The organism is Photorhabdus heterorhabditis, from assembly GCF_018448905.1.
In the GTDB taxonomy this organism is placed as follows: Bacteria; Pseudomonadota; Gammaproteobacteria; order Enterobacterales; family Enterobacteriaceae; genus Photorhabdus; species Photorhabdus heterorhabditis.
In genome coordinates, this window is the sequence record NZ_RCWA01000022.1 from 1 (window position 1) to 57,671 (window position 57,671).

Here is a 57,671-nt window from a genome sequence, read left to right on the forward strand (position 1 = left end):
ATTATATAACGGGTTATTATAGCCAGCTTCGCCCCCATGGGTACAACAATGGGTTGACACCCAACGAATCAGAACGATTATTTTGGGAAAACTCTAAGCTAGTGACCAATTTTTATTGACCACAACAGTATGGCTGGCTGTCAGTTCAGCCAACTCTTTGACCACAACAAGCGTCTCTAACATCAGTTACAACCGTAATTGCTCTGTAAGAAGGCTCTCTTCCCGGCGACGATAGTGACATTGTGGGGCACAATATTGATGCAGTCATCTCCAATATGACCAATGTAAGATCAGTTTTATTGTCTCTCCCGCTTTTTCAGGAGTAAATTTCCTTATATAATCAAAAATAAATATAAAAAAAGCCTGATGCAACATACCTCTTTGGTGAATATCAACTTTCCCTGCTAAACCAATAAGATTGTCATATTTATCAGCAAAAGTAAGTATTTCATCCTTGTGAATAGTCTTTCTGTAAAATGATGTTAAGTACATCACTCAAAAACATTAGAACAAATTAATAATAAAAATACAATCCATATTCCATAAGTGAAAATAAATTTAATTAAAATATATAAAATCGAACCCAACACAATGATATGTATAAAAATAAAATATAAATCTACTATTTCATTATAACATGAATAAAGAATGCCAAATAAATTAACAGAAATCATATTAATAAGTTAACTAAACTACATTAAAATCGAACATATCTAATATTGCTCAATTTGTTACAATGGCATCAAGTATCGCACAAGGCTATAGCAACTTTCTTCACATTTTCTGTATACTTTTACAACGAAAAAACATCTCAGAAAACCAAACCAATAATAAACAAATAACAAAAACATCATTACTTCTTAAACACTCATTAAACAATTGTTGTTTTTTCCCCACAAAAACACAAATACAAATTTGTTGAAGTTTTGTTTAACACTTAAATGGTATAATAAGTTAGTTAAATTGTTTTCCTCCTGTCTAGCTAGAAAGAAACGAAATGGAATATATATATCAACCTGCAAGCTCAGGTATTCGATTGTTTACAGATTTAATCGGAAAAAAAATCAGTCCCAGCCCCCATTGGTATTCTGCGCAAAATCGCACCAAGTTTGCTTTGCGTAGCGCTCTGATGCCAATCTCAACACTAAAACTATTAAACCAGATAGTTAATACACCGTTTTATCTGGATATTTTGAAAAAACAGCCATGTTTGCCATCTAAGCTACATCGCCCTTACCTGAGTATTAACTTCAATAGGGGGCAAACATTACGCGCAATAAATGAGCATTATCAACTCTTATTTACCGGGTTAAATAAGTCTATTATTAATAAAATATTTTGTTCCAGTGCATATCCATTAGCGGTTATCAATGGTAAAAACGGAACTTACACTATTTTTATAGATTCCATGGACTGTTTTAACAAGGAAGGTGAACTCGCTTTATTTATTAGCACAGAAGATAATAAAACTCTGGCAAAATGTGCCTTTACACTATTGACTATTGCCGGTAAAAAGACACTGTTTATTGGCGGACTACAAGGTTCTAAAGAAGATGCAACCCTTGACATTATCCGCCATGCGACAAAAGATTGTTATGGATTATTTCCAAAACGCTTACTGCTTGAATCCGTCTGCCGCTTTGCTGCTCACTTTGGATGTCAGCAAATTCTGGCAGCCAGCAATGATTCTCACATCTACAAAAGCCTGCGTTATTGGCATAAAAAGAAAGACAAATTAGTTGCTGACTACGACACTTTCTGGGAGTCATTGGGTGGGGAAAAGAAAAAAAATAAAGATTTTCATCTACCATTATCCATTGAAAGGAAATCTCTTGAAGATATAGCCAGTAAAAAACGTGCTGAATATCGCCGCCGTTATCAATTACTGGACGAACTGGACAATGAAATGCGGGATTCCCTGTCTTCAAATTAACATTAGAATCAGGCCGTCAACTTTCTTAGGACGGCCTGATCTTAAAATTAATCTTACCTCGGCTTAACCATCTGCCATTCAAGGTGAGTTTTAACTGTAGGACACTCACAACTAATTATGCTGTAAACACAAGTGTCCCTAATACTGCCATCTTTAGATAAAATATGATTACGCAGAATTCCATCGAGTTTTGCCCCCAACCGTTCTATCGCTTTCCGACTCTGATGATTAAAAAAATGGGTACGGAATTCTACTGCAATACAATCCAATTCTTCAAAAGCATATTTCAGTAGCAGATATTTTGCTTCTGTATTGATATGTGTCCGCTGGGCAGAACTCGCATACCACGTGGAGCCAATTTCCACCCGGCGAGCATTAGGATCAATGCCCATATACGTCGTCATTCCAACTGCTTTACCTGTCCGGTGGTCAACAATAGCAAAAGGCAACATAGCGCCTTCTTCATGTAGAAGTAAACGACGATCAATCTCTTTACTTAGCTCAGCCGGTGCAGGAATGATGGTATACCACAATTTATGCAGTTCGCCCTCTTCAATTACCTGTATAAATTCATCATTCCTCTGGTATGTCAGAGGTTCTAGCGTAATATCTTTTCCTACCAAAGTTATCCATTCAGTCATCTGCCTTTTCATAATAGTCGCTTTTTATCAATAAGATAGAAAACATTATCCTATCCAGTAATTAAAATTGGAATGCGGTTAATATATGAGGAATTCATCTTTCATTAAAACCAAACGATCACTGACGTAGAACATGATAACTAATACAAACTAGAAAAAATAACAATTTCAATCTGTCATATTCCTGTTGCATCGTTCAGAAAAAAATATTAGAGCCATAACAGAGCCAGATTTCATGATACCCATCACATTCGTTTAACATTTTTTTCCCAATTAACCTCATTCCGTCTAAATTTGAATCATTATCTCATCCGACCACTTGGCGTTTTACCCGGTGGTTTCGAACACAATAACAATAATCTGATTATGATTGACAAACACCCGAATGGAGATTGCAATGAGCCACTATCCTCACCTGTTTACCCCTTTAGACCTGGGGTTTACCACACTAAAAAACCGTGTTCTTATGGGATCAATGCACACCGGACTGGAAGAGCATCCCGACGGCGCTCAGAGACTTGCTCGTTTTTATGCTGAGCGGGCAGCCGGAGGCGTAGCATTGATTGTCACAGGCGGAATTTCACCAAATAAACAAGGTGTTATAGGGAAAAACGCTGCATTTCTGGCAAATGAAAAAGCCCTTACTCATCATAAAATTATTACAGAAGCTGTTCATCAAGCTGATGGAAAAATTGCAATACAAATTCTGCATACTGGTCGTTACAGCTATCAACCACAGCTTGTCGCCCCCTCTGCAATTCAGGCACCAATTAATCCATTCATGCCTCGTGAAATGACAGAAGAAGATATTCTGCAAACAATTGCAGACTTCGCCCACTGTGCACAACTGGCACAGCAGGCAGGCTATGATGGCGTGGAAATCATGGGTTCTGAGGGGTATCTGATTAACCAGTTTTTGACTACTCGTACCAATCATCGTCAAGATAAATGGGGCGGAAGCTTTGAGAATCGAATGCGCTTCGCTGTGGAGATTGTCAAAGCTGTCCGTCAGGCAACTGGACGAGAATTTATTCTGATTTACCGGCTTTCAATGTTAGATCTAGTAGAAGATGGTTCTAATTGGCAGGAAATCGAGCAATTAGCGGTCGCCATTGAGCAAGCAGGGGCATCTATCATCAATACGGGTATTGGCTGGCATGAAGCACGAATTCCGACTATTGCCACGATGGTTCCTCGCGCTGGGTTTAGTTGGGTAACCCAAAAACTGATGGGGAAAATTTCTATTCCATTGATCACAACAAACAGAATTAATGATCCACAAATTGCAGAACAAGTACTAGCACAAGGTTATGCTGATATGGTTTCGATGGCACGGCCTTTCCTAGCTGATGCTGAATTTATTCTAAAAGCTCAGCAAGGGCGAGCAGATGAGATTAACACGTGTATTGGCTGTAATCAGGCGTGTCTGGATCAGATTTTTGTCGGTGAAATAGCCTCTTGCTTGGTTAATCCCCGCGCTTGTTATGAAACAGAAATGGATGCCAAACCTATTCTTGTGCCTAAAAAACTAGCGGTTGTTGGTGCCGGACCGGCTGGATTGTCATTTGCAGTGACTGCTGCCAGTCGTGGTCATCATGTCACTCTGTTTGAACGTGACGGACAAATTGGCGGACAATTCAATATTGCCAAGCAAATCCCCGGAAAAGAAGAATTTCATGAAACATTACGTTATTTCCAACGCCAACTAGAAATCCATCATGTTGATGTACAACTGAATCAAGCAGCAACGATAGAAATACTCTCTGATTTCGATGAGATCATCATCGCTAGCGGCATTGTTCCTCGCCAGCTCACTATTGATGGTATCCATCACGAAAAAGTGCTGAGCTACCTGGATGTATTGAGAGACAAGAAAGCTGTCGGTCAACGTGTAGTTATCATTGGCGCAGGAGGAATTGGTTTTGATACCGCAGAATATCTAAGTCAGCCAGAAAAAAGTACCAGCCTTGATAGTACAGCTTTCAGTGAAGAATGGGGTATTGATAAAAATCTGATACATCGTGGAGGATTATCTCCTAAAGGCCCTCAACCAGAACCCTCCCCCCGAAAAATTTATTTATTACAACGTAAATCCACAAGAGTTGGCGAAGGATTAGGTAAAACAACAGGTTGGATACATAGAACCAGTCTGCATATGCGTGGTGTGAAAATGCTCAACAACATGCAATATCTGAAAATAGATGATCAAGGATTACACATTAGCTGTAATGGAGAACAGAGCTGTCTCTCGGTAGACAACATCGTTATTTGTGCCGGACAAGAGCCACTAAAAGAATTGTATCAACCGTTACAGCAAGCAGGAAAAATAGTGCATCTTATTGGTGGAGCAGATGTGGCAGCTGAGCTAGATGCCCGACGAGCTATCGATCAGGGAACTCGATTAGGACTTAAAATTTGATAAAAATGGTCATGTACAAGCCGTAACAATGTAATAGATACTCAAGCCGCGCCATTCCTGGCGCGGACACTTTACTATTCTTACGCATCGTACCTATTACCCGCCAGAAAATTCTATTAATCAATTACGACGAGTTAGCTGATCCAATGCCAGACGGTCATCCTCTGCCTGACACACAGCAGCGGTGAACAATACATCGGTAGAAGAATTCAGGCCAGTTTCTGCTGAATCCTGCAATACACCAATAATCAAACCTACTGCCACAACCTGCATAGCAATTTCATTGGAAATACCAAACATGCTACAAGCCAGAGGGATCAGCAATAAGGAACCACCAGCCACACCAGAAGCACCACATGCACAAATTGCTGCCACCACACTTAGCAGCAATGATGTAAGTAGATCAACCGGCATCCCAAGCGTATTTACCGCAGCCAGAGTTAATACAGTGATAGTTACCGCAGCCCCCTCCATGTTGATCGTTGCCCCCAAAGGGATGGAAACAGAATAAGTATCTTCATGCAAATTCATACGGCGACACATAGCCATATTCACCGGAATATTTGCAGCCGAACTGCGAGTGAAAAATGCAGTTACACCACTTTCACGCAGACAAGCAAATACCAGAGGATAAGGATTACGACGAATTTTCCAGTAAACAATCAATGGGTTTACAACAAGTGCCATAACCAGCATACAACCCAGTAGTACAATTAGCAGATAGATGTACCCCAACAACGTCTTAAAGCCAGTCTCTGCAATTGTTGAAGACACCAGACCAAAAATACCAATCGGTGCCAAACGAATGACCAGCCGAACAACCTGAGTAACTGCTTCAGACATATCATGAATCAGGGATTTAGTTGAGTCCGTTGCATGACGCAGTGCGATACCAAGACCAATAGCCCAAGCCAGAATGCCGATATAGTTACCATTCAGTAATGCATTCACCGGATTAGCAACAACATTCACCAACATCCCTTTAATCACCTCCATAATGTTTTCAGGAGGAGACATCTGAGCATCATTGACAGCCAATACCAGTTGTAACGGAAACATAAAGCTACCAACCACAGCAACCAATGCAGCGGAAAAAGTACCCAAGATATAGAGGATAAGAATTGGGCGAATATTGGTTTTCTGACCTTCTTTATGGTTAGCAATTGAAGACATCACCAAAACCCATACCAATATCGGTGCTACTGCTTTCAGAGCACCAACGAACAACATCCCAAGCAAACTGATTGACTTAGCAACCGAAGGCGCCAGCCACGCTAGCAGTATCCCTGCTATTAAACCTACCAAAATTTGTTTAACCAGGCTCCCCTGTGTAAAGTAATGCACGAAGCCACTCTTTTGTTTTTCCATAGTTAACCCATTTTATTAACAGTTCTGTTAAATCTATATTTTTTGTATTTGCTTCCCCAGTATAGGGAAGCCAAGAATGGTGAAAAACAGCAACAGTTAAAATATACAACCCAGCCGGCACTTATTAACAATATACTTACATTTGTGTGATCAAAACGGCAATTTATACATTTATAAAACACAATTATTTGTTTCTATGTTTAACCACTTTTCAGCAAGTTAAGACAAAAAACCATATCCCCTTATTCAGAAAGATATGGTTTCCTATTAAAAAATAGTTGCTTGATTACTAGAGCTTTTTGGCTTCGCGCTTATTTACCCAAATATTAATAATCATTGTTACTACCAAAATACCCGCTATCGTTCCTAGAGAAACCACCATAGGAATATGATAAACATCCATTATCAGCATCTTAATACCAATAAATACCAAAATAACTGACAAACCATATTTCAACATTGTGAATTTCTCCGCCACTCCTGCCAATAGGAAATACATTGCACGTAATCCTAAGATAGCGAAAAGGTTAGAAGTTAAAACAATAAACGGATCTGTGGTGACGGCAAAAATAGCAGGAATACTGTCTACGGCAAAAATAACGTCACTAATTTCAACCAGAATCAAGACCAAGATCAATGGAGTCGCATATAACAAACCGTTTTCTTTAACAAAAAAACGTTCACCATGGAGACTATCAGTCATACGAATATGCAATCTTAACCAACGGACAAAAGGCTTATCTCCTACCGAAGAATCCCCCTCCTTTGCCAACGCCATCTTAACACCTGTTACCAGCAGAAAGATGCCAAACAAATAGAGTATCCAACTGAATTGAGAAACCAACCAACTCCCCGCAAAGATCATCACAGTACGCAATACAATTGCGCCTAAAACACCATAAATAAGGACTCGGCGTTGCAAATTTGCCGGAATGGCAAAATAACTGAACAACATCAGCCAAACGAATACGTTATCAATAGCAAGTGCCTTTTCTAGCAAATAACCGGTAAGAAAAGCCATTACCTGGCTATTAGCGACGGCCCCCCCTAAAGTTTCTCTGAAATACCACCACAACCCTAATGCAAATAAGAGTGATAAACTTATCCAAATTACACTCCAGACAGCAGCCTGACGAAATGACATTACCTGCTCTTTCTTACGTCCCTGTAAGAATAGATCCAACAACAACATAACTGTAATTAAAACAGCGAAACTTCCCCATAAAACGGAACTACCCACTGAGTTCATTTTCTTCCTCTCACAAACAAAAACGGCCGAAATCACAGAAGACGCCAGCCGTTGCTATATTTCTTTCCCACGTTATGGAGATGGATGTATTGCAAGCAACCTCGCCTTCTGGCAAGGTCTCACTTACAACATAGAAAATGTACCACTAGGTATAAATTCAAGGTTGCCCGGCTACCGGATGCTATTGCATCGTAATGACGATAAACCGGCTAAGGAAGTTACTCCCCTTTGCTATGGTGAAAAATAAATCAAATTCACACAAGAATCAATCTGCCATAAAAAATATTAACGCACAACCGAAAATATTAGAAAAATTAAACAAATAAAAAAGTTCCGTACTTCATATCTGTAAGCAGAAATCAACCATCATTAGATATATATAAACGACAACAAACTACGAAGAAAACAGGTTAAAACAGTAGAAAAAATAGCAATTAGTTTAAATAAGAAATCTAACAAGCCAATCTCAATAGACCCATTTATTATTCGATGACAGTGAATGTTCAATTGATCACCAAAATTTTCTGTTTAGTCATCCTTGATTTTGTTACAGTGTATCAGGCGCGTCATTTTCCTCTTTCAAGGGATTGGAAAGGCATCACAACCGGCCAAATAATTAAAACAGGATATAATTTAATCAGCTTAGCCTCATGCTTTCAGGATGAACGAATAAAGGCATTTTAGGAACACCTGATGGAAATAGTAAAAGAACTTATATATGCACTTTGGCACCAAGATTATGAAACTTTGGCCAACCCATCCCTATTATGGGCCATTTATATCATGTTATTCTTGATTCTATTCCTTGAAAGTGGCCTGCTTCCCGCTGCATTTTTACCTGGAGACAGCCTGCTTATACTGGTTGGAGTGCTAATCGCTAAAGGTACAATGAGTTTCCCTGTAACGATTGCAATCTTGACTGCCGGAGCAAGCTTAGGCTGCTGGATAGGTTACCTTCAAGGAAAATGGTTAGGAAATACCAAAATAGTACAAGGCTGGCTTTCTCACCTTCCAGCCCATTATCACCAAAGAGCTTACAGTCTTTTTCACCGCCATGGCCTATCTGCTTTGCTTATCGGCCGTTTCCTCGCATTTGTAAGAACCTTATTACCAACACTTGCTGGTTTGACGGGTTTGCAAAATAGTCGTTTCCAGTTTTTTAACTGGCTCAGTGGCCTCCTGTGGGTCGTTATCCTTACCTCTCTGGGCTATGCACTCGGCAAAACCCCTATCTTCCGTCAGTATGAAGATCTGGTAATGAATTTCTTGATATTACTACCACTTGCTTTGCTAATTATTGGTTTTAGCGGTAGTTTGTTAGTTGTATGGCGTAAAAAAGTTTGCCATTCCCCACAAAAAAAGTAGTTGATTCTTAAAAAACACAATACTCCTCTCTGTTGCAGATGATTGTATCGTTTGCAACAGAATAGTGAAATAACGCTAATGTTTTTCATTCATCTTCTAAAATATAAGCTATATTTAATGATAGCCTTTTCCACCACCAGGAAAAGCAACTAACGTAAGTTAAATATCCATATCTTATACGAGGAGTAGTCTATATGATGCAGAACAAAACTACTGAAGATTTACATGTTGAACTAAAATCACTTGCGGATACACTGGAAGAAGTGATCAAACATTCCGGTGATAAATCCAAAGTCGAACTGGAAGAACTTCGCGGCAAAGTAGAGGACGTAATCAAAGATACTCGCTCTAAGCTCGGTAATGCCAGTGATATTATCGTTAAGCAAACAAAAGATATGGCAGTCCGTGCTGATGACTACGTTCACGATAAGCCATGGACAAGCATCGGTATTGGTACAGCCGTCGGCGCCATATTAGGTGTATTGTTAGCTAAACGCTAATATGAGTAATTCATCCAAATCTCAAGGCCCCGGTAAAGGGGTCCTTGATATTCTTCAGCGCATTGCCACTATCGTTATCGAGATAGTGGAAACTCGCTTACAACTGATCGTTGTAGAGTTGGAAAAAGAGAAAGCAACTCTGATACAACTGATAGTCATAGCCAGCCTGACACTGTTATTTACCGCTTTCGGCCTGATGTGTCTGCTTGTAATAATTTTTTGGGCTATCGATCCCGCCTGGCGTTTTACTGTGTTGGTTAGTACCACTGGAACTTTATTTCTTCTGGCGCTTATTGGACTCATATGGACTATCAGAAAAGCGCGAAATTCAACATTACTTAGCGCAACGCGAAAGCAATTAAAGATTGATAGAGAAATGCTGGAGGATAACAACAATGAGTAAACAGCGTCGGAAAAGAAAGCTGAAAAAACAGCAACTACTCAGAGATATCCAACAGCAACGGCTTGAACTCTCTAACAATACACAACTCTGGAAAAGTATCACCGAACCTTATGACAAAGGCTGGCAAAAGCTTTTGTCATTAAAACCTTATCTGCAACTTGGAGTCAGTGCTATTTCTTTATATGGGCTTCGCCATCCAGTGAAATTTTATCGTTGGTCGCGCTACATCATTCGAGTACTGAAATGGAAATAGCAATAATTTTTCATAATATACCTTATTAATGATCACTTTGGTTGCTTACATTCAAAAACTTTGTATAAAATTGTTAATAATCCTTGCTTACAACTAACCTCATCTCCCTCTAGTATACATTCTAATCCGTTAATGATTAGCAAATTGTACTATTTCAAGTTGGTACAAGTTAATTATCAAATAAACCATCGTGATTTACCTGTACATCTGGAGTTGTTAATGAAAAAGTTTGAAGACATCGCCCTGTTAGTGGCCCGTATTTTAATGCCAATCCTGTTTATCGTTGCAGGCTATGGGAAATTAGGTGATTCTTACGCAGGTACTCAACAATATATGAGTGCTATGGGCGTTCCTGGTTTTCTATTACCACTAACTATCTTACTTGAACTGGGTGGCGGCTTGGCAGTTCTGTTTGGTTTCTTAACTCGTACCACCGCGTTATTTACCTTTGGTTTTTGTATCTTGACTGCCGTTCTCTTCCACAGCAATTTTACTGAAGGCATGAACCAGACTATGTTTCTGAAAAATCTGACTGTTGGCGGCGGCTATCTGTTACTCGCTATCACAGGCCCCGGTAAATTTAGTATCGACCGACTGATGAATAGAAACTGGTAATATCCTGCCGAGAGATATAGAAAATCTTTCGGTTTACTTTAAATCCATAGACTCAACTTTTATTGAATTATACCCGTTATCTTTTTGAAAGATAACGGGTATATTATTTTATCGCTTACATAACTTCCATTTACCGGCTAGCAAATAATTTAGGGATTTCCCGCAAACACCAAGACTTAGCTTCCCCCATACTGTCTCGTCGCCATGCCATAATAATATTTGCGTCCTGACTGTATTCAGAACTAATCACCCGCAAACGACCCGCTGTAATATCTTGTTCCACCATAGGATAAGGCATGGTTGCAACCCCCAATCCAGCTAAGAGAGCACGACGTTTATCTTCCAGAGAACTGACCGTCAAACGCTGTTGTTTATCTAATAACTGAACCGTCAATACCGGGCGCTCCCTTGCTGTATCTGCCACAGCAATACCACGGTATTTCACTCGCGTCACATCAGACAAAGGTTCCGGTTCTTGGTGAATAGGATGCTCAGGGCTAGCTACATATACATTGGTAATGCTGTAAAGATGGCGCGAGTTAATTTCTGCCGATGCGCGGAAATGCATATCTGGCGCAATAACAATATCCGCCCGGCCAGTTTCCAGTCGCTCCCATGAGCCAGCCAAAACCTCAGTCAACAAAGAGAGCTGGGTGTTCGATTTCTGAGCAAGCTTGCCCACTAGTGGAAATAATAAAGATGCTGGAACCAGTGCCTCACAAACGATTGTCAGATGAGTTTCCCAACCCCGCGCTAATGCCTCAGCATCAGCAGTTAATTTATCCGCAGCCTCAAGTAATTGACGCCCACGCTCAAGTAACATACGTCCAACATTGGTAAATTTGGTTCTATGACCCGAACGGTCAAATAGCACCACATCCAACTCATCTTCCAGCTTTTGCATCGTATAGCTAAGTGCAGAAGGAACACGACCAAGTTCATCAGCTGCCGCAGCAAAACTTCCCCGCCGGTCAATCGCATCCATGACCCGTAGAGATTCCAGTGTAAGCGCTCGTTCTTTGCTCATATTTTTCTCAATCAGGAAATTTGAATATGGTGACCAGATTAACTGGCTAACATTTCGCCGTCCAGATAATTACTATTTTAGTGTGTGTTTTTTAAGGTAATCGCTATCATGATTGTAAATAGAGAAGCAAAGCAATGTGGAAAAGCTGACTATGGTTGGCTACAAGCTCGTTATACATTTTCATTTGGTCACTATTTTGATCCAAAATTTTTAGGGTATGGCGCTCTGCGCGTACTTAATCAGGAAACTATCGCACCAAAAGCCGCTTTCCAGCCTAAATCTTATCCACATGTAGATATACTGAATATTATTCTACAAGGAGGAGCAGAATATCGTGACAGCGAAGGCAATCATGTCCGAGCTTACAAGGGAGAATGCTTACTATTCTCTACTCGTCAGGGTATCAGCTACAGTGAACATAATATCAGTGCCAATAAGCCACTAACTCGCTTACAGCTTTGGCTGAATGCCTTCCCTCAGCAGGAGAGTTTACCGTTGCAGCGGATGGAATTATCAGAACAACCATTAACTATGCTGGCCTCTCCAACTGCCGAAGATGGGAGTATGCAATTACGTCAGCAAGTGTGGGTCAACCATATTTCTCTTAATAAAAATCAATCTCATTGTCTGCAATTAAAAGGAAAAAATGCCTATCTGCAATCCCTAAACGGGAACATAAAAATAAAAGGTGATTCGAAGGATAACGCCTTGATTAAATGTGGAGATGGCGCTTTTATTCATGAAGAAAATCATCTGGCTTTAAAAGCAGATACTGAATTTCAAGGTTTATTAATTGATCTGTCAGCCTGAAAAAGTGCAAGCCCCATCAGGTAACAACCTAATGGGGCTAAATTTGTGAAGTTGACCGATAAGCCGGGTTCTGTCGTGGACAATCATTCATCTAGGCCAGCACTTGCGCACTGGCTCAAGCAACCTACCCGGGTTCGATACGGGCCGTACCTAGTGAACCCCTATTTGGCCTTGCTCCGGGTGGAGTTTACCGTGCCACGAACTGTTACCAGTCGCGCGGTGCGCTCTTACCGCACCCTTTCACCCTTACCTGATCCTGCATAAGTAGGCCATCGGCGGTTTGCTCTCTGTTGCACTAGTCGTAGGCTTTCACCTCCCAGACGTTATCTGGCACCCTGCCCTATGGAGCCCGGACTTTCCTCCCCTCTATCTATCATCCACAAGGGATAATGATAAAGCAGCGATTGTCTAGTCAACTCCGCGGCGGATTATAAGGGGTTTGCCTGACGATGTATAGGCGTTTACTGATTATCTGTCTTGTTTATCAGCAACTGTCATTATCTTCATTTTGTCCCAGAGCATGACGATAAAGTGCATTTTTCTTCACACCATGAATCTCTGCTGCCAATGCAGCAGCTTTCTTCAGCGGCAATTCTTGCTGAAGAAGTTCCAGCGTTCTTAATGCCTCTGGAGATAAAGCATCATCAGCGGTTTTTTTATAACCTTCAACAATCAATACCATTTCACCACGGCGGCGGGTTTCATCTTCTTTAATCCATACCAGAAGTTCACCTACCGACATTCCCTGAATTGATTCCCAGGTTTTTGTCAGTTCCCGCGCCAAAACGACATAGCGTTCAGCCCCCCACACTTCAACCATATCTTCTAAACTATCGATCAAACGATGAGTAGATTCATAAAAAATTAAAGTACGTGGCTCCTGTTCCAAAGCCCGTAAAGTATCTTTCCGACTTTTACTCTTAGCAGGCAAAAATCCTTCATAACAGAAACGATCAGATGGCAAACCAGCAGCAGACAATGCAGTTATAGCTGCACAAGGCCCTGGAAGAGGGACAACGTGAATACCTGCTTCACGGCAACGACGAACGACATGATAACCAGGGTCGTTAATCAATGGGGTTCCCGCGTCAGAGACTAATGCAATGCTCTTCCCCTGCTGAAGTGTTGTAATTAATTGATCTGCTTTCTGCTGTTCATTATGATCATGAAGTGCGAACATACGCGCATTAATGGCAAAATGTTGAAGCAACAAGCCCGTATGTCGCGTATCTTCGGCCGCAATCAAATCGACATGCTTAAGAACTTCAAGCGCACGCTGAGTAATATCGCCCAAGTTTCCAATGGGGGTTGGCACAACATATAGCGTGGATGTCGTAACCACTGCTCGATTGGGTTGATTCATTGTTTCATCCGAATGACCGATTTAAAATTGAGCATCTTTGAAAAAAACATCGCTGGATACAGTATGCTTTCCTCAATTTTTGTGCGTATCAAAACTGGTTTAGTCTGTTCAGCTATGCTGGCAGTTATAATCATCGCAGGGTGTACCATGCCTGACCAACAAGGGCAACAACCTTCGCAAACTCTGGACAAAGTCAGTACAGAAATCGCCCATTATCAATCCATCATTGATGCTGCCAATGGCGAACCTTCTCTTGATGTCATCCGTGCTTATATCGCTCAGGAACCTCTTCTGAAAGATGATACGATTCATCAAAAAAACATTGATGATACCTGGCAGATACTAACCCGCTTTTCTCCGCAAGATAGCCGTGGGTTAGTCATCAACGCTGATGAAAATGTTCTGCAAGGCTGGCTAGACTTACTCAGTACCTATCAGGATAACAAACAGGACTCCGACAAACTACAGGCAGCTATTCGTGACTGGAAAATTCGTTATCCGCAAAACCCGGCAGCACAATCACTTCCAACCCAGTTACAACCTGAAGCCACCCAACCACAAGGTACTAACGCCCGTATTGCACTGTTCCTACCATTAAGTGGTCAAGCAAAAGTATTCGGTGAAGCAATCCGTCAGGGTTTTCTTGACGCTCAATCGGGTTTACCAAGCCTACCAATGCCTACAGAGAATCCGGCAAGCTTACCTATCAATGAAGCTACACCGGCTGAATCAGCAATACCAACCGTTCAGTCAACGCTTGCCATAGCAAATACACCAATTAACACGCAACCAGTCAAAATCTATGACACTGCAAGTCAGCCATTAGAAAATTTATTCATGCAGGCTGAACAGGACGGGATGAATTTAGTTGTCGGACCGCTACTTAAACCTGACGTGGTTAAACTGGTTCAGATTAATACTCCACTAAACATGCTGGTGCTGAACGAATTAGATAATGCACAACCCCAACCCAATATTTGTTATTTTTCTTTGTCACCAGAAGATGAAGCAAAAAATGCCGCAGAGCATATTTGGCAGCAACAGAAACAGAATCCTCTGATACTGGTTCCTCGCGGTAGCTTCGGTGACAGAATTGCTAAAGCATTCGCGGAAGAATGGCAAAAACAAGGTGGTCATGCCGTTTTGCAACAAACCTTCGGCTCTTCTGCCGAACTGAAACAATCAATTAACAGAGGTATTGGTATTCGTCTAACTGGGACTGCCGTTGTTGTTCATGTAGCAAATCAGCCCATACCAACCACTATAGGTAATCAGGAAATCCCTCAGATAAATACAGATGTGGTTTCCACCTCTGATGGTGCAGTAGATGCAGTTTATATTGTTTCCACCTTGGATGAACTGACTCTGATTAAGCCAATGATTGATATGGCAATCAGTTCCCGCAATAAACCTGCTCTATATGCAAGTTCCCGTAGTAATCAGGCCGGTGCTGGTCCTGATTTCCGTCTGGAAATGGAGGGAGTACAATTTAGCGACATTCCATTAATAGCAGGTGCTAACCTGCCACTGATGCAGCAAGCAGCCGGTAAGTTTGCGAACGATTACTCTCTGATGCGCCTTTACGCTATGGGTATTGATGCCTGGTCATTGGCAAATCAATTCAGTCAGATTCAACTTCAAAGTGGTTTCCATCTCAATGGTGCTTCCGGTATGCTATCTGCTCAAGAAAATTGCACGATTTTTCGACAGCTCCCATGGATGCAGTATCATCATGGTCAAATCATTACCATTTAATTTAACCGTTGATTGCCGCTTGTTATCAGGCGGCATTTAATTTAAGCAATCCATTTCAAAATGAAAATAAAAAAGCCGACAAGTTATTTGCTGGGACGCAGCTATGAAACGCAGGCAAAGTTATTTTTACAAAAACAGGGACTATCTTTTATCGCTGCGAATGCGAAAGTACATGGTGGTGAAATTGACCTGATTATGAAAGACAAGCAGACTTGGGTCTTTATTGAAGTCCGCTTTCGTAAACTAGAGCAGCATGGCGATGCGCTCTCGACAGTCACCCGTAGCAAGCGTAAAAAACTATTACACGCTGCCGCAGTGTGGTTATATCAACGAGGCGAATGTTTTGAAACTACTTCTTGTCGCTTTGATATTTGTGCTATTACTGGTCAAAGATTTGAATGGTTACCAAATGCCTTCAATCAAAATGAGTTCACTCGTTAAAATGATACTGAGTAGGTTATAAACGTGCTGGATAGAATTAAAGTCTGTTTTACGGAAAGTATTCAAACTCAGATTGCCGCTGCAGAAGCATTACCTGATGCTATCTCTCGTGCTGCAATGACGATGGTTGAGTCATTACTAAATGGTAATAAAATCCTTTGCTGTGGCAACGGTGGTTCAGCCGCAACTGCACAGCGGTTTGCTGCCAATATGATCAACCGGTTTGAAACTGAGCGTCCAAGTCTTCCTGCATTATCACTTAACGCAGATAATGTGGTAATAACTGCGATTTTAAGCAGTAAACAGCATGATGAAATTTATGCTAAACAGGTTCGAGCATTAGGTCAGCAAGGTGATGTGTTATTAGCTATCTCCACTCATGGTAATAGCCGTGACGTTGTTAAAGCTGTTGAAGCTGCTGTAAACCGAGATATGACGATTGTCGCCCTTACTGGCTATGATGGTGGTGAACTTGCTGGTTTATTAGGGCCGCAGGACGTGGAAATTCGTATTCCATCTCATCGCAGTACCAGAATTCAGGAAGTTCATATGCTAACAGTTAACTGCCTATGTGACTTAATCGACAATACACTCTTTCCCCATCAGGATGACTAAGGAACCAATAATGCGATTTCTCTCCCTATTAACTACGGTTTGTGCCGCGGTAATGTTACAAGGATGTATTGGTGCTACGGTAATAGGTTCTGCCGCCGTAGCGACTAAAACAGCCACTGATCCCCGTACTATCGGCCAACAGGTCGATGATGGCACACTGGAAGCACGTGTGAGTAATGCGCTTAACAAAGATAAACAACTCAAGGAACAAACCCGAATTATTACTACTGCCTATCAAGGGAAAGTTTTGCTGACAGGTCAAAGCTCAGATTCAAGCCTTTCAGACCGTGCTAAACAAATAGCATCACGTGTTAACGGAACGCAGGTTATTTACAATGAAATTCGTCAGGGTAAACCTGTTGAATTGGGTACTGCGTCTAAAGATACTTGGATCACCACCAAGGTACGTTCAAAAATCCTGGCGAGTGACTCAGTTAAGTCTTCCAACATAAAAGTTGTTACGGAAAACGGTGAAGTCTTTTTGCTGGGAATTCTGACTAAGCAAGAAGGCAATGCCGCAGCAAAAATTGCCAGCGAAACTGACGGTGTAAAACGGGTAACAACTGCATTTACTTATTTAAATTAAGTATGTTACAGGGGTGATATATAATAAAACTTTCCCCAGATATATTGAGCCGCGCCCACTCTTTGGCGCGCGCGCTTTACTCTTTTATCGCCCAACGTCAAACCTAGTGACTTTGCTACCCTTCCCTTAATTATTTTTCATTAACTCATTTTTCTTAAGATAACTCACTCCTCCCAACAGCCTCATTTGCCGCAAAATCCATTGTTGACGCTGTAAAACATAAGCTGAAGGTGCATTAACTTTATAACGGTGTGGATTAGGCAATACTGCTGCGAGTAAGGCTGCTTCTGACATTGTCAATTTACTAGCCGATTTATGGAAATAGTGTCTGGATGCCTCTTCAACACCAAAAATACCCTCCCCAAATTCTGCAATATTAAGATAAACAGTTAGAATTCTGCTTTTTGTCCATCCCAACTCAATGGCAAAAGTCATCCCTGCTTCCAACCCTTTCCTCAACCAGCTACGCCCATTCCACAAAAATAAATTTTTAACTGTTTGCTGAGAAATTGTTGAAGCCCCTCGGAGTCTTCCCAGGTCATTCTTATTATGCTCAAATGCCTTTCCGATAGCATCCAAGTCAAATCCCCAATGCTGCGGAAATTTTTGATCTTCCGCAGCAATAACAGCTAATGCGATATTTGGCGATATTTGCTCTTGCTCTATCCAGATAGAACGATAAACATAAGAAAAATTAAATGATAACCAAGCATTAATCTGACGCTCAACCATAACCATAGATAATGGCGCTGGCAAAAATGAAAATGCAACAACAGAAACTATCCATAAGATAATGACTGAAATCACGATTTTTTTAAGCCAGAGCCATAAAAATTGCAAAGAATTTCGCACTTAGTTACTCAGTCATTTCCAATACTTTTCTGACAAGTTTATCAATTCCTTCCTCTGCCTGAGAGATAGATTCAGCAAGCATATAGGCTGGAGTTGTAACAATTTTATTTTCTAAATCAACAACAATATCATTTACCTTACAAACTATATGTATTCCCCCCATTTTCTCTATTTGGGCAACTGTGTCGGGATCATCACCAATAGTTAATTTCACCGGTTTATTAAGTAGTTTCGGCAACATAACGGGAGCAATGCACATAAATCCCATTGGTTTATGTTGTTGGTGCATAGCTCTCACTAAACTTAATAAATCTTTATTGATTTCGCAGTCAACTTCTTTAATCGCAAAGTCACATAAATTCTTTGCAACACCAAATCCCCCAGGAATGATCAGGGCATCAAACTCATTTGCATTTGCATGTGACAAAGGCTTGATTTTTCCTCTTGAAATACGCGCAGATTCCTGTAAGACATTACGTTTTTCACCGGTTTCTTCACCATTAATATGATTAATAACATGAAGTTGTGGATCATCAGGAGCCAAAAAGCATGTCTTAACACCTGAACGATCTAAAGAAAGCATTGTTAATACTGATTCATGAATTTCACTACCATCAAATACACCACATCCACTTAAGACAACCGCAACTGATTTCATACCTCACTCCATTTGTAGTAGATTATTGCTTAACCCTTTAGGGGGTCAAACACCAATCTTCATCACAGATTTTAATGAATCTTGTAACAAAAAATCTTATCTTTGCTATGTTGGTACTTGTATGATGTACGGAGAATTCCCCATTTACTCGCCCCAACAAAGATGTATTAGATAGGCGTGTAAAAAGTTTTCCCTGGTGTTGGCGCAGTATTCGCGCACCCCAACCTCGGTTGGGGTTATTTTTTTTCTGCATCTGCCAACCATTCCCCTAAAATTTCTGTATCGTTTCTCCATTCTTGTTTTAACTCATCAACCCATTCCTGAACATTATCCCACCATGCGGGTAAATCCGGTGATTGGATCTGCTGAGCCAGTTGCTGTAAATGACGTAATCCGACCGAACCTGCGGCACCTTTTATCTTATGGGCTTCCTCCGTAATGCCTTTCTGGTCTTTAGCTGTCATATTCGAATCCAAAACAGATAGGTACCCCGGCATCATCTTTTCAAATACACTTAAACTATTGCGAATCAATTGAGGGCCAACGAGTTCTATGTATTGATTAAGCATTTCTGTATCAAGTAAATCTTCATCTTTTTTCATCAATCCCAACTCATCTTCCTTTGGCTTCATACAATATACAGACTGCTCTCCCCAGAATTGTTCAATAATGGCAGTTAACGCATTGACAGAAAGTGGTTTACTCAGTACTCCATCCATACCCGCATCTAAATATTCTTTTCTATCTTTTAAAACATTAGCAGTCAGCGCAATAAGTGGGGGCAGCCCCTGTTTGGTATAACGCTTACATAATTCACGAGCGATATCTAATCCGCTCATATCAGGCAGTTGAATATCAAGTAATACCAGATCAAACTCTCCCGGCTGGAACACGGCAAGAGCATCCTTACCATTCATTACTACCTCTACGCTGTTACCCAACTTTTCCAGTACTGAGCGAGCAACTATGACATTCAGCTCAATATCTTCTACCAACAGGATATGCAAAGCCGGAAGGGGATAATCTTCTGTATCTTCTTCACATGGAAGGTGCTCCTCCATAGCAGGCGCAATGATAGACAATGTGAATCGAGAGCCTTTTCCCGGCTCACTTTCCACCACAATATCTCCTCCCATACTTTGGGATAAGCGTTTGGATACAGCCAATCCAATACCCGTTCCTGTTGCTGGACAACCACCACTACTGCCTTTCACCTGATAATACATCGCAAAGATCTTCTCCTGCTCATCAAGAGGAATACCAATCCCCGTGTCAGTGACTTCAAAAAGCAGACGATCTCCTTCTTCATACCAGATTCGAACATTAATCTCGCCTTCTTGGGTGAACTTCACCGCATTACCAATCAGGTTCCATAAAATTTGGCGTAAGCGAGTACCATCTGTGAGAATTTTAGCGGGTAATGGCAATGCGGGTTCCATGACAAATCTAATACCTTTTGGCTGCACAAGAAGCCCAGAGAGGTTTTCGAGATCGGACATAAAACCGGTAAAATCAATTGGCTGATTATCAATCTGCACTTTGCGCCGCTCAATTTTATCCATTTCTATAATGTCATTAAAAATATTACCCAGCGTGATAGCACTGACATGAATCGTTTTCAGATAATTATTTTGCTCAGGAGTCAACTCAGTATCGAGCAAGATGCGGCTCAAACCAACAATGCCATTTAAAGGCGTACGAAGCTCATGGCTAATCGTAGAGATAAAAGTCGTCTTATCCCTGCTGGCATTCTCCAAAGCGTCCTGATAGCGCTTACGTTCCGTTATATCGCGCCCAAACCCCATAAGCCCATGTCTCTTTCCTACCCGATCATAAAAAGGGACTTTCCGCAGTTCAAAACAGGCTTTTCGGCCATCGTGATAAACCAGCCATTGCTCATAAGTCAGCGCAACGTTATGACGGAATACTTTTTCATCAGTTTCCATCACCTTACGAGCAACCTCTTTGTCATAAACATCATGGGGTGTCAGACCAATAAGCTGTTTCTGACTTTTGCCCGTCAGCAATTCCATGGCCCGGTTACAACCAGAGAACTCATTATTTTCATTACGGTAATAGACCAAGTCAGGAGAAGCATCGAGAAAAGATTTCAGTAATACCGATTGCTGTTCCAGTTCAACCTGGGTCTGCTCACGGTGTTTCACCTCTTCTTGTAATTTATCCAACAACATCAGATGCGCCTGCTCTGCTTTTTCTCTTTCTGAGATCTCCTGATTAAGCTTAATAATGTTATCTTTTAATTGCTGATTAAGTTCTCTATCGCGCTGACGCATAACTTCCAATTTTTCAACTAATCTGGATAATCGTTGTCGGGATTCTTCAAGCTGCTCAACAACAACCGAAAGGAAATAGACAGCCCAGGGAGTAATCAATAGACCAAAGAAGATTGAACGGACTAAATCAATACTTTGTACTCCTCCCTGAAGCAGGAAAGTCACTACCATCTGTACACCCATGGCAAGAACCACCAATGCAGATGCAAGCAGTAATGAGAAGCGAACTAACCCCAATTTCATCATTAAATCAACATAATATTGGGCCAGGCCCCTGAGCAACTTCATAAAGACTCCTGTTCATATGACCAATCCAAATCATACCGTAAAAAACCGACTACTTCGTTGAAGGAATACAGAAATTGTTGACCCGATAAAACAATAGTATTACGTAATAGTTTAGGTTATAACTTCCCAAATATTATTCTGGCTTTTCATCTTTGCCGGCCTTTTTTCACAATCCAAATATGAATATATAATCATATTGACCGCCAAAATAAGCATAAAATTCTTTTTTACCATGTTGATAACCACGATGAGGATAAAACTTTATTCTTATAAAGAAATAAAAATATATATTAATACTATATAGTTTTAGTTTGTCAGACTTTAAATCTGAAAAATAAACATTTAACAGTATATATAAAACAGATATCACACTAATATTAGTGAGATAGCTCACATTAAAATTCCAACATGATCTATATCACACAACACCAACATTACATTTTTTACTTAAAAATCATAAAATTAAATCAACATTTTACCGATTTCAGCCTTATCCCGGCAATATTTGACCTGATTTACATTTCTCGTTAATTTGGAAAGCCACTGGAAATCATCAGTCAGATCCTCATCTGAACCATAATTATGCAGTGACACAATATTGTTTGTATCACCTATTTCTAACAAACAAGTGATAGTTGATTAAGGACGCAATTCAGACACCCGTAAAAACATTAATCTCACAAATTTTTGTGAGTTTCTGTGAGAGTCGGACAGAACCTGGGGAGGTTCACTATGCTATATAACAAATCTCAAGAAAAGGATAACTGTGGTTTTGGACTGATAGCCCATATCGAAGGGGAGCCAAGCCACAAAGTCGTTCGTACCGCTATCCATGCACTGGCGCGCATGCAACATCGTGGTGCTATCCTGGCAGATGGTAAAACAGGTGATGGTTGTGGTTTATTACTGCAAAAACCCGACCGTTTTTTTCGTATGGTCGCGCAGGAGCAAGAGTGGCGTTTAGCTCGTAATTACGCAGTCGGTATGTTATTTCTCAGCCAGAACTCTCAGATTGCACAAGCCTGCCGGGAAATAGTCGAACAGGAGTTACAAAATGAAACTCTGTCAGTCGTTGGCTGGCGTGAGGTACCGACCAACATTGATATTTTGGGTGAAATAGCCCTTTCAAGCCTCCCCCGTATCGAACAGGTTTTTGTTAATGCTCCTGCTGGCTGGCGCGCACGAGATCTAGAACGCCGTCTCTTCATTGCCCGCCGCCGAATAGAAAAACGCATCAGCGACAGTGACTTTTATGTTTGCAGTTTGTCCAATCTGGTCACTATCTATAAAGGATTATGCATGGCGGCAGATTTGCCCCGCTTCTATCCTGATCTAGCTGATTTACGTCTAGAATCAGCTATTTGCTTGTTTCATCAACGTTTCTCAACCAATACAGTCCCACGCTGGCCACTAGCACAACCTTTCCGCTATCTCGCTCATAATGGTGAAATAAATACGATAAATGGTAACCGCGAGTGGGCACGGGCAAGAGCCTATAAATTCAAAACTCCGCTTATTCCTGATTTACAAACTGCCGCCCCTTTCGTAAACGAAACAGGATCAGACTCCAGCTCACTCGATAATATGCTAGAACTGTTTCTCAATGGTGGAATGGATCTCATCCGTGCTATGCGGCTACTGGTTCCTCCTGCATGGCAAAACAACCCTGATATGGATGAGGATCTGCGAGCTTTCTTTGACTTCAACTCCATGCACATGGAGCCATGGGATGGTCCTGCCGGTATCGTCATGTCAGATGGCCGCTATGCTGCTTGTAACCTAGATCGTAATGGCCTGCGCCCGGCACGTTATGTCATCACAAAAGATAAACTGATCACCTGTGCTTCCGAAATCGGTATCTGGGATTATCAGCCAGATGAAGTAATAGAAAAAGGACGAGTCGGTCCCGGTGAACTCATGGTGATTGATACCCGCCAAGGCCGCATTCTTCATGCAGAAGAAACCGATAACGACCTGAAAAGCCGCCATCCATATAAAGAATGGATGGATAAAAACGTTAAACGCCTTACCCCATTCGAAGAATTACGACAAGATCAATCGGGTCACCGGGATCTGGACGATCAATCCCTGGCGGTTTATCACAAGCAATTTGCCTACAGCAATGAAGAATTGGATCAAATTATCCGTGTTCTGGGAGAAAACGGCCAAGAAGCAACAGGTTCAATGGGTGATGATACTCCGTTTGCTGTATTCTCCAGCCGCCCACGAATTATTTATGACTATTTCCGTCAACAATTCGCTCAAGTCACTAATCCACCCATCGATCCACTGCGCGAAGCACATGTTATGTCTCTCACAACCTGCATAGGACGTGAGATGAATGTATTTTGTGAAGCGGAGGGACAGGCACATCGGCTAAGTTTTAAATCCCCGATTCTGCTCTACTCTGATTTTCATCAATTAACCACTCAGCAGAGTCCACATTACCGCACAGAACGCTTAGACTTAACGTTCAATCCACAGGAAACCCATCTGCACAATGCCCTGCTTGTACTGTGTGACCAGGCTGAACAACTCGCCAGAGATGGTGCGGTACTACTGATATTATCTGACCGCAATATTACACCAGAAAAATTACCAATACCCGCCCCCATGGCTGTTGGTGCTATTCAACATCGTCTGGTAGAAAAAAGTTTGCGCTGTGATACCAACCTGATAGTAGAAACAGCCAGTGCCCGTGATCCGCATCATTTCACTGTACTACTGGGATTTGGTGCAACAGCTATCTACCCCTATCTGGCTTACGAATCACTGGCAAAAATGGTCGATAATGGCACGATTAACAAACCTTATGCTGATGTCATGCTCAACTACCGCAATGGCATCAATAAAGGGCTATATAAAATCATGTCGAAAATGGGTATCTCGACGATTGCTTCCTATCGTTGTTCTAAATTGTTTGAAGCCGTTGGCTTACATTCTGAACTCACTGAGTTTTGCTTCAACGGTGTCATCAGCCGGATTGGAGGGGCTAACTTCAGTGATTTTGAGCAAGATCTGAGAAATTTATCCAAACGGGCATGGCTTGCCCGCCAGCCGGTTGATCAGGGAGGATTGCTAAAATATGTTCATAATGGCGAATATCATGCTTATAACCCAGATGTCGTAAGTGCTCTACAATCTGCGGTTCATAGCGGTGAATACAGCGACTACTTGAAATATGCTCGTCTGGTTAATCAGCGACCCATTACGACAATCCGTGATTTGCTGACGATAAAAACAAAAGATGAATCTATATCCATAGATGAAGTGGAATCAGCCGAAGAGCTGTTTAAACGCTTTGATACTGCCGCGATGTCGATTGGTGCATTAAGCCCTGAAGCACACGAAGCTCTGGCTGAAGCAATGAATACACTAGGTGGCTTTTCCAACTCTGGTGAAGGTGGAGAAGATCCCGCGCGTTACGGTACAAAAAAGGTTTCCCGTATCAAACAAGTTGCTTCCGGTCGATTTGGCGTGACACCCGCCTATCTGGTCAACGCTGATGTGATTCAAATTAAAGTAGCACAAGGCGCTAAACCTGGGGAAGGAGGGCAGTTACCAGGTGATAAAGTGACACCTTATATTGCAAAATTACGTTATTCCGTACCAGGTATCACACTCATTTCTCCACCACCACATCACGACATTTACTCGATTGAAGATCTCGCTCAGTTGATTTTCGATCTAAAACAGATCAACCCCAAGGCATTGATCTCAGTAAAACTGGTTTCAGAACCGGGAGTTGGCACAATTGCAACCGGTGTTGCTAAAGCTTATGCCGATTTAATTACTATCGCAGGTTATGATGGCGGTACTGGTGCTAGCCCATTGTCATCTGTGAAATATGCCGGATGCCCGTGGGAATTAGGATTAGTGGAAACCCAACAAGCTCTGGTTGCCAACGGATTACGCCATAAGATCCGCTTACAGGTAGATGGCGGACTGAAAACAGGCGTAGACATCATCAAAGCAGCCATTCTTGGCGCTGAAAGTTTCGGTTTCGGCACTGGGCCAATGGTTGCCCTTGGATGCAAATATCTGCGTATCTGCCATCTAAATAACTGCGCAACGGGTGTCGCAACTCAGGATGAAAAATTACGCCGTGACCACTACCACGGATTACCTGAACGGGTCATGAATTATTTCCGTTTTATTGCCCGTGAAACCAGAGAGATCATGGCTGAATTAGGTATCAGAAATCTGACTGATCTGATAGGCAGAACTGATCTACTTGAAGTATTGGAAGGCATCTCAGCAAAACAAAGCAAATTAAATCTTGAACCTCTATTGGCAACAGCGGAACCACATCAGGGCAAGACATTATATTGCACTGAAAACAACCCACCATTTGATGATGGAGTCCTGAATCAAAACTTACTGTCTCAAGCCGTCAGTTATATTGAAAATCAAAAAAGTAAAACTTTCTATTTTGATATCCGTAATACCGATCGCTCAGTCGGAGCTTCTCTTTCTGGCTTTATTGCTGAGCGATATGGTAATCAAGGGATCGCAGCGGCTCCAATAAAAATTCATTTTAATGGCACTGCGGGTCAAAGTTTTGGTGTTTGGAATGCTGGCGGCCTGGAACTCACACTTATCGGTGATGCCAATGATTATGTCGGTAAAGGCATGGCGGGTGGCTGTATTGTAATACACCCACCCGTGGGATCTGCCTTCAAAAGCCATCAAGCAACCATTATTGGTAACACATGTCTCTACGGTGCAACCGCAGGCAAGCTGTTTGCTGCCGGGCGTGCCGGAGAACGCTTTGCCGTTCGCAATTCAGGTGCGATTACCGTTGTAGAAGGTATTGGAGATAATGGCTGCGAATACATGACAGGCGGTATAGTCTGTATTCTCGGACGTACTGGAATAAACTTTGGTGCAGGAATGACCGGCGGCTTTGCTTATGTTCTGGATGAAAATGCTGATTTTCGCAAACGAGTTAATCCAGAATTAGTTGAAGTACTGGCAGTAGATACCTTGGCTATCCACGAAGAACATTTGAGAGGGCTTATCACTGAACACGTTCTTTTGACCGGTTCCCAACGTGGTGAAGATATTCTTGCTAACTGGCAACAGTGGCTGAGTAAATTTGCACTTGTGAAACCCAAATCCAGTGATGTAAAAGCCCTTCTGGGACATCGCAGTCGTTCTTCCGCAGAATTGCGAATTCAGGCGCAGTAAGGAGTCAAGATGAGTCAGAATGTATATCAATTTATCGACTTACAGCGCGTCGATCCGCCTAAAAAACCGCTGAAGATCCGCAAAATAGAATTTGTAGAAATCTATGAGTCATTTTCAGAAGTCCAGGCACAAACACAGGCAGATCGCTGCCTTTCATGCGGTAACCCTTATTGCGAATGGAAATGCCCTGTTCATAACTATATTCCGAATTGGCTCAAACTTGCCAATGAAGGGCGTATCATGGAAGCGGCTGATTTGTCCCATCAGACAAACAGCCTGCCGGAAGTCTGTGGCCGCGTTTGTCCACAGGATCGCCTTTGTGAAGGCGCCTGTACTTTGAATGACGAGTTTGGTGCCGTGACTATCGGTAATATTGAACGCTATATCAATGATAAAGCGATTGCTATGGGCTGGAAGCCGGATATGTCACAAGTTCAACCAACGGGCAAACAAGTCGCTATTATTGGCGCAGGCCCTGCCGGACTGGCTTGTGCTGATGTATTGACCCGTAATGGTGTACAAACTGTCGTTTTTGATCGTCACCCAGAAATAGGCGGGTTACTCACTTTTGGCATACCTGCATTTAAACTAGAAAAAGAGGTGATGCTACGACGCCGTAAAATTTTTTCTGAGATGGGAATTGAGTTCCGGCTCAATACCGAAATAGGTAAAGATCTTGCCCTGTCTGAACTGACTGAACAGTTTGATGCTGTATTTCTTGGTGTAGGAACTTATCAGTCGGTGCGTGGGGAACTGGCAAACGAAGATGCTAATGGCGTTTATGATGCACTGCCATTCCTAATTGCTAATACCCGGCATCTAATGGGCTATCCCGCTCTACAATCACAACCTTTGATAGATATGCGTGGTAAACGGGTTGTGGTCCTCGGTGGTGGCGATACTGCAATGGATTGCGTCAGAACTTCTATTCGCCAAAAAGCGGCTTCTGTTACCTGCGCTTATCGCCGTGACGAAATAAACATGCCGGGTTCCCGCCGCGAAGTGAAAAATGCCAAAGAAGAAGGCGTGGAATTTTTGTTTAACCTGCAACCTATCAGCATTGAAATCAACAGTTCAGGTCAAGTTTGTGGAATAAAAATGGTACAGACTCAATTAGGTAAACCTGATGAGAATGGACGCCGCCAAGCTGAAATTATCACTGGTTCAGAACATCTACTCGAAGCTGATGCGGTGATTATGGCATTTGGTTTTAGAGCACATACAATGAATTGGCTAAATGACCATCAAGTTACACTAGATAAACAAGGACGTATCGTCGCACCAGAATTTTCTGATATTCCTTTCCAGACCAGTAATCCTCAGATATTTGCTGGCGGAGATGCCGTCCGTGGCTCTGATCTGGTTGTAACAGCGATTGCCGAAGGGCGTAAAGCAGCACAAAGTATTCTCGACTACCTCGATATTTAATCAACACAGGGAGCGTTTCGGCTCCCTATTTCCATTATCAATTCAATAAATTACATTAATTAAATTACCCTTCACATATAGAGTAAGTATCTTAATGAACATTACGCATTTACTGCTGCCGTACTAAATTATCTGGAAATATTTCTTCTTATTATAACGAATTTTAAATAAAATATTTCAAATACTGATTCATATATCACCATACTTACTCAACTATAAATACTGGAAATATTAATGCGACTAATAAAAGCTCTCATATTATTGTCCCCGACTTTGTTTACCAGTCTTCCGACACTTGCTTTATCACCAACCTTTACAGCCAATGATATTGCCAGAGAGATTACAAACAGAGGTATTAACTCTGTTGTTGCAGAATTAGGAGAAATGGGCGTCAGGCAAGAAATTACTCACAAAATTACTACTGGTGATAGTAACTGGGTAAAGTTGGCCTTCAAATTAACTCAAAGTATGCATCTTGATTTTTCCAGAGAGATACGCTATGCACTCTCCATTGCATTAATCAATAATCCTGTTGATGTCCTTGCTGCCGCAGATAAAGAAAAAAATATATCATTAGCTGATATTTGTACCATCCCACCAGAACTTGAAACCAAAGAGCATAAAATAGAATTCGTCGATAAAGTCAGCAAGAGTTTAAAGTCCGTTACAGAATACGAAGCTAAAAACAGAGCAAAAGAATGTTTCTGGGAGTTAGAGAAAGCCTACAATGTGGAATTTTAAATAAGTGCGCCCAGTATCGATCCACGTTGATCCATCTCCATTTATTTCCTGGAAATTGAGAATACAGTTCCCATCGATCTTCCAACGGTTCTCAATCATTGCCACATATGCAGCATGAATGAATTGTCACTGTTTTACACAGTGACAATTCACTCGAACTGAAGTGGCTTCCCCCACCCTATCGAGGGCTTACGGCAGTTTTTGCTCAGTGATAACAGCAGGTACTGGGCTTATCGTAGTCATGATTTATGGGCGCAACAGCTTAATCACCGTCGTTCATATCAGCAAGTGATATTGCAGGAGCAACCGGTGGTTCTACTACGCCCTAAAAGGGATGGCATTTACTATCACTAATGATTTACAGGAAAACCACGGTGAACTTGCTGAGAAACTGGATGAGCTAGAAGGAGAGTTACAAGAAAAAATCATCAATTGGCTAAAAGAGCATCGGCAAGATGGCGGTGCCATTAGCAACCTTACCAGTACAAATTACTCACAGATGCTCAATAAACAACACATAACCACCGTATCCCCATCAGCACAGGGAACACTTTACTCTCATTACTTAACTCTTTTCTATTATCGGTTTATCCCCGCAAACACGAGGAACTCTTTTACCCTACCATCACTATAAAACCCGAATCAGGTTGATCCTCGTAGACCACAAGGAACGCATTGCCGTAGACAGGAATAGCTCTGTTTTTAGCGGTTTATCCCCGTAAGGACGGGGAACATGGTATATCTCGGCTGAATTAAACGCTAACTGTTCGGTTTATCCCCGTGAGCAAAGGGAACTCTTTCCCAAACCGAAAATACATCAGTATCAGTTCGGTTCATCCCCGCATACAAGAAACGTTTACGAGTCACCTTTAGCCTGACATCCACAAAAGTAGTTATCCTCGTAGGAACAAGGAACACAGATTGCTACTAGTTACATCCCTGTTACTGTCCGGTTCATCCCATAGAGACAGGGAACGTAAGGAAGACAAATCAGTAGTGTCATTTTCGTACGGTTTATCCCCGTAGGTATACAGTTACAGGGAACATTTCCTTAGCTTGATGCTACTTAGAGCACTACTGGGTTCATCCCCGTAGAGACGGGGAACATTGAGCGAGCTTAACAAAGCATCACTCTTGACGCGGTTTATCCCCGTAAAGACGAGGAACATCTCAGAAAAATGATTTATCCATTTTAAATACTCTGGTTTATCCCCGTAAACACAAGGAACACTCAAATTCTCTCATTGATGAGGTTTATCGAGTTTGGTTTATCCCCGTAGGTACAAGGAACACTCATTAGCGCTATCTCTCATCGTTAATTATAACGGTTTATCCCATTGAGCAAGGGGACATATTCTTTCTGGTCCAAACGTCACAGAGGTTTCTGTGCATCCCCACAAGCGTGAGGAACAGGGTAATCATTCTACCCATACCCTTCATCCTTCAAATTGCTGCTTTGTTGGCTGCGTTCACTTACCCCGGTCACATCGTTATCTATGCTCCTGGGGATGCGTTCTCTTGCCGCCGCGCTGCAAATTGAAATCTATTGGGTATATACTTTTTAGAATAGCGACTAATTCCCATTCTATCAAGGAAATCGCAATATTAATGCATTAGTTAACAGTATTGCTTTTACCACGCGTTTGAATCATAAATGTGCCCTTTGTTAAGCTACAACCTAATAAGTTTTACGGACACAAACACTTTAACATCAATACGCTTATCCCAATCAAGATTATTGAATTACGATTTTCAATAAAAACGCCATCATACAGCTCTGATTAACATTAATCCGCATCCCATAGCCTTAGCCCGACCAAAACCTTTTGCGTACTGAGCCAAATACAAATCACTATTAGTAATGGTCAAAAGACCTTGAAAATCGACACTAGAAAATTGTATTTTCTGCCCTCTCTTTTTTACGCTTCGATGCTGGGTATAGCCTTCAATATCCAATAAATCATCAAACTGGATACCCCATTGCTGCATACGACGATTATTCAGGAGCCAATTACGGGCAGCATCCTCCATCATAACCTTTATTTTTTTCTGTCCAGTTTCCCCCCGCTGTTTTGCCTGAAACTTAGCATGCATCAAGACGTCATGACGCCGGCGTTTACCAAAAGGATCGATAATACAGACTGTCGGATTGACACGTAATTTGAAAGCTAAACGTTGTCCCTCTTTTAAGAGGGGATAAAATGCCTTCGTTTGAACATCGAATAATGGTGATTCAGTTTGCGGTGAAGTTTTAGACAAAACATAAAACACAGGTAATCCTATCATTCCAATTTCTTGCCGAAATAAAAAATGACGTTTTTCGTCTGCTGAAAATAATTTCCATAACAATTGGTGAGAAGTATAAACACCATTTTCACCAAGTTTTTCCAATATATTTGCTGTCTGGCTTGATTGTCGGAGCATAATTTTAGATAGATACATCAACACCCTCCTCAACAGAAAATTGATACATAATACGTTGCCTGAATTGCCAACGTCCTCGGTTAATCGGCTCATCCCAAGGATAGTTTATTAAGGTATTTGTAGAGATCATTTCATCTTTATTTCCTTCCCAAAAATAAGTAACAAAACCATCTGCTCTTAACCATGATTTATCTTCTTTATCAGAATGAGTCAGCGATGGAAAAGGCGTATCCAATGCACCTTTTAATGTCGATAATTCAATCAATTTAGGGCAAAGAGGTAAAGCTGGCGGGCAAGATTTACGTCCAAGGTGCAAAACAAATACAGGTTTAAGTAAAGCATCCCGCAGTTGTTCAAGCGTAAAAGAAGCGTGCCCAGTTAATGCAATAGCGACTATCCAAATACCATCACAACGATAATCACGATTCGATAATATGGTATTAAGTTTATCTGCACTTAATTCACTTTTACGGCTCTGATGAACGACGTTATTATCGTGCGTCGGGACTTGTGTCGTATGGTAATCACGTATTAAAGAACCAGGAATAGTTTGCTTAATTGCTATCAATACACTTTTTTGTAATTTTACTAACTCAGATTCATTATCTCGTCGAATACCTAACGCTGCCCCCAATAACCCCAAAATTGCAGAACGACCAGGATATAATCCCGTTGGCCTTTCTCCCCCAACCGCTGACTGGCCCCAACTTGCCATAGAACCATATAAGCGAAAGACTAAATACGCTTTCATTCTGCCCTCCCACTACCGAGCCACAAATTCAAGCAGTTCAGTCAAACGCCCTTCTCCGGTGAATGTGTTGAATGTATATCGCTCATCAGCACAATCACCATAAACCTTATCAATATTTTGCATTTGCTTTTCTAATGCATTAATTGCAGATAGGCCTTGGTTACTGTCATTTATCGGTTTTAAAAATGAGACAGATAAAGAACGAGGTTGTTGTTCACCTTTTTCAGCGAGAGCAAAACTGGCATAAGCACGAGAAGCGAAACTATTTTGTTTACCCGTTGGCGATATTTTTACAGCGGCTTCTGTCAATGCTTTAATCGCTTTATTAGCAAGCACTTCATCACCGCCCAAATTCTCTATCAATTGCGTTTTATTAATACAGATGTAGCTGTAAAACAGCGCAGCCGCAAAACCCGCCTCTCCAATATGGGCTGAACCCGTATCTACCTTACCATCATTTAAATCATCCACCGCCGTAAAATAGTCATCTTCAACGACAACAGTATGTACACTAATAGCATGAGCAACTTGGCAAGCGGCTTCGACGTTAAATGCAGGACTTGAAGCTAGCATTCGACCAAACAAAGCAATATCTACAGCAGTTTGCTCAGCTTTTAACAAATTAAGTTCTTCGGATGTCGGCGCTCGGCCTTCTTCTGCCAGCACTGCAACCAGCGACATAACAGACCGCTGCTCTGCCGGGCTGATATGTGCCAACTGTTCAATTTCTAAAGCATCTTTTTTAGTTTTTCCAAAAACACCAGCAATACTTGAAGCCAATGCCTTAGCTGATTTTTCTTTCACCCCAGCACTGATCAAAGCTTCAAATACCTTAATACCAAAACGCTTTGTGCGAATGCCAATATTCTCTGATAACGCCTGCTCAAATAATTCAGAAGTACGCCAATGGCGTTTCAAACTTTGAGAACTTACACGTAAACGTTCAAAACCACCCATTTTGGCTGTCTTAGGACGACCTAAATCATCGCGGTTAAGATTAGATGGCGCATAGGAAGTTAACAGGTGTAATTGAATAAACTGACTCATAATGATTATCCTAAAATTAACTAATGAAGATCTGATAAATCAATCGATTTTCCACTTGCAGCACGGTAATAATCCACAACCCACTTCACATTAATACGCTTATTGGCCTCATAGGGTGGTAGTTGTCTATATTCAGCAAACCATTCCTCAATATCCTGAGCTAGGGCCAGAACCGAAATATTGCCCTTTACTTGTTGTAAAATTCGACGTAATTGGTGCAATAATTCGTTCGGTGTTCTGGCACTTTGTAGCTGTGAAAATCTCAATTCACTGACGACCGATCTATTTCCACCGCCTTTCCTACCTGCTGCCACGGCGAATTTAATGTTACTGTTACTTTTAACATAAACTAATGACACCGCTATCGTTGCCCAATATTCTATTTTTACCGGATTGTTAGATAAGCTAATTTCATCAGGTAAGCTGAGCCATAAATCCCGAAAACTTTCGGTTAACATGGCCATTTCAATATTTTCACAGCGTTTTAGTTGAGCTTTATAAGTAGAAGGCGCTGGAGCAATACCTTTCTCTTTTAATTGTTCTGGCGACAAAAACATACTTTGCCACCAACGCAATAATATGGTTTCAATTTTACTGTCCATTACACTTCCTGTTTACCAGATTGAATATGGTTATTGGAAATAAATATTTTGATCTCTTTTAAAGCATATTGCCCATACAGCCCCATTATTAACTGCTGACGTGCCTTGATGCGTTTCGCCATTGAACGCTCATTGCCAAGCCCAGATAATGTAATATGTTCATCAAATAAATCTCTACAAAGATGGCGCAATGTATTGAGCCAATGTTTAGCTTGCTCCTGCGTAAGAATAGGCTCATTCTGTTTTGTATTATCGATAAGTTGATGAATAACTGAAAAAAATAAAGACTCACTGCGTTGCCAGAAAATAAGATCAATAAAAGAAATGTCGCCTTTTACATCAACAGGTTTTTCAAACCAAGCCGCTTTTATTTGGTTTCGGCATAGCCAAATCACATTGGTTGCCAGCTTTTGTAGTTCTTTGACTTGATTCAGAACCTTTTCTTGTTGTTCAGGCAAGACAAAAAACAATGGCATAGTGACAGAATACCAACAACGTGCTTTCATATTATCCATATCGTAGCCAAATACCCACAAACGAGGCATTACATTTTGCAATTCAGCAAAATCACGACATAAAGCATAAAAATGACTGACTACAAGCGCACAACGTTGCCCTTTGTCACTATGACTAAAAACCAAAACATCCCAGATTTTGTATGTCACTCCTCCTGGCTGGCCTTTAATAGATAAATGTTCTGCTGTTTTTTTGGGGTCCCATTTATAAGGCGTTAACGGATGTTCCCAATTACCGGAATAATTACCACCATAGTTTTGTGTACGATATTCAGAAACAGTGAATGTAGAACACTTACCTGAAATTTTACAAACCTGCTTATTTTTCTCCACCACAAGACGTATACGCCTCGGCATCGCCCAATACATATGTAAAGGATGAACATCAGCGGAATAAATTTCCGTCCCTTGCTCAACACTCGCTTTTGTTGGTTCTAACCAAGGAAAAACCTGTGCACTGGTTAAATCAGGTTCTGAATAATGCCATGCGCTGCGATTAATGACGTTTAACCACAATTTTTGCCATAATGTTGCATCAGTTTGTTGTGGTAATACTAACGTGGTTAATGGCCCTCCTCCCCGTAGCCCGACCCGATGTCCCACACCACCTGATGGCGCATTAATTTGTAAGGTAAAAAGTGCTAAAGCGGCCATTTCAAGAGACATAACATCACCGATGCCTCGTTTAACAAAATGATCAGTATTAAGCTTTAATCCATTGGCTCCCGGCGCTTCAATTAACAGCCCAGCAACAGTGGTTAATTTTATTTTTTGCAGCGGATCAAAATCCTGCATAAAAAGAGGACCTGTACCGGTAATATTGAAAGCATGTACGACTTTATTAAAAGCGTGTTGTAATGTTTTCTTATCTGGTGATGTTTCATACAGGGCATACCATTGATATTTATCTTCAGGCGCAAAAACGGTTTGCAATAAACCAATAGCAAATTGGTAAGCTGCTCCTTGAAAATCAGCTCGCGGTAAAGCGAAGTCCACAACATCATGATCACATATCGTATTCATGGGCAGTACTTTTTCACTACCATCACGTAAGCGGAAAGGCAACCACGGGTCCTGAACCAAGTTCATAACACCTCCTGCTGTTATTTTTCACAAAAGCCTATTGTTGAAGAATAAGTAAAATTCGGATCTTTTTCTGGCAACCAAGGTTGCAAATATTTAATTTGATGGTACCGCTGTTGCAATCTATTGAGAGCCGGAATTAATTTAGTCGGAATTGGGGCTAATTTATCCGCATATTTATTTTTAGATAATTTAACCGTACTTAATGGCACTGAAAACTCTGCAGAATTTACCCATGGCACGAGTTGTCCTGAATCAGTCTGTTTAAGTAATAACACCTCAACAGTTTCAATATCACAGTAGCGCGTATTAATACCTGAATCATCTTCATACCAACTATCAGCACTTCGATCACAGTAACCATATAACTGCCATTGCAACCAATAAGATTTAGCTTTAGCTGCCTGACTTCGTTCTTCGCCAATTAACACATCTTCTCGATGTCTTAACGCTTCAGGTACTTGCTCATCATCATAACCATAAACTGCTTCAATTAATTGACGAGCATCCATAGGCATACGTATTGCACCTAATTTTCTCAACACTCGCATGCCTAACCACAGACGTGCAGGAGATCGATAAACATATTGTGTGTTACGGAAATTATGGCTTAACCAATCTGATTCAGGGTTCTCCTTCCAGTCAGGAGCATGGACAAATAGTACTGGAGCAGGGCGTGAGTCTTTAATGCTATGTTGATAAATACCATCACTATCACGAGTATGGCGATGTAAACGTCCAGCTCGCTGAATCAGATCATCGATAGGACAAATATCTGAAATCATGACATCAGCATCGGTATCTAAACTTTCCTGAAATACTCGCGTAGCAATTAACGCCTTACCCCGGCGCATCTCACCATAACTATTTTTACCAAAAATCGTCATCACACGACTTTCAATTTCTTTTCGATGTTGCAGTACAAATCGGCTATGAAATAATAAGCAACGTTCAGGTTCAGTAAGCAAATTTCGCAACACCTGATAAGCTTCAATCGCATCGTCTACGGTATTTCGAATCCAAACTACGCATTGCCCTTGTACAATGGCGGCCAATACTTTTTCAACACAACTTCCAAAGCTATTTAAGAATTCGACCTTAACTTCCCGATTAACGTCTTTTCGACTCGATAACGGTTGTTCAATAATGGGTGATACAGGGTTTAAATCTATTTTTGTTGCTAGCGGGAAATCAATTTTTTGCAGTAATTGAGAATTCAGTCCGCCGGCATTCAGCCAAATATCCGCTAAACGTTGACGCTGTTTAAGGGTCAGTGTTGCTGTTAATAAAATAGCCGAGCCACCTTGATAAATATGCAACGCTAATAAATTTTCCAGTAAATTAAACATAAATTCATCAGCTGCGTGGACCTCATCAACGATTAATACCTTGTGATTAAGCCCAAACAATCTTAATGATTGATGGCGCCTTGGTAATACAGCCAATAACGCTTGATCAATGGTCCCGATCCCAACAGGCGCTAACAATGCTTTTTTACGTGAATCGGCTAACCATTGACTGCACAGCACTGAAGCCGTGATATCTGTTTTACCATCGTTTCTATCTATATATCCTGAAACCAAGGCAGCGGCACAAAATTGCTCATTCATCTTCCATGTACCATGAGCTAAAACAATATCTGGCTTGCTACCATCTTCTGTTGATAGCATTTGTTGATAATGTTCAGCCATCCGGCTAAACATCGCATCGGACGTCGCCATACTAGGCAGACCGAAATAAAAACCATCGGCGGCTTTTGCTTGCATCAAACGATGTGTGAGCGCTAATGCCGCTTCTGTCTTTCCTGCCCCAGATACATCTTCCAAAATAAATAATTGAGGAGAATTATCTATTGGTATTGATTCAGCCCATTGTTGCAATGGCGTGGCGGCAAATCCGTAATATTCCTGAATGGAAATAAATGGTTTTACTATTGGCGCTTTACCTAATTCTGTCGCCATGACAGCTTTTTCTGCCACTGTTTGGGCATATTGCCAGTAATTCGTTAATGACATAGGTTCAGATTGATATTTAAAATAGTGATTATCAGAACCAATCCAATCCGCCAATACTGTAATACCGGCAAACTGCCAACTCACTTGCTCTAATCGCCGCCGCCATTCTTTGGATCGTAGTTTTTCAATGGGAAACTTAGGTTGTAATAATTCAATTAAATGGTGGGCAAAAAGTGTGACAGCATTAAAATTATGAGGTTCAGTAAAACATTTAATCACTTTATAGTCTGTTTTATCAATTGGCTGACCATGATGTCCTAATACACAATCCATGAACACCATTAAGGTATCAAGCATTTCTTGCTGCTCTCCTTGCTCAATACCTTCAATATTAACCAGTCTCTTAAGTAACTTCGTTTTGATATTTTCCCAAAAATACAACCCCAGCCGAGCATGACCAAAATAACGACCATTATATTTCTTCAAGCAATAAGGTTGAAACAGACCTACTGCTTGATGGGAAAACAATCTTTGAAAAGCAGACGCAAATTTACCAATATCGTGCAAAGCCAATACAAAAGAGATGATGCTTTGTAATTGCTTCGTAGATAATGCCAAAAAATTAGCAAGATCTTTGGTCAACGATCTTTCCAAAGAAAGCAGCTGTATTCCTACAGCCGCCACATCTAAACAATGATAAGGAAGTAGATGATAATCTGCATTATTAGCCTCTGGCTCACTCTTCGACTTACCCCAGTATTGAAAATAAATTGGTATTTCCATCTAAAATCCTTCACTTAAACACTTTTTCCGCATACCTTTAGAACATAATGCGAAAATTTAGATCAAAAAAATACTACTTTCTGTTTTTTTAGGATAATTCTGTATAAAAACACCTTACCTAAACAGATTAAATTTCCTACTGACTCCTTCAAGCATCAGTCAGAATTAGAATGACATCGTATTGCAGTGAAACCACTTGACAGGCCCCTCCATAATTATACATTTGATAAATAAAGAAAATCTTATGAAGGTTCTGTACCATTTCATCAAGAATTCACTTGGGTTGATTACCCTATCCATAAAATGTCAGGTCAATATGAGATGAAAGTACTGATGGGTGTTTAGCTCTGTCAATATACAAATAGATTTATGAATCACATTTCCAGTCATTGATCGTATAAATTTAAATCCTGGGGCAAAAACATAGTGAAGGAGTTAATTAATCAATTTACCTGAATCAGCGGCATGATTAACATCAACACGCTTAACAACCACATGACCATTTAACCGAGTGAATGCAAAGATTATCAGTGTATTCCCTTCCATTGTTTAAATTGAGCAGGCCGAAGGCCATACCTCGCCAAAACACCTTCATGCAATCGCCGTAATTCCTCAATAACCCATGCTTTTAACGTGTCACATTCAGATGGACTTAATTCATTGGAAATCAATTTATCTATAACCTCAATCGAATCCATTTCCGGTGTGACAACAACCTGATAGACAACCTGCTTAATAGTATTTCTATATTGTAACCTTAACGGGTCTGGTTCAGTAATTTCCTGCTTAAGAACCAGATATTCTCGAGTAGAACGTTCGTAAGCCCATAAATAGAGATCTCGTCACCATTCAACTTTGGTCATTTCATAAACACCAAGCATTGCGCGGCTATATGCCTCTTCCGGTACATCTAGAAAAGTCAACGGACATAGATTTGAACGAAGCAACGGCAAATTAGCCGCCAGGCGGGAAGTTCGTTTATTTATATCTGCAAAAGGTTGTAAATACGGCAAGTGGACCATGATGAAAAATGATTGTTCAAATAGATCTGAGATAACTTGAGCTTTCGCAAGCAACGAAGCTAAAACCTCACTAATATAGACCTCTCCCGATAACGGCCTGAAAACACTTTTTCCTATTTCAACCTGATGCTGACGGATACGTCCTTCATCTATACCTATTACCTTTCAAGTTGCTTCTTTGGTGGCTGCACTCACTCATCCCGGTCACAGAATTATCTATGACATAGTTATCTATGCTCCCGAGGATTCTCTCCCTTGCCGTCGCGATCCATCTTGAAATCTATTGGGTATATACTTATTGAATATATTTAAGGATATTTATCTAAGAATCAACACGAACACCAAACCATATTATAGAAACGAAGCAACAGTATTATTCTGCAATTATTAATAAATATTAAAAAAATCTCCAGATTTTACACTAGTGATTCCATAGATATTAATGAACAAGAGTTAGTTAACCTGAATTTTCCATAAGGAAAATTAAAATAAAAAAGGAACTAATTACCTGAAAAACAATCAGATATTTTACGATAAAAGTTGTCACACAGCTCTAAAGTAGAGATAATTTAGACGGAATTTATTGTGAAATTGATAGTTTTTATCCTTAACCTCCCCTCTTATGACAATAATTATAATATTATTCCTAACACTCAAAGTCAACAATTACCCCTAACTTCAACTTTACCAGTTTGGATATAATATATTTAAAAAGCACATGTAAATATTCAATTACATTTACATGTGCAATTAGAAATCATGGTAGGAAGAACATGCTTAGAATGAACATTACTATAATAATAACAATACATCCTATTGCTGCTATATACCTGTTATCTTTCAAGTTGCTTCTTTGTTGGCTGCACTCTCTCACCCCGGTCACATAGTTAGCTATGCTCCCGGGGATTCGCTCCCTTGCCGTCGCGATGCATCTTGAAATCTATTGGGTATAGATTTAAAAGGGAATAACCAAATCCAAAATACACAAAGACATAAGGTTATTCCTATATGTATTATTCTCCTAAACTCACGGTAAATAAAAACAAAGAAACTTTTAATGAAATAAAAAATTTTTATCATTATTTGATCTGTTTGTTTAGCTCATAAATTATCCTCTCGTCCATTTCGGTAGATAAATCACCGGAGCAATACATTTCAATTAAGTTCCCTAAATATGGTTCAATAAAATAATACATCATATCTAAATTATCTTTTCTTAATTTATAATATAATTTAGGATATTTTCCTCCTAGTCTTCTTGAAGACGAGCTAATTTTATCAACTAACCCATAAATTGAAAAAGCTGATAATAACTAAACCACACATTAATACGATATTTACAAGTTTGTCAACGATAGAATAATTTCTTAAAAACTATAAGCTTTCATAAACCAAGAATTTAACTCTGTCACACGACAAAGAACCACCTATATTAAATTCTCGATTGCTTATTTAAAGTTTGTATAATTTAGCTCTGCTAATGATAAATAAAAAGCCAATCTAATCAACGTATCCCCGCAAATTATTTATTGGTAACGGAGAGTAATTACCTGTAACATACAAAAATGATAATGATTTGCATTTACATTGATGGAGTGGCATAAAAATGACCGTTAATGTTTTGGACACTCAACAGATCCAGTGGATGTACATCCACAATCATGATTGGCTATTTCGCTGGCTTAAGCATCGTCTTAACTGTGATGAAACCGCTGCCGATCTGGCTCAAGATACTTTTGTTAAATTACTTAGCTCGCCTTTACCACAGCAACTGAACGAACCCCGTGCCTATATCGTCACTATCGCTAAGGGGCTGATGATTAATTGGTATCGTCGCCGCTCACTTGAACAGTCGTATCTGGATTTACTCGTCAGCCTGCCTGAGCAACTTATTCCTGCACCAGAGCAAAAATTGATTATCCTCGAAACTCTTCAAGAAATTGATATCATGCTTAGCCAGCTCGCCATACCCGTTCAGACCGTCTTTTTGCTTTCCCAGATAGAGGGAATGAAGTATGAAGATATCGCAAATCACATGAATATTTCGCTATCTACGGTAAAGCGCTATATGAAACAAGGTTTCTATCAGTGTCTGATAGCAATGTCATAAGGGATTAATATGACTTCCACGGATACATCTCATTCATCAAGCACATCTTCTAAAACAATTTTGGCAGAAGCCGCAGAATGGTTGACCATTCTAAATGATAGTCATGTCAGCGAAGCTGACCGGAATGCTTGCGCTGCCTGGTGTGCACAAAGTCCAGAACATGCTCAAGCTTGGGAGCGGGCACAATGTCTGTTAACCCGGTTACAGCATCTACCACCTCATATCGCCTCACCGCTGTTAAACAGTAAGCAAACTCTTTCCCGCCGAGAAACTATCAGCAAGCTTACTCTGATGTTGTTAATACCGGCTGGGGTATCACTCTTCTGGCAATCTGATCAATTTAAGCTCCTCACTGGCGATTATCACACTAGGACAGGACAAATACAGCACTGGCCATTACCCGATGGCGGTCAACTGACGTTAAATACACAAAGCGCAACAGATGTTGATTATGATAATACTCAGCGGTTTGTTCGTTTAAAGCTGGGAGAAATTTATATTGAAACTCATCAGGATAGCCACCAGCCAGCACGCCCATTTAAAGTACAAACTAAACAAGGTTCTATTGTGGCACTGGGTACGAAATTCAGCATCCGCCAACAAGCCTCCCATACTCAGGTGGAAATCGTGGAAGGGGCAGTCCGTATCATGCCAGATAATGGATCATCACAAATACTGTATGCCGGAGAAGCAACACATTTCACTCAATTTGCAGTTGCCCCACAACATCCCCGTTCAACCACATCTCTAAGTTGGTTACAGGGCATGATAATGGCAGATAACTTGCCGTTGGCAGCAGTGGTTACTGAATTGAATCGCTATCGTTCCGGCGTGATCCGCTGTGATGATGCAGTAGCTAATCTGCGTGTCTCAGGTGCTTTTCCTATACAGGATACAGATTTGGCAATACAGATGCTTTTACAGACTTATCCTCTCTCAATGCACAGCCTGACTCGCTATTGGGTTACCCTCTCTTCAGCCAATCGATAAAAATAATTATTTTTGCTGACACTTTTTTCAATCTCATACGGCATAGAGATAAAAGAAGCTTAAAAAGCTGTGGAGAAATTATCTATGCCATATCATGTTAACTGTCCGGGTTCACAACCACGTTGGCAGAAAAAGTCTTTAGCCCTCTTGTTGTTTCCATTGATGCTACTATCAGAAGCCCCCCTGTACGCAACCACACCAACAGTTCCCCTTTATCCGGTCAACATTCCGGCGGGTTCATTAGGCAATTCTTTATCTTATTTTGCTGCTCAAACCGGTACAGCGCTCTCCTTCGATCCGAATTTAACCAACGGGTTAACCGCACCTTCGTTAAACGGCAGTTTTACCGCTCATCAAGGTTTAGTACAACTGCTCACAGGCTGTCATCTACGCCTGTCCCAGCGTGCCGATGGCAGTTACACCCTGATAAAACTGGCAGAAAATATGACCAACAATGGTGTCATAGTACTAAATCCTCTTACAGTAGCAGGCAATCGCGGGTACACAGGAAATGAACCATTGCGTTTCGACAGTACCACTATCAAAGGTAAAGATATCGAAAAATTTGGTGTGATCCATCCTGTTGATATTTTTAAGACAACACCTGGAGTATTATCCGGCGAAGCACGCAGTTCAGGCAGCCTGGATGTGAATATTCGGGGCCTGCAAGGACAAGGGCGAGTTTTGACAACCGTTGATGGCGCATCTAACCAGACCGCCTTATACCGTGGTTATCAAGGTGTCTCCAACCGTTCCTTTATTGATCCCGATTTCATTGGCCGGGTAGATATCAGCAAAGGCCCGACAGGAAAAGGCGGTATGGGAGCTATTGGGGGGGTCGTGGAGATAAAAACCATCGAAGCCAGTGATATCCTGCTTGATGGACAAAAAGTCGGGCTTCGTCTGAAAGGCAGTCTGTTGAGCAACCATTCTAATCCTGACGATTATCAACGCAATGACTGGCCCTCCCCAGCAAAAACTTCTTTTTTTGATGCCAAGAATAGAACTGGGAGTATCGTTTTCGCCGTGGCCGAACCGTCTTATGAATTGCTATTTGGCGCCTCTCAGCGCAAACGTGGTAATTACCATTCTGGCAAACACGGACCGGGTGCCAAGGAACATGGGATGCCAGGCTATCTGTGTGAAAGCGATCCACAAGATTGCCGTATTCCACAATTCAGTGAACAGATGGCAGGTTATTCACTGTATGCAATGGGAGATGCCGTTCCTAATACTTCTGAAGATAGCCAATCGCTATTGGGTAAAGGAAAAATCCGTTTTGGTGATGGTCATGAAATCTCCGCTATCGTGAGTCATTACCAAAATCTTTATGGGGAATCTTATGTTGCAGATATGGCAAGCCCAAGCCAAACCTTCATGATTTTAGATCAGGGGCCACTGACACGACTCAACATGAACAGACACAACCTCAATTACAAATGGGAACCGGCATCAAATCCCTGGATTAATTTGGATATAGGCGTGTGGCAAACACGGGTTAACGACCGTCCCCGAACCTCAAATAATACTCTCGGTGATAAAAAATTCATGCGTACAGTAGGAGTGAATCTGAATAACACCTCATTATTTGAACTTTCAAATCAAGATATTGAGTTGAACTACGGTGCCAGTTTTATCCGTGAACGTACTGGCCCAAGCGAAGGAAAATGGAAATACGCGGTTAACCGTGAAGGAGAGCGTAAGGAAAGCCATCTTTTCCTAAATGGAAATTATTCTCCTATTGCACGATTAACTTTAATGGGAGGATGGGATTACAAGTCCTATCGAGTTGAAGATTACAGCCCAGCTCATTCTGGTAACCCTTTTTTACCGCAACTCACCTCAGGTAAGGTAAATAATAAGCGAGATCATGCCCACGGTTATTGGGTCGGCGCTAAATTTGATCTTACTCATGCAACAGCACTGCATGCCAAATATGCCTATGCACCACGTTTTCCATCAATGGTTGAAGGTATTCGTGGCTACATGATGAATGTTGATGATCGTATAAAACCTGAAATCTCAAAAAATATAGAAGTCGGACTGACATCACGTTTCCCGAATGTCATTGCTAAAAATGACAGTTTCGATATTAAAATGTCCTACTTTGATAACCGGGTGAAGGACTATATCAACCGGTCATGGATGAATGATTACTGGAGTATGTACATCAGTAATATCAAAGCAGCGAAATTTGCAGGATTAGAATTAGCAAGTGTTTACCACAGCGATCACTTTGACGCGCGTTTATCCATGAATTACTACACGAAAGTCAGATTCTGTACAGAAAATGCAGGTTGTGTTGCACGTAGCCTCCCTTCAGATTATGCCACCAACCATATTCCCCCTAAATACGCCGTATCACTCGATCTGACACAAAGATTTTTAAACGACCAAATCTCTCTCAATGCAAGAGTCTCCCATTATGGTCAAAGATCGGTGCCAGCCGGAAAACCGGGCCGAGGTTCTGCTACCTTGCTGGCACCTATTATTTGGCGACCAGCCACCGTGGCTGATATTTCTCTGACGGCCCGTGTGAATAAGCATGTAGAATTTGAATTTGGTGTGGATAACGTCTTTGATAAATATTATATCCAACCTCTCAGCCTGGGCTATATTCCGTCACCGGGAAGAACATTCCGCGCGGGTATTACAACTTATTTTTAAGTCGATTAATTAGTATACCCGTTATCTTTCAAGTTGCCTCTTTGTTGGCTGCACTCTCTCACCCCGGTCACCAGGGCGGGATTCTACTTTGCGTAAAAATTATACATTTCGCAGATATTGATAATTTCTCACATTCAATACGATTTTATTGATAGGTTTTGATATCTGGCATGAACATTTATTGAGCTAGTAGAGGGTTGTTTTTATCCACAATAACCATATAGAAAATGTGAGATCCCGCCCTGCCCCGGTCACAGAGTTCTCTATGCTCCCGGGGATTCGCTCCCTTGCCGTCGCGATCCAGCTTGAAATCTATTGGGTATAGTACTTTGTTGTTGTTAAATAAACGTTTCGCTTAATTTTTGTGATTAAGCTCAAATGTTTTTAGCACTTTCTTTATTTTTTAAAATATCTGTATTTATTTTTTATTCCATATTTTTCATTTCTGACTCAAACAGTCATTTATTGGCTTTATTGACCGTTTTTTTATAAAAAAATTATACGGTCATTTTCATGACCAAATTAAATAAAAAGAAAAGATAAACGAGCATATGTAATAGGTTTATTTCAGTGATTAACTTCACAATTTAGCGGCATTAATAAATAAATGTGATTTAGATCCCTTTATCATCTCATAGATGACTAAAAATACTACTACTGCGGAAGGGCTTACAATATCAGCTGTAATGTAGAGGATGCTATGAGTAACATATCGATACAATCAAATATAGCTCGAAACAATAAAAAAAACAGAGGTTATTTAATTCCTTTTGCTATTTTTTGTTCTCTCTTCTTTTTATGGGCGGTGGCAAATAATTTAAATGACATATTACTACCTCAGTTTCAAAAAACGTTTACCTTAACAAATTTCCAGGCAGGGCTAATCCAATCAGCATTTTATTTTGGCTATTTTATTATTCCTGTTCCTGCGGGCATATTAATGAAGAAGTTAAGTTATAAAGCGGGGATAATGACTGGATTATTGTTTTATATTGCGGGTGCTGCTCTTTTTTGGCCTGCGGCAGAAGCGATGAATTATACACTATTCCTATTTGGGCTTTTTATTATCGCCGCTGGGTTAGGCTGCTTAGAAACAGCGGCTAACCCTTTCGTCACCGTCTTAGGACCTGAAGAAACCGGGCATTTTCGAATTAATCTGGCACAAACGTTTAATTCATTTGGGGCAATTATCGCCGTTGTTTTTGGACAAAGCTTAATTTTATCTAACGTTCCTCATTTACCCCAAGAAACACTTGATAAAATGACCGTCAAACAGCTTGATGCTTATAACCATAGCCTCGTTTTGGCGGTACAATCCCCTTACATGATTATCGTTGCCGTCGTTTTAATCATTACCTGCTTAGTTTTATTGACCAAATTTCCAGTAATACACAGTGACGCACATGACAATAACAGCTCATTCTTTAAATCTTTGAGACGTATTATCAAAATCAAACACTGGCGCTGGGCGGTATTAGCTCAATTTTGCTATGTCGGGGCACAAACAGCTTACTGGAGTTACCTTATACGTTATGCCATTGATGAAATTCCGGTTATTTCCTCTGGACATGATACACAATTTGCTTTATTCGGTTCAGGCGCTGATTTAAATCAACCTATCTTATCTTCGGGTACCTGGGAAATCTGATGGTACGTACCCCTTATGTAAACACCGGTATTTTACCTTATTATGCTGGCTCTACCTGTGAATTGGACGCGAGAAAAGGACTTTTTAACCCAGGATTGCAATGGCCAGCTTCCGGGGTACTTGAATGGATCAGACGGCTTTTCTGGAAAGACATTCCTCCTTCGGAAGCCTATCGCAAAATGATCCATGAAGCTTCATCTGTTTCTCCTAGTTCGAATAACTTAAGAATGAATTGCCGTTTATTAACCACCAGGGCGGGATGGTATGGAACAACATTGAATACTGAGCGCCGTCATTTTTATCGTGCTGCATTAGAAGCTTTGGGGTATCAGTTAAAACAAAACCTGTCTATTTTAGAGAAAATAAGCGGGTTTCATGCTAAAGAATTAGTGCTAGTAGGTGGAGGCAGCCGCAATCATCTCTGGAATCAAATAAAAGCAGATATTCTAAACCTGCCAATAAAAGTACTTAATGAAGCAGAAACGACTGTACTCGGCGCTTCTTTCTTTGCCTGGTCTGGTGCTGGTTGCTATGAATCGTCTGAAAAAGCCCGTGAACAGTTTTCTTATCACTATGAACTTTATACACCCGGTGAACACCAAAAAACTTATAATTCATTAGCTCAAGATTTTATCCACGAGTAAATAATTCTACGTTAAAAACAATCTCCCTATTTGTTTAACGTCTCCGTCTCTTGGAAAAATAGTGTCTGAAATGGGAAATGGTCACTTTTTTGCTATCATTGTCACAGGGAAAACGGCTAATCATGGAAAGAATTGCTAAAAAGACATGGTTTCTTAATTGGACGGAAAAATCCTATTCCGTCACGATATATACCCTATGGATTTCAAGGATGGATCGCGACGGCAAGGGAGCGAATCCCCGGGAACATAGATAACTCTCTGTGACCGGGGTGAGTGAGTGCCGCCAACCAAGAGGCAGCTTGAAAGATAACGGGTATAAAAGAGATTCCCCTATGAGAAACGAGCGCCATCAAAAAATTATCGATCTTCTTCATCAACATGAATCATTGACAACGACTGAACTTTCCGAAGTTTTACAAGTCAGTAGAGAAACAATACGTCGAGATCTTCGATTTCTCCAGGAACGTGGTAATCTCCTTCTTTTACATGGAAGGGCAAAAAGCTTAAATAGAGAAACACAAGATAATGGAGACCCCTTTAATACTCGAGTTAAAAGCCATTTTTCAAGTAAATCTCTTATTGCTCAGCAAGCCGTGACCTGGATAAGCGAAGGAATGATCATTGCACTTGATGCAAGTTCAACATGTTGGTATTTAGCCAAACAACTACCTGATATTAATATCACTGTTTTTACGAATAGTATTCGTATTTGTCATGAATTATCAAAGAGAAAAAGCATTCAATTAATCAGTTCAGGGGGAATTCTTCATCGTAAATATGCTTGTTACATTAGTTCATCACTTATTGTACAATTAAAAAATTTAGATATCGATCTCTTTATTTTTTCCTGTGATGGCATTGATGCAAATGGCGATTTATGGGATTCGAATATTGATAACGCAACATTCAAAGAGATTCTTATAAAACGAGCATTACAATCCATTTTATTAATTGATAAGAGCAAAATTAACCGAAAAAGTGAAATTAAAATAGAAAATCATGGAAATATCACTGATATAATATCAAATTATTAGATATATACCCTATGGATTTCAAGATGCATCGCGGCGGCAAGAGAACGCAGCCAACCGAGGGGCAACTTGAAGGATGAAGGGTATAGTTGTTAACTGTGATAATTATTCCTAAGACTTGCACATAACAAGTCTGATACTGACCTCTATCAACCTTCATATTTTCCATTAACAGTTTTCATCTTCATTGACCACTTCCTGTACCTGACAACACTTAGTTCACATTGAAAAAGAATAATCATGATAAGAATACATTTCGAAATATAAGTAGAAGGAAATTTTAAAACAGGAAAATAATTCATTTATAATTTATTATTTTTAAATGACCGCATGTAAAAATACATATAAACATATGGGGTTTTATAATGTAGCATCACGATCATCTGACACCTTTACGGATCATAAACGAACATCAAATAGAATATTAATGCAAAGACTTAAATATCTTGCTTATTAAATGATAATTTAGTGAACCCCCAAAATTATTTTTAAAGAGAATATATATGCAACCCATTAATACATCAAATCCAGATAATACCGAGTCCTATATTAAAGACGAGGTAGAAATCGCAAGTTCTACAATCGCGTTGTCTGAAATTGTCTCAGTGGTAAACACCTCTGACGGTCGGCTTGAGGTTTTCGGTGTAGGTACTGACAATGCTGTGTGGCGCAACAGGCAAATGGCACCACATACAGGCTCTACCTGGTCCGGCTGGAGTTCACTTAACGGACAGGTGACCAGCAAACCCGTCGTTTACATCAATACAGATGGTCGATTGGAAGTATTCGTACGTGGCACAGACAATGCGTTATGGCATAACTGGCAGCTCACTCCCAATGCCGGTTGGTCAGGCTGGCAATCTTTAGGTGGAGTGATTACCAGTAACCCTGCGGTATATGCCAACACGGATGGCCGCCTTGAAGTTTTTGCACGCGGCGCCGATAACGCACTCTGGCACATCTCACAAACTACCGCGCATGCCGGTCCATGGTCGAGCTGGACCTCGTTGAATGGCGTGATCACCAGCAACCCAGCAGTCCATATCAACTCCGACGGTCGGCTTGAGGTCTTTGCCCGTGGTACCGATAACGCACTCTGGCACATCTGGCAAACCGCTCCTGATTCCAACCTGTGGTCAAGTTGGGAGTCACTCAATGGCGTAATTACTAGTGACCCTGTGGTCATTGGTACCGCTGATGGTCGGCTTGAAGTCTTTGCACGTGGCACTGATAACGCACTCTGGCACACCTGGCAGACCATTCCTCATTCCGGTCCGTGGTCGGGTTGGCAATCTTTAAAAGGCGTAATTACCAGCGCCCCTGCTGTAGTGAAAAACTGCGACAACCGGCTTGAAGTCTTTGCGCGCGGTACTGATAACGCACTTTGGCACATCTGGCAAACAGGTTTCCATAACGGTCCATGGTCTAACTGGGCCTCGTTGAATGGCGTGATCACCAGCGCACCAACGGCGGTGGAAGATTCCGATGGTAAGCTTGAAGTCTTTGCGCGTGGCTCCGATAACGCGCTCTGGAACATCAGGCAAGCCCCATTATCGTGGTCCACCTGGGCATTCCTCGGTGGTTCTTTAATCGACGCTTCCGCGATTAAATAATCTGGAAGGAACCCGTTTTACCCAACACGAACGTCATCTTCTGGCCCAATATGCTTCACTGCGCTATATCGGGCCAGTGATATAACCTAATTTTCTGGAATTAGCCCAGTATTCAACTTATGAAATATAAGTAAATCAGGGTCTATGCCCTCCAATAGCCAGATGACGAATTGTGTTCTTTAACAAGGACTATTAGATATTTTTAATAAAAACAAAATCACCACGAAAATAATATGAAAAAAAATAGAAACCAAAATAAATTTTAAAATAAAAAAACAGTTTATATAATTAATTTTTTGGTACTTATATTTAAAAAGGTATACCAACACATATAACGTTATAATGTAAGACAACATTTTTATGATAATTTAATAATCGAAAGTGAACTCCAAATAAAATATTAACCACTAACTTTTCAAATAAAAGGATGTGAACAAAAACATTAATATTAAATATTTTGCTTATTAAATTACCGCTTAGTGAATATAAAAAATTATTTTAAAAAAGGATACATATATGCAAAAAGAACCTATTAAAACATCAAATCCAGATAATGCCGAGTCATATGTTAAAGACGAGGTAGAAATCGAGAACGCTGCAATCGCATTGTCCGCAATTGTCTCGGTGGCAAACAACTCTGATAATCGGCTCGAGGTTTTCGGTGTGGGCACCGATAATGCGGTATGGCACAATTGGCAAACCGCACCATACGCAAATTCTTCCTGGTCCGGCTGGAACACACTTGGCGGAGGAGTGACCAGCAAGCCCGCTGTTTACACCAATTCAGACGGTCGATTAGAAGTGTTTGTACGTGGCGGAGATAATGCGTTATGGCATAACTGGCAGACAGCCCCCAATTCCGGTTGGTCAGGTTGGCAGTCGTTGAATGGCTCAATTACGAGTAACCCAGCAGTATTTGTCAACTCTGATGGTCGGCTTGAAGTCTTTGCACTCGGCGGGGATAACGCGCTCTGGCACATCTGGCAAACCAAACCTCATAACGGTCCATGGTCTAACTGGGAATCATTAGGCGGCGGAATTACCAGCAATCCAGCGGTACATATCAACGCCGACGGTCGGCTTGAAGTCTTTGTACGCGGCGGGGATAACGCGCTCTGGCACATCTGGCAAACCAAACCTCATAACGGTCCATGGTCTAACTGGGAATCATTAGGCGGCGGGATCACCAGCGACCCTGCGGTATATCTCAACTCCGATGGTCGGCTTGAAGTCTTTGCACGCGGCGGGGATAACGCGCTCTGGCACATCTGGCAAACCAAACCCTATACTGGTCCATGGTCTAAATGGGATTCATTGGGTGGCGGAATTACCAGCAATCCAGCGGTACATATCAACGCCGACGGTCGGCTTGAAGTCTTTGCACGCGGCGGGGATAACGCACTCTGGCACATCTGGCAGACCAAACCTCATGCCGGCCCGTGGTCTAACTGGTCCTCATTAGGTGGCGGGATTACCAGCGCCCCGGTAGTAGGGAAAAATGCCAACGGCCAACTTGAAGTCTTTGCGCATGGCAGTGATAACGCACTCTGGCATATCTGGCAAACCACATCATCGTGGTCCGCTTGGGCATCCCTAGGTGGCTATTTGATCGATGCTTCAGTGATCAAATAATCTGGCAAGAAACAGCTTCGCACAAGAAAAGCATAACCTTCTGGCCTGATGCGCTAAAGAGAACATTTATTGTGCTGCATCAGGCCAATGATGCCTATTTGCGTGGCTTAAGATTAACTAAACCCGCAGCATGTTCAAAAGAAAACGATACGGGCATAACATCTAAAACTTCATAAATCCCCCATTCAAGTATGCTGGCTTTTAGCTGGTTTCCTTTAATTTCAACATTTATCAGGTATTTCTTATCAAGGCAGGGATAGCTTCGGGCTAGAAAGCAAAAACCCGTCAACATTGGGAAATGTTTTAAGCCATTTCGGCAACGCCGCTTTACCTTCCATATAGAACCAGATCTTTTGCTACTTTAACTGTAAATAATGAAAACAGTCTTGGTATACCAGACTGGTAAACCTCGCTAAATTAACCAGTTTAATTTTGATGACATATTCTCTGTTATTTTTTTACTTTCAATTTTACCGCGCGGTAGCAGTATATCTGTCCTTAATTTCCGATTTATTCAGATCCTTACAATTTAACAAGACTAAAATCCAACTAAATTTGCGAATTACTTCCAGATTTTACTTGTGTAAGTTTAAAGCTTGGTGCGATACCATAACGGAAGAATTGATTCACAAACTTAACTAAGACAACTGCATGATTAATACAGAAACTTTCGACACCCACACGCCCATGATGCAGCAATATCTCCGTCTTAAAGCACAGCATCCTGATATCCTGTTGTTTTACAGAATGGGAGATTTCTATGAGCTATTTTATGACGATGCCAAAAAAGCCGCAAAACTACTGGATATCTCGCTGACCAAACGAGGGCAATCAGCCGGTAACCCGATTCCAATGGCAGGCGTGCCACATCATGCAGTAGAAAACTACCTAGCTAAGTTGGTTCAATTGGGTGAGTCAGTCGCTATCTGTGAGCAAATTGGTGATCCTGCCACCAGCAAAGGCCCTGTTGAACGCAAAGTCGTTCGCATTGTTACCCCCGGAACGGTGACAGATGAAGCGTTATTGCAGGAACGGCAAGATAACCTGCTCGCCGCTATCTGGCACGATAATCAAGGATTTGGTTACGCCACGCTGGATGTAACCTCCGGTCGCTTCCAAATATCTGAAATGGCAGAACAGGAAACGATGGTCGCCGAATTGCAACGTACCCGTCCCGTTGAATTACTCTATCCTGAAAGCTTTGAACACATGGCTCTGATTGAACATTGCCATGGCTTACGCCGTCGCCCTTTATGGGAATTCGAACTGGATACAGCAAAACAGCAACTGAATCTGCAATTTGGTACCCGTGATCTGGTTGGCTTTGGTGTGGAAAAAGCAGCACTCGCTCTGCGTGCCGCAGGCTGCTTATTGCAATACGTCAAAGATACTCAGCGCACAGCTCTACCACATATTCGTGGTATCACCATCGAACGCCAGCAAGATGCGGTTATTATGGATGCGGCAACCCGTCGTAATCTGGAACTGACACAAAACTTGTCTGGTGGTACAGATAATACTCTTGCTTCCATTCTTGATCTGTGTGTTACCCCAATGGGTAGCCGAATGTTGAAACGCTGGTTGCATGCTCCTGTCAGGGACTGCCAAATATTAGAAAATCGTCAACAAGCTATTGCTACCTTGCAGGAAATTGGGTTGGAGTTACAGCCATTCTTGCTACAAGTAGGTGATCTGGAACGTGTATTGGCGCGCCTGGCTCTACGTTCAGCCCGACCACGGGATCTGGCAAAAATGCGCCATGCATTCCAGCAATTACCGGATATCCATCAAATTATGGACTCCTCAGATTCCCCCTACATCAAGCAATTGCAGAAAAATATCGGCAGGTTTGATGAATTACAGGAATTGCTTGAAAAAGCGATTGTAGAAACACCACCGGTATTGATTCGGGACGGTGGTGTAATCGCACCGGGTTATAACAGCGAACTGGATGAATGGCGCACACTGGCTGATGGTGCCAGTAACTATCTGGAACAACTGGAAATCCGCGAACGAGAAAAACTGGGTATCGATACTCTAAAAGTCGGCTTTAACGGTGTTCATGGTTACTATATTCAAGTTAGCCGAGGGCAAAGCCATCTGGTGCCAATTCATTATGTCCGCCGCCAGACACTGAAAAATGCTGAGCGTTATATCATCCCCGAGCTAAAAGAATATGAAGATAAGGTTCTGACTTCTAAAGGGAAATCTCTGGCAATAGAGAAAGCGCTTTACGAAGAATTATTTGATCTGTTGCTGCCTCATTTGGCCGAATTACAAGCCAGCGCCGAAGCACTGGCTGAACTTGACGTGTTAGCAAATCTGGCAGAACGTGCTGAAACCCTGAATTATGTTTGCCCAACATTGAGTGATAAACCGGGAATTCAAATTGCCGGTGGCCGCCATCCCGTTGTTGAGCAAGTTCTGAGTGAACCTTTTATCTCCAACCCGCTTTCTTTATCCTCACAACGACGTCTGTTGATTATTACCGGTCCAAATATGGGTGGTAAAAGTACTTATATGCGTCAAGCAGCATTGATTACACTTCTGGCCTATATCGGTAGCTTTGTACCTGCTGAAAAAGCCATCATCGGCCCGGTTGATCGCATATTTACCCGTGTGGGGGCTTCCGATGATCTAGCATCTGGCCGTTCAACCTTTATGGTGGAAATGACAGAAACCGCTAACATTCTGCACAATGCAACAGAACAAAGCTTGGTCTTGATGGATGAAATTGGCAGAGGCACATCAACCTACGACGGTCTTTCTCTGGCCTGGGCATGTGCAGAAAATCTGGCAAACCGCATTAAAGCAATGACCTTATTTGCCACTCACTATTTTGAACTAACTACGTTGCCGGAAAAACTCGAAGGTGTGGTCAACATTCATCTGGATGCGGTAGAGCATGGAGATACTATTGCATTTATGCACAGTGTACAGGATGGTGCGGCAAGTAAGAGTTATGGGCTGGCAGTCGCTTCCCTCGCCGGGGTTCCCCGTGAAGTTATCAAACGGGCGCGTCAGAAACTTAAAGAACTAGAATCGCTATCCAACCATGCAACCGCAAGTCATGTCGATACACCGCAACTTGCGTTATTAACAGAAGAGATATCACCGGCAGTCGAAGCATTGGAAAATCTCAATCCAGACTCACTGACTCCGCGTCAAGCTTTGGAATGGATTTATCGGCTAAAAGATATGGTGTAAAAAGTGTTCAATAAAAGCCTCTTACAACCAATATACCGTTTTTTGCAGTGTGAAACCCCAGACTTATGGGTAGATAAAGCAAAACAGCCTGAAAATTTACCGGTGCTTCTACGGGATCATCTGTTATGCGAACTAAAAGCAGCACAGAGCGCAATGTATTTGATCCGCAAGTATGCAGTAGATCAGCGAAGTGCGGATACACTTCTAACATGGTTTAAACCCTATGAAGATTTTGCCTATAAGAAGATTGGCGATCTCAATTCATTAAGAAGTCAGAACCAAGCGACCAAACAGATCACCGCCAAAGCTAATTCCCCATATGGTCAAGATCTGATTGATAAAATGGTATTGCTGATTAAAGAAGAGTTACATCACTTCTATCAGGTGCTAGAAATCATGAATGCACGCGATATCAGCTATGAAAGCATCAGCGCCAGCCGTTATGCTAAAAGAATGCTCAGCCACATCATCAACCACGAACCTTATACACTGATAGATAAGCTGATTATCGGGGCTTATATTGAAGCACGCTCCTGTGAGCGCTTTGCTAAACTAGCACCACATCTGGATGAAGAATTGAGTAAATTTTATATCTCACTACTTCGCTCTGAAGCACGCCATTACCAGGACTATCTTGCACTGGCACAATCTATCGCTAATGAAGATATTACCGAACGAGTTAACTATTTTGGCCGTATTGAAGCTGAGTTGATTCAAAATCCAGATAGCGATTTTAAATTTCACAGTGGCATTCCTGTAGTTTGAATATAGCAATGTCACATTGATTAAAAAAGGTGAGCCAATACTCACCTTTTTTTAATTTAATCTGTTGTTAAACCCAAATTAAGCTTTTGGACGGGTAAGGAGCACAAATATCCCTAAAATAATATCGCCAACAAGCCAAATCCCCATAATCATTGCAGCACCTAGTCCTGTACCGATAGCCGCGCCAATCTGTTCCGCATTAGATAATTGATCCATATTTTCAGTAGCTGCATTCATGCCACCAATGAGCCAATAGGCCATCAGCACATTAAACGCGATAAATATCCATTTAATGATCTTGCCAAAAAAGCTCCGTTTAGGTTTTCTCAATTGAACACCACAAGTCGGGCATTTAATCGAAGTGTCACTAACACTATTTGAACATTCAGGGCAATTTATTAATGCCATTTTTTATCCTTAGTTAACAGTTTTCACCGAGAAAAATTTAAATAAAAATTCTGGATTCTTCATAGATCCATCAGTAGTCAGACTCTTTTCTTCGAAAAAATCAATCGATGACGAAAATAAATACCCGGAAAATTCGACTTTCTGTCCAACAGATAAAGAAAAGAGTTCATCGTAAACAGTAGAGTCTTTTTCAATTAACGTATCCGAACGAATATCAGAAAATTCATTATTCCATGTTGCCAACTCAATATTTGGCGACACTTTTACCGACAAAATAGCTTTCCCGTCATTGTTCGTTTTCAACTCAGTTATTGTACCAATCCAAGAATTAATAGAATTTTGAGTAAATGCATCAGCAAGTGCAACTCTCCGCTGTTCCCTTAATGATGATTTTTGGAGTTCGTTTTTTGCACTAGAATATTTATCCACGAAAGATGATACTATCTGGACAAATTTAGCCTGATCGGATGGTATAGTGGCTTCATGTTTTTTTACCACAGTTTTAGTATCAGAAGCAGTATCTGATTGAAGCTTTCCATCATCCTCACTCCAACTCGCGATTATCTTAATCAATATCAAGATGGCAATGCATAAAACAAAAATTTTAATAAAATTTGCTTTTTTTATCTTTACACCACATCCTGGACAAGAATTAGCTGTTTTACTAACATCTTTTCCGCAGGCTTTACATTTCTTAAAAAGACTCTCGCTACTCACTAAACCTCCAATCCAATACCATCAACATGTAATCGTTTCATTCCTTAATTTACTTATTTATTAATACTGCTAGATACACTTGGCACCTTATCTTTATAAACACAAGTCAATAAAGGAATGTCAGATTATAGGTTTTTGCACGCTCAAAACTATACCGTATTAGATGCTGTTTTTTCGCGAAGAGAATTCATATCTTTCACAATAGAAGAGATATGAATAATACTTAAGCAATACTCTCTTCTCCGATAAAAGCCAAATCGAAAAAATCCGTAGAATACGGTTTATAGCATAATAAGCTGCTGAAAAAACTGAGTATTTGATTATTCAATAACCCACTACCTTATGAAAAATGGCTGTATCGCACATTCCAGTGCTAATATCCTCTATAGATTTTGTTTATTTCGCTGATATTCATTTACCCACAAAACTAAGGGATAATTGTTATCGCTCTGTTTTTTCCACCATTAGCAATATTACACAGCGAATCTGACTCCTATTCTATCAGTCAATAGCTTATTTCTGCTTTCACTCATAAAACCGGCCCTATATTATCAGCAAAAATATATTTGTCATTAAATTTATTAATGCATAACAGAATCGATTATAAGTAAAGTTTCCCATAAGGATAGTCAGTTGCTATAGCAGGCATCTTTCTCGCCAACGAAAATGCACTATAGCCTATAAGCGATTGACCGAAACAGAAAGATAACCGATTTCATGGTAATAGAAAACACAACATCTATGACAATAAACTCACAATTCTCTTACATAAACTCGTTACTAATATCATTTAAATTGCTTTGTAGACGCTGCGATATGGGTAGGTAGGCCGATCGATTCTGTAAGTACAGATAAAATCTTTGGTGATTACTAATAGAATGATAAGAAACTCGCTTATAATTATAACCCGTGTAGACCGCTCTAGATTAGAGATAATTAACCACCGGGTACTGAAGAACCTGATAATACCAAGCATCAACAATGCAAAAACAGGGATAACAGCTCTTCAGAACCCAAGTAGCTAAACTACTCAACAATTAAGTACGGAACAATGATTCAATATTCAAACCTTGGGTTTGCATAATATCTTTTAAACGTCGCAAGCCTTCGACCTGGATCTGACGCACTCTTTCCCTTGTCAAACCGATCTCTTTGCCCACATCTTCCAAAGTTTCCGCTTCATAGCCCAAGAGACCAAAACGACGCGCTAATACTTCACGTTGCTTCGAATTTAATTCAAACAACCATTTGACGATACTCTTT

Annotated in this window: 42 protein-coding genes, 1 other RNA gene and 2 pseudogenes (1 of these 45 running past the window's edge); 26 read left to right on the top strand and 19 right to left on the bottom strand. The window is 41.0% G+C overall.

Going from position 1 to position 57,671, the window contains the following annotated elements:
- The first annotated feature begins 997 nt into the window (after positions 1–997).
- Complete coding sequence (locus tag EAE89_RS14085; protein ID WP_054481504.1) at positions 998–1,933, top strand: VirK/YbjX family protein; 936 nt, start codon at positions 998–1,000, stop codon at positions 1,931–1,933.
- Positions 1,934–1,986: 53 nt separating this feature from the next.
- Here the strand turns inward: EAE89_RS14085 and EAE89_RS14090 are convergent, their stop codons facing one another.
- Positions 1,987–2,586, bottom strand: coding sequence for a GNAT family N-acetyltransferase (locus tag EAE89_RS14090; RefSeq protein WP_214086092.1), 600 nt, complete (start codon positions 2,584–2,586; stop codon positions 1,987–1,989).
- A gap of 385 nt (positions 2,587–2,971) precedes the next feature.
- On the opposite strand from EAE89_RS14090, the gene EAE89_RS14095 reads away from it, so the two are divergent.
- The gene (locus EAE89_RS14095; protein WP_214086093.1) at positions 2,972–4,993 is read left to right on the top strand and encodes an NADPH-dependent 2,4-dienoyl-CoA reductase; all 2,022 of its coding nucleotides are present in this window, start codon (positions 2,972–2,974) and stop codon (positions 4,991–4,993) included.
- A 120-nt stretch (positions 4,994–5,113) separates the two neighbouring features.
- Here the strand turns inward: EAE89_RS14095 and sstT are convergent, their stop codons facing one another.
- Together sstT and EAE89_RS14105 are read right to left on the bottom strand one after the other, a co-directional pair.
- Positions 5,114–6,361: a serine/threonine transporter SstT gene (gene sstT / locus EAE89_RS14100; protein ID WP_149617005.1), complete on the bottom strand. Its 1,248-nt coding sequence runs from the start codon at positions 6,359–6,361 to the stop codon at positions 5,114–5,116.
- Between the two features lie 289 nt (positions 6,362–6,650).
- A complete protein-coding gene (locus tag EAE89_RS14105; protein ID WP_214086094.1) occupies positions 6,651–7,610 on the bottom strand; it encodes a TerC family protein in 960 nt (319 codons plus the stop codon).
- A 693-nt stretch (positions 7,611–8,303) separates the two neighbouring features.
- Between EAE89_RS14105 and EAE89_RS14110 the strand changes: the two genes are divergently transcribed.
- From EAE89_RS14110 to EAE89_RS14130, 5 genes are all read left to right on the top strand, one after another.
- Complete coding sequence (locus EAE89_RS14110) at positions 8,304–8,975, top strand: DedA family protein (RefSeq protein WP_149617007.1); 672 nt, start codon at positions 8,304–8,306, stop codon at positions 8,973–8,975.
- A gap of 194 nt (positions 8,976–9,169) precedes the next feature.
- Complete coding sequence (locus EAE89_RS14115; protein ID WP_149617008.1) at positions 9,170–9,475, top strand: ElaB/YgaM/YqjD family protein; 306 nt, start codon at positions 9,170–9,172, stop codon at positions 9,473–9,475.
- Position 9,476: 1 nt separating this feature from the next.
- A complete protein-coding gene (locus EAE89_RS14120) occupies positions 9,477–9,878 on the top strand; it encodes a phage holin family protein (protein WP_054480230.1) in 402 nt (133 codons plus the stop codon).
- Positions 9,871–10,131 (top strand): YqjK-like family protein, encoded by a 261-nt coding sequence (locus tag EAE89_RS14125; protein ID WP_054480231.1) that lies wholly within the window; start codon positions 9,871–9,873, stop codon positions 10,129–10,131. The genes EAE89_RS14120 and EAE89_RS14125 overlap by 8 nt, the downstream gene beginning before the upstream one ends.
- Positions 10,132–10,350: 219 nt before the next feature.
- A complete protein-coding gene (locus EAE89_RS14130; RefSeq protein WP_054480232.1) occupies positions 10,351–10,746 on the top strand; it encodes a DoxX family protein in 396 nt (131 codons plus the stop codon).
- 130 nt (positions 10,747–10,876) lie between these two features.
- Here the strand turns inward: EAE89_RS14130 and EAE89_RS14135 are convergent, their stop codons facing one another.
- Complete coding sequence (locus EAE89_RS14135; protein ID WP_054480233.1) at positions 10,877–11,773, bottom strand: LysR family transcriptional regulator; 897 nt, start codon at positions 11,771–11,773, stop codon at positions 10,877–10,879.
- 108 nt (positions 11,774–11,881) lie between these two features.
- Here EAE89_RS14135 and EAE89_RS14140 point away from each other — a divergent pair, with 108 nt between their 5' ends.
- Positions 11,882–12,583, top strand: coding sequence for a pirin family protein (locus tag EAE89_RS14140; protein ID WP_054480234.1), 702 nt, complete (start codon positions 11,882–11,884; stop codon positions 12,581–12,583).
- Positions 12,584–12,626: 43 nt separating this feature from the next.
- Here EAE89_RS14140 and rnpB read toward each other — a convergent pair.
- Together rnpB and rsmI are read right to left on the bottom strand one after the other, a co-directional pair.
- Positions 12,627–13,003, bottom strand: an RNA gene (rnpB, locus tag EAE89_RS14145) — RNase P RNA component class A.
- 64 nt (positions 13,004–13,067) lie between these two features.
- Entirely contained in the window at positions 13,068–13,946 is an 879-nt protein-coding gene (gene rsmI / locus EAE89_RS14150) for a 16S rRNA (cytidine(1402)-2'-O)-methyltransferase (protein ID WP_054480235.1), read from the bottom strand.
- Positions 13,947–14,009: 63 nt separating this feature from the next.
- Here rsmI and EAE89_RS14155 point away from each other — a divergent pair, with 63 nt between their 5' ends.
- Genes EAE89_RS14155 through dolP form a run of 4 tightly spaced genes read left to right on the top strand, consistent with a single transcriptional unit; the run spans position 14,010 to position 17,343 of the window.
- Positions 14,010–15,701: a penicillin-binding protein activator gene (locus EAE89_RS14155; protein WP_072161906.1), complete on the top strand. Its 1,692-nt coding sequence runs from the start codon at positions 14,010–14,012 to the stop codon at positions 15,699–15,701.
- Positions 15,702–15,761: 60 nt separating this feature from the next.
- Positions 15,762–16,142, top strand: a complete 381-nt coding sequence (locus tag EAE89_RS14160) for a YraN family protein (RefSeq protein ID WP_054480237.1) — start codon at positions 15,762–15,764, stop codon at positions 16,140–16,142.
- Positions 16,143–16,166: 24 nt separating this feature from the next.
- Complete coding sequence (gene diaA, locus EAE89_RS14165; RefSeq protein WP_036768385.1) at positions 16,167–16,757, top strand: DnaA initiator-associating protein DiaA; 591 nt, start codon at positions 16,167–16,169, stop codon at positions 16,755–16,757.
- A 10-nt stretch (positions 16,758–16,767) separates the two neighbouring features.
- Positions 16,768–17,343 carry a division/outer membrane stress-associated lipid-binding lipoprotein gene (gene dolP / locus EAE89_RS14170; protein WP_214086095.1) on the top strand — a complete coding sequence of 192 codons (576 nt, stop codon included), beginning with the start codon at positions 16,768–16,770 and terminating at the stop codon, positions 17,341–17,343.
- A gap of 126 nt (positions 17,344–17,469) precedes the next feature.
- Here dolP and mtgA read toward each other — a convergent pair whose 3' ends face one another.
- From mtgA to arcB, 3 genes are all read right to left on the bottom strand, one after another.
- A complete protein-coding gene (mtgA, locus tag EAE89_RS14175; protein WP_214086096.1) occupies positions 17,470–18,195 on the bottom strand; it encodes a monofunctional biosynthetic peptidoglycan transglycosylase in 726 nt (241 codons plus the stop codon).
- 4 nt (positions 18,196–18,199) lie between these two features.
- Positions 18,200–18,853: an isoprenoid biosynthesis glyoxalase ElbB gene (gene elbB / locus EAE89_RS14180; RefSeq protein WP_054480240.1), complete on the bottom strand. Its 654-nt coding sequence runs from the start codon at positions 18,851–18,853 to the stop codon at positions 18,200–18,202.
- 236 nt (positions 18,854–19,089) lie between these two features.
- Positions 19,090–21,435, bottom strand: a complete 2,346-nt coding sequence (arcB, locus tag EAE89_RS14185; RefSeq protein ID WP_054480241.1) for an aerobic respiration two-component sensor histidine kinase ArcB — start codon at positions 21,433–21,435, stop codon at positions 19,090–19,092.
- A 732-nt stretch (positions 21,436–22,167) separates the two neighbouring features.
- Between arcB and gltB the strand changes: the two genes are divergently transcribed.
- From gltB to EAE89_RS14205, 4 genes are all read left to right on the top strand, one after another.
- On the top strand, positions 22,168–26,625 hold the full coding sequence (gene gltB / locus EAE89_RS14190; RefSeq protein WP_149617011.1) for a glutamate synthase large subunit: 4,458 nt from the start codon (positions 22,168–22,170) through the stop codon (positions 26,623–26,625).
- Between the two features lie 9 nt (positions 26,626–26,634).
- Complete coding sequence (locus tag EAE89_RS14195) at positions 26,635–28,053, top strand: glutamate synthase small subunit (protein WP_054480243.1); 1,419 nt, start codon at positions 26,635–26,637, stop codon at positions 28,051–28,053.
- Positions 28,054–28,287: 234 nt separating this feature from the next.
- Entirely contained in the window at positions 28,288–28,794 is a 507-nt protein-coding gene (locus tag EAE89_RS14200; protein ID WP_149617012.1) for a hypothetical protein, read from the top strand.
- 334 nt (positions 28,795–29,128) lie between these two features.
- Complete coding sequence (locus EAE89_RS14205; RefSeq protein WP_054480245.1) at positions 29,129–29,428, top strand: hypothetical protein; 300 nt, start codon at positions 29,129–29,131, stop codon at positions 29,426–29,428.
- Positions 29,429–30,561: 1,133 nt separating this feature from the next.
- On the opposite strand, the gene cas6e is transcribed toward EAE89_RS14205, so the two are convergent.
- From cas6e to EAE89_RS23645, 7 genes are all read right to left on the bottom strand, one after another.
- A complete protein-coding gene (gene cas6e, locus EAE89_RS14210) occupies positions 30,562–31,236 on the bottom strand; it encodes a type I-E CRISPR-associated protein Cas6/Cse3/CasE (RefSeq protein ID WP_054480246.1) in 675 nt (224 codons plus the stop codon).
- On the bottom strand, positions 31,223–31,969 hold the full coding sequence (gene cas5e / locus EAE89_RS14215; RefSeq protein WP_054480247.1) for a type I-E CRISPR-associated protein Cas5/CasD: 747 nt from the start codon (positions 31,967–31,969) through the stop codon (positions 31,223–31,225). Before cas5e ends, cas6e begins: the two co-directional genes overlap by 14 nt.
- A gap of 12 nt (positions 31,970–31,981) precedes the next feature.
- Positions 31,982–33,016 (bottom strand): type I-E CRISPR-associated protein Cas7/Cse4/CasC, encoded by a 1,035-nt coding sequence (gene cas7e, locus EAE89_RS14220; protein ID WP_214086097.1) that lies wholly within the window; start codon positions 33,014–33,016, stop codon positions 31,982–31,984.
- A gap of 20 nt (positions 33,017–33,036) precedes the next feature.
- Positions 33,037–33,618 carry a type I-E CRISPR-associated protein Cse2/CasB gene (gene casB, locus EAE89_RS14225; protein WP_054480249.1) on the bottom strand — a complete coding sequence of 194 codons (582 nt, stop codon included), beginning with the start codon at positions 33,616–33,618 and terminating at the stop codon, positions 33,037–33,039.
- Complete coding sequence (gene casA, locus EAE89_RS14230) at positions 33,618–35,222, bottom strand: type I-E CRISPR-associated protein Cse1/CasA (protein ID WP_214086098.1); 1,605 nt, start codon at positions 35,220–35,222, stop codon at positions 33,618–33,620. The genes casB and casA overlap by 1 nt, the downstream gene beginning before the upstream one ends.
- A gap of 14 nt (positions 35,223–35,236) precedes the next feature.
- Positions 35,237–37,954 carry a CRISPR-associated helicase/endonuclease Cas3 gene (locus EAE89_RS14235; RefSeq protein ID WP_054480251.1) on the bottom strand — a complete coding sequence of 906 codons (2,718 nt, stop codon included), beginning with the start codon at positions 37,952–37,954 and terminating at the stop codon, positions 35,237–35,239.
- Between the two features lie 842 nt (positions 37,955–38,796).
- Positions 38,797–39,135: a Fic family protein gene (locus EAE89_RS23645; RefSeq protein ID WP_339423270.1), complete on the bottom strand. Its 339-nt coding sequence runs from the start codon at positions 39,133–39,135 to the stop codon at positions 38,797–38,799.
- Between the two features lie 1,447 nt (positions 39,136–40,582).
- Here EAE89_RS23645 and EAE89_RS14245 point away from each other — a divergent pair.
- The 10 genes and pseudogenes from EAE89_RS14245 (at position 40,583) to miaE (ending at position 55,283) form a co-directional block, all read left to right on the top strand.
- Positions 40,583–41,086 (top strand): sigma-70 family RNA polymerase sigma factor, encoded by a 504-nt coding sequence (locus tag EAE89_RS14245; protein ID WP_054480051.1) that lies wholly within the window; start codon positions 40,583–40,585, stop codon positions 41,084–41,086.
- A gap of 9 nt (positions 41,087–41,095) precedes the next feature.
- Positions 41,096–42,076, top strand: coding sequence for a FecR domain-containing protein (locus tag EAE89_RS14250; protein WP_054480050.1), 981 nt, complete (start codon positions 41,096–41,098; stop codon positions 42,074–42,076).
- Positions 42,077–42,160: 84 nt separating this feature from the next.
- The gene (locus EAE89_RS14255; protein WP_214086099.1) at positions 42,161–44,743 is read left to right on the top strand and encodes a TonB-dependent receptor; all 2,583 of its coding nucleotides are present in this window, start codon (positions 42,161–42,163) and stop codon (positions 44,741–44,743) included.
- Positions 44,744–45,443: 700 nt separating this feature from the next.
- A pseudogene (gene fucP / locus EAE89_RS14260) lies at positions 45,444–46,310 on the top strand (L-fucose:H+ symporter permease); the annotation flags it as partial.
- A pseudogene (locus EAE89_RS14265) lies at positions 46,290–47,035 on the top strand (FGGY-family carbohydrate kinase); the annotation flags it as partial. The pseudogenes fucP and EAE89_RS14265, both read left to right, overlap by 21 nt.
- A gap of 332 nt (positions 47,036–47,367) precedes the next feature.
- Complete coding sequence (fucR, locus tag EAE89_RS14270) at positions 47,368–48,069, top strand: L-fucose operon activator (RefSeq protein WP_214086100.1); 702 nt, start codon at positions 47,368–47,370, stop codon at positions 48,067–48,069.
- A 500-nt stretch (positions 48,070–48,569) separates the two neighbouring features.
- Positions 48,570–49,679, top strand: coding sequence for a PLL family lectin (locus EAE89_RS14275; RefSeq protein WP_214086101.1), 1,110 nt, complete (start codon positions 48,570–48,572; stop codon positions 49,677–49,679).
- Positions 49,680–50,195: 516 nt separating this feature from the next.
- On the top strand, positions 50,196–51,311 hold the full coding sequence (locus EAE89_RS14280) for a PLL family lectin (protein ID WP_054480047.1): 1,116 nt from the start codon (positions 50,196–50,198) through the stop codon (positions 51,309–51,311).
- A 651-nt stretch (positions 51,312–51,962) separates the two neighbouring features.
- Complete coding sequence (gene mutS / locus EAE89_RS14285) at positions 51,963–54,518, top strand: DNA mismatch repair protein MutS (RefSeq protein WP_054480045.1); 2,556 nt, start codon at positions 51,963–51,965, stop codon at positions 54,516–54,518.
- A gap of 3 nt (positions 54,519–54,521) precedes the next feature.
- A complete protein-coding gene (miaE, locus tag EAE89_RS14290) occupies positions 54,522–55,283 on the top strand; it encodes a tRNA isopentenyl-2-thiomethyl-A-37 hydroxylase MiaE (protein ID WP_054480044.1) in 762 nt (253 codons plus the stop codon).
- A 78-nt stretch (positions 55,284–55,361) separates the two neighbouring features.
- On the opposite strand, the gene EAE89_RS14295 is transcribed toward miaE, so the two are convergent.
- The 3 genes from EAE89_RS14295 to rpoS form a co-directional block, all read right to left on the bottom strand.
- Positions 55,362–55,691 (bottom strand): zinc ribbon domain-containing protein, encoded by a 330-nt coding sequence (locus tag EAE89_RS14295; protein ID WP_054480043.1) that lies wholly within the window; start codon positions 55,689–55,691, stop codon positions 55,362–55,364.
- 9 nt (positions 55,692–55,700) lie between these two features.
- Positions 55,701–56,408: a restriction endonuclease subunit S gene (locus EAE89_RS14300; protein ID WP_036772720.1), complete on the bottom strand. Its 708-nt coding sequence runs from the start codon at positions 56,406–56,408 to the stop codon at positions 55,701–55,703.
- Positions 56,409–57,445: 1,037 nt separating this feature from the next.
- On the bottom strand, positions 57,446–57,671 hold the 3' portion of the coding sequence (rpoS, locus tag EAE89_RS14305; protein ID WP_214086102.1) for an RNA polymerase sigma factor RpoS. It continues 773 nt past the right edge of the window; the window shows 226 of its 999 coding nt (coding positions 774–999); the start codon falls outside the window, past its right edge; it ends in the stop codon at positions 57,446–57,448.

Coding starts and splice junctions, on each gene's coding strand:
- dolP (WP_214086095.1), top strand. CDS start 16,768: ATGCGATTTCTCTCCCTATTAACTACGGTTTGTGCCGCGGTAATGTTA.
- gltB (WP_149617011.1), top strand. CDS start 22,168: ATGCTATATAACAAATCTCAAGAAAAGGATAACTGTGGTTTTGGACTG.
- EAE89_RS14115 (WP_149617008.1), top strand. CDS start 9,170: ATGATGCAGAACAAAACTACTGAAGATTTACATGTTGAACTAAAATCA.
- EAE89_RS14200 (WP_149617012.1), top strand. CDS start 28,288: ATGCGACTAATAAAAGCTCTCATATTATTGTCCCCGACTTTGTTTACC.
- casA (WP_214086098.1), bottom strand. CDS start 35,222: ATGAACTTGGTTCAGGACCCGTGGTTGCCTTTCCGCTTACGTGATGGT.
- EAE89_RS14255 (WP_214086099.1), top strand. CDS start 42,161: ATGCCATATCATGTTAACTGTCCGGGTTCACAACCACGTTGGCAGAAA.
- fucR (WP_214086100.1), top strand. CDS start 47,368: ATGAGAAACGAGCGCCATCAAAAAATTATCGATCTTCTTCATCAACAT.
- EAE89_RS14250 (WP_054480050.1), top strand. CDS start 41,096: ATGACTTCCACGGATACATCTCATTCATCAAGCACATCTTCTAAAACA.
- EAE89_RS14095 (WP_214086093.1), top strand. CDS start 2,972: ATGAGCCACTATCCTCACCTGTTTACCCCTTTAGACCTGGGGTTTACC.
- EAE89_RS14155 (WP_072161906.1), top strand. CDS start 14,010: ATGCTTTCCTCAATTTTTGTGCGTATCAAAACTGGTTTAGTCTGTTCA.
- EAE89_RS14280 (WP_054480047.1), top strand. CDS start 50,196: ATGCAAAAAGAACCTATTAAAACATCAAATCCAGATAATGCCGAGTCA.
- EAE89_RS14195 (WP_054480243.1), top strand. CDS start 26,635: ATGAGTCAGAATGTATATCAATTTATCGACTTACAGCGCGTCGATCCG.
- mutS (WP_054480045.1), top strand. CDS start 51,963: ATGATTAATACAGAAACTTTCGACACCCACACGCCCATGATGCAGCAA.
- EAE89_RS14090 (WP_214086092.1), bottom strand. CDS start 2,586: ATGAAAAGGCAGATGACTGAATGGATAACTTTGGTAGGAAAAGATATT.
- casB (WP_054480249.1), bottom strand. CDS start 33,618: ATGGACAGTAAAATTGAAACCATATTATTGCGTTGGTGGCAAAGTATG.
- EAE89_RS14125 (WP_054480231.1), top strand. CDS start 9,871: ATGAGTAAACAGCGTCGGAAAAGAAAGCTGAAAAAACAGCAACTACTC.
- EAE89_RS14110 (WP_149617007.1), top strand. CDS start 8,304: ATGGAAATAGTAAAAGAACTTATATATGCACTTTGGCACCAAGATTAT.
- EAE89_RS14275 (WP_214086101.1), top strand. CDS start 48,570: ATGCAACCCATTAATACATCAAATCCAGATAATACCGAGTCCTATATT.
- cas6e (WP_054480246.1), bottom strand. CDS start 31,236: ATGTATCTATCTAAAATTATGCTCCGACAATCAAGCCAGACAGCAAAT.
- cas5e (WP_054480247.1), bottom strand. CDS start 31,969: ATGAAAGCGTATTTAGTCTTTCGCTTATATGGTTCTATGGCAAGTTGG.
- elbB (WP_054480240.1), bottom strand. CDS start 18,853: ATGAAATCAGTTGCGGTTGTCTTAAGTGGATGTGGTGTATTTGATGGT.
- EAE89_RS14135 (WP_054480233.1), bottom strand. CDS start 11,773: ATGAGCAAAGAACGAGCGCTTACACTGGAATCTCTACGGGTCATGGAT.
- EAE89_RS14085 (WP_054481504.1), top strand. CDS start 998: ATGGAATATATATATCAACCTGCAAGCTCAGGTATTCGATTGTTTACA.
- EAE89_RS14205 (WP_054480245.1), top strand. CDS start 29,129: ATGGCATTTACTATCACTAATGATTTACAGGAAAACCACGGTGAACTT.
- rsmI (WP_054480235.1), bottom strand. CDS start 13,946: ATGAATCAACCCAATCGAGCAGTGGTTACGACATCCACGCTATATGTT.
- EAE89_RS14130 (WP_054480232.1), top strand. CDS start 10,351: ATGAAAAAGTTTGAAGACATCGCCCTGTTAGTGGCCCGTATTTTAATG.
- sstT (WP_149617005.1), bottom strand. CDS start 6,361: ATGGAAAAACAAAAGAGTGGCTTCGTGCATTACTTTACACAGGGGAGC.
- EAE89_RS14295 (WP_054480043.1), bottom strand. CDS start 55,691: ATGGCATTAATAAATTGCCCTGAATGTTCAAATAGTGTTAGTGACACT.
- EAE89_RS14245 (WP_054480051.1), top strand. CDS start 40,583: ATGACCGTTAATGTTTTGGACACTCAACAGATCCAGTGGATGTACATC.
- EAE89_RS14160 (WP_054480237.1), top strand. CDS start 15,762: ATGAAAATAAAAAAGCCGACAAGTTATTTGCTGGGACGCAGCTATGAA.
- arcB (WP_054480241.1), bottom strand. CDS start 21,435: ATGAAGTTGCTCAGGGGCCTGGCCCAATATTATGTTGATTTAATGATG.
- EAE89_RS14120 (WP_054480230.1), top strand. CDS start 9,477: ATGAGTAATTCATCCAAATCTCAAGGCCCCGGTAAAGGGGTCCTTGAT.
- EAE89_RS14235 (WP_054480251.1), bottom strand. CDS start 37,954: ATGGAAATACCAATTTATTTTCAATACTGGGGTAAGTCGAAGAGTGAG.
- cas7e (WP_214086097.1), bottom strand. CDS start 33,016: ATGAGTCAGTTTATTCAATTACACCTGTTAACTTCCTATGCGCCATCT.
- EAE89_RS14105 (WP_214086094.1), bottom strand. CDS start 7,610: ATGAACTCAGTGGGTAGTTCCGTTTTATGGGGAAGTTTCGCTGTTTTA.
- EAE89_RS14140 (WP_054480234.1), top strand. CDS start 11,882: ATGATTGTAAATAGAGAAGCAAAGCAATGTGGAAAAGCTGACTATGGT.